The organism is Acinetobacter sp. ANC_7553, from assembly GCF_056779895.1.
Genome location: NZ_JBWYIV010000014.1, coordinates 1 through 57,671, shown reverse-complemented (window position 1 = coordinate 57,671; position 57,671 = coordinate 1). Strand labels below are relative to the sequence as shown.

Annotated in this window: 51 protein-coding genes (1 of these 51 running past the window's edge); 23 read left to right on the top strand and 28 right to left on the bottom strand. The window is 37.2% G+C overall.

The window, feature by feature from the left end:
* The 9 genes in view from AC1M9I_RS11855 to AC1M9I_RS11815 are tightly spaced (at most 50 nt apart) and all read right to left on the bottom strand, a layout consistent with a single transcriptional unit that may run on beyond the window.
* On the bottom strand, positions 1 to 821 hold the 5' portion of the coding sequence (locus AC1M9I_RS11855) for an NAD-dependent epimerase/dehydratase family protein (RefSeq protein ID WP_481611084.1). The gene continues 193 nt to the left of window position 1, outside the view; the window shows 821 of its 1,014 coding nt (coding positions 1-821); the start codon lies at positions 819 to 821; the stop codon falls past the left edge of the window.
* Positions 822 to 830: 9 nt separating this feature from the next.
* The gene (locus AC1M9I_RS11850; protein WP_481611083.1) at positions 831 to 2,024 is read right to left on the bottom strand and encodes a type III PLP-dependent enzyme domain-containing protein; all 1,194 of its coding nucleotides are present in this window, start codon (positions 2,022 to 2,024) and stop codon (positions 831 to 833) included.
* 2 nt (positions 2,025 to 2,026) lie between these two features.
* Positions 2,027 to 2,629: a sugar transferase gene (locus AC1M9I_RS11845; protein WP_481611082.1), complete on the bottom strand. Its 603-nt coding sequence runs from the start codon at positions 2,627 to 2,629 to the stop codon at positions 2,027 to 2,029.
* Positions 2,630 to 2,679: 50 nt separating this feature from the next.
* A complete protein-coding gene (locus tag AC1M9I_RS11840) occupies positions 2,680 to 3,810 on the bottom strand; it encodes a glycosyltransferase family 4 protein (RefSeq protein WP_481611081.1) in 1,131 nt (376 codons plus the stop codon).
* Positions 3,810 to 4,814 carry an EpsG family protein gene (locus AC1M9I_RS11835; RefSeq protein ID WP_481611080.1) on the bottom strand — a complete coding sequence of 335 codons (1,005 nt, stop codon included), beginning with the start codon at positions 4,812 to 4,814 and terminating at the stop codon, positions 3,810 to 3,812. Before AC1M9I_RS11835 ends, AC1M9I_RS11840 begins: the two co-directional genes overlap by 1 nt.
* 17 nt (positions 4,815 to 4,831) lie before the next feature.
* Positions 4,832 to 5,710 carry a glycosyltransferase family 2 protein gene (locus AC1M9I_RS11830; RefSeq protein ID WP_481611079.1) on the bottom strand — a complete coding sequence of 293 codons (879 nt, stop codon included), beginning with the start codon at positions 5,708 to 5,710 and terminating at the stop codon, positions 4,832 to 4,834.
* 3 nt (positions 5,711 to 5,713) lie between these two features.
* Positions 5,714 to 6,793: a polysaccharide pyruvyl transferase family protein gene (locus AC1M9I_RS11825; RefSeq protein ID WP_481611078.1), complete on the bottom strand. Its 1,080-nt coding sequence runs from the start codon at positions 6,791 to 6,793 to the stop codon at positions 5,714 to 5,716.
* Between the two features lie 30 nt (positions 6,794 to 6,823).
* The gene (locus AC1M9I_RS11820) at positions 6,824 to 8,341 is read right to left on the bottom strand and encodes an MATE family efflux transporter (RefSeq protein WP_481611077.1); all 1,518 of its coding nucleotides are present in this window, start codon (positions 8,339 to 8,341) and stop codon (positions 6,824 to 6,826) included.
* A gap of 12 nt (positions 8,342 to 8,353) precedes the next feature.
* Positions 8,354 to 9,106, bottom strand: coding sequence for a nucleotide sugar dehydrogenase (locus AC1M9I_RS11815; RefSeq protein ID WP_481611076.1), 753 nt, complete (start codon positions 9,104 to 9,106; stop codon positions 8,354 to 8,356).
* A 265-nt stretch (positions 9,107 to 9,371) separates the two neighbouring features.
* On the opposite strand from AC1M9I_RS11815, the gene AC1M9I_RS11810 reads away from it, so the two are divergent.
* The 5 genes from AC1M9I_RS11810 to bamJ (AC1M9I_RS11790) all read left to right on the top strand — a co-directional run bounded on the left by AC1M9I_RS11810 (position 9,372) and on the right by bamJ (AC1M9I_RS11790) (position 14,733).
* On the top strand, positions 9,372 to 10,475 hold the full coding sequence (locus AC1M9I_RS11810) for a polysaccharide biosynthesis/export family protein (protein ID WP_481611075.1): 1,104 nt from the start codon (positions 9,372 to 9,374) through the stop codon (positions 10,473 to 10,475).
* Positions 10,475 to 10,903, top strand: coding sequence for a low molecular weight protein-tyrosine-phosphatase (locus AC1M9I_RS11805; protein ID WP_481611074.1), 429 nt, complete (start codon positions 10,475 to 10,477; stop codon positions 10,901 to 10,903). Before AC1M9I_RS11810 ends, AC1M9I_RS11805 begins: the two co-directional genes overlap by 1 nt.
* A 17-nt stretch (positions 10,904 to 10,920) precedes the next feature.
* Positions 10,921 to 13,107: a polysaccharide biosynthesis tyrosine autokinase gene (locus tag AC1M9I_RS11800; RefSeq protein WP_481611073.1), complete on the top strand. Its 2,187-nt coding sequence runs from the start codon at positions 10,921 to 10,923 to the stop codon at positions 13,105 to 13,107.
* A 181-nt stretch (positions 13,108 to 13,288) separates the two neighbouring features.
* Positions 13,289 to 13,996 carry a BamJ family beta-barrel-assembly machinery protein gene (gene bamJ / locus AC1M9I_RS11795; RefSeq protein ID WP_035267750.1) on the top strand — a complete coding sequence of 236 codons (708 nt, stop codon included), beginning with the start codon at positions 13,289 to 13,291 and terminating at the stop codon, positions 13,994 to 13,996.
* A gap of 47 nt (positions 13,997 to 14,043) precedes the next feature.
* The gene (gene bamJ, locus AC1M9I_RS11790; protein WP_035267761.1) at positions 14,044 to 14,733 is read left to right on the top strand and encodes a BamJ family beta-barrel-assembly machinery protein; all 690 of its coding nucleotides are present in this window, start codon (positions 14,044 to 14,046) and stop codon (positions 14,731 to 14,733) included.
* 75 nt (positions 14,734 to 14,808) lie between these two features.
* On the opposite strand, the gene murJ is transcribed toward bamJ (AC1M9I_RS11790), so the two are convergent.
* Together murJ and ampD are read right to left on the bottom strand one after the other, a co-directional pair.
* Entirely contained in the window at positions 14,809 to 16,362 is a 1,554-nt protein-coding gene (gene murJ, locus AC1M9I_RS11785) for a murein biosynthesis integral membrane protein MurJ (RefSeq protein WP_481611101.1), read from the bottom strand.
* 68 nt (positions 16,363 to 16,430) lie between these two features.
* Entirely contained in the window at positions 16,431 to 17,000 is a 570-nt protein-coding gene (gene ampD, locus AC1M9I_RS11780) for a 1,6-anhydro-N-acetylmuramyl-L-alanine amidase AmpD (protein WP_481611072.1), read from the bottom strand.
* A gap of 145 nt (positions 17,001 to 17,145) precedes the next feature.
* On the opposite strand from ampD, the gene nadC reads away from it, so the two are divergent.
* Together nadC and AC1M9I_RS11770 are read left to right on the top strand one after the other, a co-directional pair.
* The gene (gene nadC, locus AC1M9I_RS11775) at positions 17,146 to 17,991 is read left to right on the top strand and encodes a carboxylating nicotinate-nucleotide diphosphorylase (RefSeq protein WP_481592142.1); all 846 of its coding nucleotides are present in this window, start codon (positions 17,146 to 17,148) and stop codon (positions 17,989 to 17,991) included.
* Between the two features lie 434 nt (positions 17,992 to 18,425).
* Positions 18,426 to 20,756, top strand: a complete 2,331-nt coding sequence (locus AC1M9I_RS11770) for a DUF6351 family protein (protein ID WP_481611071.1) — start codon at positions 18,426 to 18,428, stop codon at positions 20,754 to 20,756.
* 61 nt (positions 20,757 to 20,817) lie between these two features.
* On the opposite strand, the gene AC1M9I_RS11765 is transcribed toward AC1M9I_RS11770, so the two are convergent.
* The 3 genes from AC1M9I_RS11765 to rph form a co-directional block, all read right to left on the bottom strand.
* Positions 20,818 to 23,049, bottom strand: coding sequence for a phosphocholine-specific phospholipase C (locus tag AC1M9I_RS11765; protein ID WP_481611070.1), 2,232 nt, complete (start codon positions 23,047 to 23,049; stop codon positions 20,818 to 20,820).
* 30 nt (positions 23,050 to 23,079) lie between these two features.
* A complete protein-coding gene (locus AC1M9I_RS11760) occupies positions 23,080 to 23,211 on the bottom strand; it encodes a hypothetical protein (RefSeq protein WP_481611069.1) in 132 nt (43 codons plus the stop codon).
* Between the two features lie 146 nt (positions 23,212 to 23,357).
* A complete protein-coding gene (rph, locus tag AC1M9I_RS11755) occupies positions 23,358 to 24,074 on the bottom strand; it encodes a ribonuclease PH (RefSeq protein ID WP_481611068.1) in 717 nt (238 codons plus the stop codon).
* Between the two features lie 287 nt (positions 24,075 to 24,361).
* Between rph and AC1M9I_RS11750 the strand changes: the two genes are divergently transcribed.
* The 7 genes from AC1M9I_RS11750 to AC1M9I_RS11720 all read left to right on the top strand — a co-directional run bounded on the left by AC1M9I_RS11750 (position 24,362) and on the right by AC1M9I_RS11720 (position 27,930).
* Positions 24,362 to 24,793 carry a PAAR domain-containing protein gene (locus AC1M9I_RS11750; RefSeq protein ID WP_481611067.1) on the top strand — a complete coding sequence of 144 codons (432 nt, stop codon included), beginning with the start codon at positions 24,362 to 24,364 and terminating at the stop codon, positions 24,791 to 24,793.
* Positions 24,786 to 25,313 (top strand): PAAR domain-containing protein, encoded by a 528-nt coding sequence (locus tag AC1M9I_RS11745; protein WP_481589396.1) that lies wholly within the window; start codon positions 24,786 to 24,788, stop codon positions 25,311 to 25,313. Before AC1M9I_RS11750 ends, AC1M9I_RS11745 begins: the two co-directional genes overlap by 8 nt.
* 108 nt (positions 25,314 to 25,421) lie before the next feature.
* Positions 25,422 to 26,000 carry a zinc protease gene (locus AC1M9I_RS11740; RefSeq protein ID WP_481611066.1) on the top strand — a complete coding sequence of 193 codons (579 nt, stop codon included), beginning with the start codon at positions 25,422 to 25,424 and terminating at the stop codon, positions 25,998 to 26,000.
* A complete protein-coding gene (locus AC1M9I_RS11735; protein WP_179999982.1) occupies positions 25,997 to 26,485 on the top strand; it encodes an NF045616 family extracytoplasmic (lipo)protein in 489 nt (162 codons plus the stop codon). Before AC1M9I_RS11740 ends, AC1M9I_RS11735 begins: the two co-directional genes overlap by 4 nt.
* A 335-nt stretch (positions 26,486 to 26,820) precedes the next feature.
* On the top strand, positions 26,821 to 27,168 hold the full coding sequence (locus tag AC1M9I_RS11730; RefSeq protein ID WP_481589398.1) for a hypothetical protein: 348 nt from the start codon (positions 26,821 to 26,823) through the stop codon (positions 27,166 to 27,168).
* Between the two features lie 127 nt (positions 27,169 to 27,295).
* Positions 27,296 to 27,427 carry a hypothetical protein gene (locus tag AC1M9I_RS11725; protein WP_265733109.1) on the top strand — a complete coding sequence of 44 codons (132 nt, stop codon included), beginning with the start codon at positions 27,296 to 27,298 and terminating at the stop codon, positions 27,425 to 27,427.
* A complete protein-coding gene (locus AC1M9I_RS11720; RefSeq protein ID WP_035268821.1) occupies positions 27,427 to 27,930 on the top strand; it encodes a hypothetical protein in 504 nt (167 codons plus the stop codon). The genes AC1M9I_RS11725 and AC1M9I_RS11720 overlap by 1 nt, the downstream gene beginning before the upstream one ends.
* A 130-nt stretch (positions 27,931 to 28,060) precedes the next feature.
* On the opposite strand, the gene AC1M9I_RS11715 is transcribed toward AC1M9I_RS11720, so the two are convergent.
* Positions 28,061 to 29,203: a fatty acid desaturase family protein gene (locus AC1M9I_RS11715; protein WP_092767985.1), complete on the bottom strand. Its 1,143-nt coding sequence runs from the start codon at positions 29,201 to 29,203 to the stop codon at positions 28,061 to 28,063.
* A gap of 33 nt (positions 29,204 to 29,236) precedes the next feature.
* The gene (locus AC1M9I_RS11710) at positions 29,237 to 30,259 is read right to left on the bottom strand and encodes a flavin reductase family protein (RefSeq protein ID WP_092767987.1); all 1,023 of its coding nucleotides are present in this window, start codon (positions 30,257 to 30,259) and stop codon (positions 29,237 to 29,239) included.
* A gap of 176 nt (positions 30,260 to 30,435) precedes the next feature.
* On the opposite strand from AC1M9I_RS11710, the gene AC1M9I_RS11705 reads away from it, so the two are divergent.
* Entirely contained in the window at positions 30,436 to 31,080 is a 645-nt protein-coding gene (locus AC1M9I_RS11705; RefSeq protein ID WP_092767989.1) for a TetR family transcriptional regulator, read from the top strand.
* Positions 31,081 to 31,107: 27 nt separating this feature from the next.
* On the opposite strand, the gene AC1M9I_RS11700 is transcribed toward AC1M9I_RS11705, so the two are convergent.
* The gene (locus AC1M9I_RS11700) at positions 31,108 to 31,725 is read right to left on the bottom strand and encodes a thiol:disulfide interchange protein DsbA/DsbL (RefSeq protein ID WP_092767991.1); all 618 of its coding nucleotides are present in this window, start codon (positions 31,723 to 31,725) and stop codon (positions 31,108 to 31,110) included.
* A gap of 182 nt (positions 31,726 to 31,907) precedes the next feature.
* Between AC1M9I_RS11700 and ubiG the strand changes: the two genes are divergently transcribed.
* Genes ubiG through AC1M9I_RS11685 form a run of 3 tightly spaced genes read left to right on the top strand, consistent with a single transcriptional unit; the run spans position 31,908 to position 34,078 of the window.
* Positions 31,908 to 32,624: a bifunctional 2-polyprenyl-6-hydroxyphenol methylase/3-demethylubiquinol 3-O-methyltransferase UbiG gene (ubiG, locus tag AC1M9I_RS11695; RefSeq protein WP_481611065.1), complete on the top strand. Its 717-nt coding sequence runs from the start codon at positions 31,908 to 31,910 to the stop codon at positions 32,622 to 32,624.
* A complete protein-coding gene (locus AC1M9I_RS11690) occupies positions 32,621 to 33,307 on the top strand; it encodes an HAD family hydrolase (protein WP_035268813.1) in 687 nt (228 codons plus the stop codon). Before ubiG ends, AC1M9I_RS11690 begins: the two co-directional genes overlap by 4 nt.
* A 24-nt stretch (positions 33,308 to 33,331) precedes the next feature.
* Positions 33,332 to 34,078 (top strand): YciK family oxidoreductase, encoded by a 747-nt coding sequence (locus tag AC1M9I_RS11685; RefSeq protein WP_035268812.1) that lies wholly within the window; start codon positions 33,332 to 33,334, stop codon positions 34,076 to 34,078.
* Between the two features lie 247 nt (positions 34,079 to 34,325).
* On the opposite strand, the gene dnaJ is transcribed toward AC1M9I_RS11685, so the two are convergent.
* The 4 genes from dnaJ to AC1M9I_RS11665 form a co-directional block, all read right to left on the bottom strand.
* Positions 34,326 to 35,441 carry a molecular chaperone DnaJ gene (dnaJ, locus tag AC1M9I_RS11680; RefSeq protein ID WP_481593769.1) on the bottom strand — a complete coding sequence of 372 codons (1,116 nt, stop codon included), beginning with the start codon at positions 35,439 to 35,441 and terminating at the stop codon, positions 34,326 to 34,328.
* Positions 35,442 to 35,535: 94 nt separating this feature from the next.
* The gene (locus AC1M9I_RS11675; protein WP_035268802.1) at positions 35,536 to 35,913 is read right to left on the bottom strand and encodes a hypothetical protein; all 378 of its coding nucleotides are present in this window, start codon (positions 35,911 to 35,913) and stop codon (positions 35,536 to 35,538) included.
* A gap of 135 nt (positions 35,914 to 36,048) precedes the next feature.
* Positions 36,049 to 39,183 (bottom strand): efflux RND transporter permease subunit, encoded by a 3,135-nt coding sequence (locus tag AC1M9I_RS11670; RefSeq protein ID WP_481611064.1) that lies wholly within the window; start codon positions 39,181 to 39,183, stop codon positions 36,049 to 36,051.
* On the bottom strand, positions 39,180 to 40,295 hold the full coding sequence (locus AC1M9I_RS11665; protein ID WP_035268798.1) for an efflux RND transporter periplasmic adaptor subunit: 1,116 nt from the start codon (positions 40,293 to 40,295) through the stop codon (positions 39,180 to 39,182). The genes AC1M9I_RS11670 and AC1M9I_RS11665 overlap by 4 nt, the downstream gene beginning before the upstream one ends.
* A gap of 142 nt (positions 40,296 to 40,437) precedes the next feature.
* Here AC1M9I_RS11665 and AC1M9I_RS11660 point away from each other — a divergent pair, with 142 nt between their 5' ends.
* The 3 genes from AC1M9I_RS11660 to AC1M9I_RS11650 all read left to right on the top strand — a co-directional run bounded on the left by AC1M9I_RS11660 (position 40,438) and on the right by AC1M9I_RS11650 (position 45,461).
* Entirely contained in the window at positions 40,438 to 41,055 is a 618-nt protein-coding gene (locus AC1M9I_RS11660) for a TetR/AcrR family transcriptional regulator (protein WP_035268797.1), read from the top strand.
* Between the two features lie 116 nt (positions 41,056 to 41,171).
* The gene (gene ppc / locus AC1M9I_RS11655; RefSeq protein ID WP_481593771.1) at positions 41,172 to 43,862 is read left to right on the top strand and encodes a phosphoenolpyruvate carboxylase; all 2,691 of its coding nucleotides are present in this window, start codon (positions 41,172 to 41,174) and stop codon (positions 43,860 to 43,862) included.
* 303 nt (positions 43,863 to 44,165) lie between these two features.
* Positions 44,166 to 45,461, top strand: coding sequence for a solute carrier family 23 protein (locus AC1M9I_RS11650; protein ID WP_481593772.1), 1,296 nt, complete (start codon positions 44,166 to 44,168; stop codon positions 45,459 to 45,461).
* Between the two features lie 56 nt (positions 45,462 to 45,517).
* Here the strand turns inward: AC1M9I_RS11650 and AC1M9I_RS11645 are convergent, their stop codons facing one another.
* The 4 genes from AC1M9I_RS11645 to ilvD form a co-directional block, all read right to left on the bottom strand.
* A complete protein-coding gene (locus tag AC1M9I_RS11645) occupies positions 45,518 to 47,221 on the bottom strand; it encodes a putative bifunctional diguanylate cyclase/phosphodiesterase (protein WP_092768001.1) in 1,704 nt (567 codons plus the stop codon).
* Between the two features lie 171 nt (positions 47,222 to 47,392).
* Positions 47,393 to 47,680 carry a chorismate mutase gene (locus tag AC1M9I_RS11640; RefSeq protein WP_035270424.1) on the bottom strand — a complete coding sequence of 96 codons (288 nt, stop codon included), beginning with the start codon at positions 47,678 to 47,680 and terminating at the stop codon, positions 47,393 to 47,395.
* Entirely contained in the window at positions 47,673 to 48,995 is a 1,323-nt protein-coding gene (locus AC1M9I_RS11635) for a hypothetical protein (RefSeq protein WP_481595016.1), read from the bottom strand. The genes AC1M9I_RS11640 and AC1M9I_RS11635 overlap by 8 nt, the downstream gene beginning before the upstream one ends.
* A 258-nt stretch (positions 48,996 to 49,253) precedes the next feature.
* Positions 49,254 to 51,083 (bottom strand): dihydroxy-acid dehydratase, encoded by a 1,830-nt coding sequence (ilvD, locus tag AC1M9I_RS11630; protein WP_481611063.1) that lies wholly within the window; start codon positions 51,081 to 51,083, stop codon positions 49,254 to 49,256.
* Between the two features lie 381 nt (positions 51,084 to 51,464).
* Between ilvD and fmt the strand changes: the two genes are divergently transcribed.
* Both fmt and rsmB read left to right on the top strand, forming a co-directional pair.
* Positions 51,465 to 52,427: a methionyl-tRNA formyltransferase gene (gene fmt / locus AC1M9I_RS11625; RefSeq protein ID WP_481593775.1), complete on the top strand. Its 963-nt coding sequence runs from the start codon at positions 51,465 to 51,467 to the stop codon at positions 52,425 to 52,427.
* Positions 52,424 to 53,719 (top strand): 16S rRNA (cytosine(967)-C(5))-methyltransferase RsmB, encoded by a 1,296-nt coding sequence (gene rsmB / locus AC1M9I_RS11620; RefSeq protein ID WP_481595015.1) that lies wholly within the window; start codon positions 52,424 to 52,426, stop codon positions 53,717 to 53,719. The genes fmt and rsmB overlap by 4 nt, the downstream gene beginning before the upstream one ends.
* 93 nt (positions 53,720 to 53,812) lie before the next feature.
* Here rsmB and AC1M9I_RS11615 read toward each other — a convergent pair whose 3' ends face one another.
* From AC1M9I_RS11615 to AC1M9I_RS11605, 3 genes are all read right to left on the bottom strand, one after another.
* Complete coding sequence (locus tag AC1M9I_RS11615; RefSeq protein WP_081403317.1) at positions 53,813 to 53,923, bottom strand: methionine/alanine import family NSS transporter small subunit; 111 nt, start codon at positions 53,921 to 53,923, stop codon at positions 53,813 to 53,815.
* Between the two features lies 1 nt (position 53,924).
* The gene (locus AC1M9I_RS11610) at positions 53,925 to 55,409 is read right to left on the bottom strand and encodes a sodium-dependent transporter (protein ID WP_481589409.1); all 1,485 of its coding nucleotides are present in this window, start codon (positions 55,407 to 55,409) and stop codon (positions 53,925 to 53,927) included.
* Positions 55,410 to 55,779: 370 nt separating this feature from the next.
* On the bottom strand, positions 55,780 to 57,231 hold the full coding sequence (locus AC1M9I_RS11605; protein ID WP_481611062.1) for an aldehyde dehydrogenase family protein: 1,452 nt from the start codon (positions 57,229 to 57,231) through the stop codon (positions 55,780 to 55,782).
* Positions 57,232 to 57,671 lie beyond the last annotated feature (440 nt).

Genomic DNA, 57,671 nt, shown 5'->3' with positions numbered 1-57,671 from the left:
TTTTTAGATTTTTTATCACTAGGTGAAAATACCTGAATAATTCCATTTATTTGCTCTTCTAGGGACACTGCCTTACCACCAACGTTGTACATCCCACCAGGACCATCAGATTCAATACATTTCTCTACAATTTGAGTAAAGTCTTTGACATATACCATTTCCTTTGAGCGAGTAGGATCCCCCCACACTTCAATATCTAATGATTTGGAAGCTCGATCCATTAACATGCGATAAGGCATCATTTGCTTTTTAAAATTGGAATAATGATATGCATTAGGATGGTAATGATAGATGGTAAAAAAACGTAAATGAAATCTTAAGAAGTCATATGTAGCAGAGTAATGGTCTATAAGATCTACAGCTGCATTTTTTGCAATCGTGTAGATAGAATGATCTCCAGTTAATGGAAATTTTTTTGGGTCATCCGCATATATCATGTCACTTGTGTTATGTTTATCATATTGGTCAAAAGGCGTCTGAGGAAATACAAATTTTTTACCACCTTCTTTAACCATATAATCTAATACATTCAATGTTCCCAAAGTAATACTTGAAATCAATTTATCAGGTTCGTAAGAGTATCGTGACGGTAGCTCACCGGCTAAATGTATAACAGCATAAATATCATGAGGTAAAATAGAAAAATTATCTTTATTCGTAATGTCTACAGAAAAATATTCAATCCCTTTAGATTTAAAAAAACCGTTATCAGATTTTCTATAGCCTACCGCATAAACATCATAACCTAATGTTTTAAGATGAACAGTAGTATATGCCCCTAAATTCCCCGTTGCACCGAATACTACAACTTTTTTACTCATATAAATTTCCTACAAAGAGCTTTTAGTATCGTAAATATTATAAAAATCTTTTGCTGACCAGTTATCTCTTATTAAAGTATATTGACTTTCATCTAAAAGATAAATTTTTGGAAAAAATCTAATAAACAAAGGTGATAAGGCCATTGTATAAGCTCCTACAGATTTAAATACAATTTTATCACCTACACTTAGTAAATGACTATTCTCGATTGTGAATAACTTGTCGTACTCTAGACATGTACATCCACATATTTTCTGCAAACTAACCACATCAGATTTTTTTTTAGTTTCGTGAAGCAACTCGTAAAAATATGTCGACTTTTTAAAAAATGGATCTACATCATTGCGTGACCCATCAGTAGTTATCACATAAAAATCTCTATTTTTTTTGACATCAATCACTGAAGTAATAAAATCGAAACAAGATGCAACAATCGCATTCCCAGGCTCTACAATAATTACAGTCTTATCAAGATCAAAATACCTACTTAAAGAAGTAGCAATTTCGCTAAAATACTCATCAAAAGTTGGTTTGGAATTCATTATTCCATAATAGCCACCACCGATATCAATATAACTCAAGTTTAAATCAAATTTATTAGATATTAGCCCTATAAATTCACAGATTTTTTTATAACAATTTATAGATCTCGTCAATGTAGTACGATGAGCATGCAATCCGTCAATTTTAATATTACCTATTTTACTAATTTCATCTATTGCTTTTTCTAGCTCGCCGGTATAATAAGAAAATCCAAATCTACTATAATCTTCATCTTCTTTAGAATCTTCGGGAGAGATTTCTTTCAAATCTATATTTATACGAATGCCAACATTGAAAGTCCTATTTTTAGGTAATAATTTTAACCACTCGATTTCACGATAAGTTTCGATGTTTAAAATTGAACCACCTATCAAAGCCTCTAAAAAAGTATCTTTACATTTCAAAGGGCCATTGTAAACAATCTTATTTGTCTTAAATCCTACCAGTTTGGCTAACTCATATTCATCACTTGAAACAACTTCAGCATATCCCCCAGCCTCTTTAATTTCTTTGAGAATATATGGTAATGAATTCGTCTTCAAAGAGTAGCTTAAGATGTTTTTGTTAAAATTTTTATTTAAACTATCTATTATTTTTTTTATACTATTTCTTAAACTCTCTTTGTCTAATATATATGCTGGTGTTAATAAATTTTCCATATTTAATCCTTAAAGTCTTCAGGAGTTACAGCCAATTCTACATCTGCAATATCTTTACGCATTAACACAATTTTTGCCGTTTTTAACATAATCCTTATATCATTAAAAAATGATATATTATCAACATACCAAATATCTAATTCGAATTTTTCTTTCCAAGTCACATTATTACGACCACTTACTTGAGCCCAGCCAGTAATGCCAGGCTTTACTTTGTGACGCCTTCTCTGCCTATCAGTATACAATGGTAAATACTGTTCTAGTAAAGGTCTTGGCCCTACTATTGACATGTCACCTTTTAAAATATTTAACAATTGGGGCATTTCATCAAGTGAGGTTTTTCTCAAGAATTTGCCAAATGGTGTAATTCTTTGCCCCATAGGTAGCAGATTACCATTCTCATCTTTTTTATCATTCATAGTTTTAAATTTAATTATTTTAAATATTTTTTCATTTTTTCCAGGTCTTGGCTGTAAAAAGAAAGCAGAACCTTTATTCAAGTACATTAAAATAGCCGTTAAAGTTAAAAAAATTGGACTTAAAAAAACTATTCCAAGTAATGCAATAGAAAAATCGAAAAATCGTTTCAAAAAAAAATTATACATTTTTCCCTTCAATCTAAACAAAAAGTACAACCTATAATACCATTTCAAAACTATAAGTTTAAAAAACCGAGAAGTTTCTCATTAACTTTATTTGCATCGAAATTGGATTTTGCTATTTTATAGCTCTTACCACCCATAACAGATACAATCTCAGGATGCTCAATAAAATAAATCATTTTTTGTGCTAAAGCTTCAGCATTCCATTTTGGTACTAAAAAACCATTTACACCATCAGCGACAGTTTCTCTGCAGCCAGGAACATCAGTAGTGATAATTCCCCGCCCTATAGCCATTGCCTCTTGTGTACTACGTGGAACACCTTCTCTATAAGACGGTAAAACAAAAATATCGTGTGATGCTATCCAACTACTCACGTTACTAACATGACCTGGATAGTTTATAGTATTAGTTTGAATGAGTTGATTGAGCTCAGATTCAGATAATGCACCTAAATTTGCATGATCAATGGCACCAAGCACTGTAAACACTGTTTCAGGATATTTTGCTTTTACCAGTCTTGCCGCTTGAACAAATTCATGAATTCCTTTTTCTTTCAATAACCGACCAATAAAAAGAAATTTGAGAGGTAACTGAATGTTACTCAATGGTTGATATGGATAGTCTTCTAAATTTAAGCCAATGCCACCCAAAATTTCCACCTTCTTAACATTTATTTCATGTTTTTGAAGTAAATCTTTGGGATCATCAGGATTTAAAAAAATAAGCTGATCAAGTCGTGGTAAAGCAATTTTGTATAAAAAAACCTGTATTTTTTTTATAATTTGTGTTTTTCTACTTAAACCTTCTGGCTGCTCCGTGAAGGTATAACCTAAACCTTCGAGCATACCAATAACACGCGGAACTTTGGCTAGTTTCGCTGCCAATGTACCAAAAATGACCGGTTTTGAAAAATAAGCAAATACGAGGTCCGGATTAATTGCCTTAAATCTTCTAGAGAGTTTATAAGTTGCTATTATATCTGCAAGCGGATTTAAGCCACCACGATTGAGTGTATAAGTAACTGCTGTAGCGCCCAATTTCTCAATTTTCTTTAGATCTTCCGCTGTATACTCAGAGGTAAAAGCAAATACTTGGTGACCTTGCTTTAACAGTGTATGGATTAAATCTGCACGAAAACCATATAAGCTTGAGGCAACAGTACCAAGAATGATAATTTTCATTACAAATAAGAACCTATAAAAAACTTTAAAGAACTTATTATAAATAATAACAAGGCAGTTATTAAATATAAATTTTGATTTGTTTGAACTACTCTCAACAAAATAATAGAATTAATAAAGATACTTAACCCCCAAGAAAAAACTCCATATCGATTAGGGTAACCTGCGAAGCCCATAATATACAATACACAAGATAAAGCAAAAAAAGTTTTTATCAAAACTAAAAAACTATTATTTTTAAAAAAAAATCTGTAAAAAATAAGGTAAAACAGACTCAACCCTAAAGTATAAATTAAAAAAACCCATGAAAACCCATATGAAAAAGACTCACCTGATTCAGAATAATATTTTATTTGATCATAAATACCCAAACCAGAAACCTCTGAGATTAACTTTAAAAAAAACTCATTATATCCAGTGACATACAAAAAAATTGCAAAAGAAACAAATATTATCAAGTAAATAAGATTAAAATTAATTAAGAATAAAAATGGAATAACCAATAAAACAGTGTAATGAGTAAATATTGCCATCAACAAGTAAAAATAACCTCCAATCCTTTTATAATTAAAGAAAATTTCATAAATACTTAAATATAAAAGCATTATTGACAATCCATGTCGAACAATATTTCCAGAAAAAGAAACATACCAAGATGACAAGAGCAATCCAAAAAAAACAAGAATAATATAACTATATTTATTCACTTCAACAGCTTTAGAAACTCTCAAGCAAAATAAATAAATCAAACAGTTCAAAGTAAAATTTAAAATAAAAAAATAAACTACATAATTATTGGTAAATAATCTTATAAAATATGTAAAGAAATCAAAAAAATATTCATAACGAAAAGAAGAAAAACTTGTTAAATTCTCAAAATGATTTTTATAATTAAGCGAGTCTTGAACAGCGTAAATGTCTCTATTCGCAAAATATAAAGCCAATAAAACTGAATACAATACAAAAAAAACAAAGACATATATATCTTTTTTTAAAACTCTCATAACAATACCACCAATACCTACAAGATATTCTTAATCTTCTTTAGCAAACTAAAAGGAAAAAAAGCAGGAATTATCATTAAAATTGAAAAAAAAGGAAATAACTTTATGCCGATTCTCCAACGTCCATAAATTGCTGAGTAATTTTTTTTATTAATCACATCAGTTAAGTGCACAAAATATATATACATTAAATATTTCTTCAAATTTTTATTTTTTAAACTTTGTTTGTTTACGACATAGTACTCTAAAATGTAAGGATTAACTAAATCTCTTCCACTTCTAGAGAAATCATCAGCCTGAATTACATTTACTAAATTATAAGGGATATAACATAGTTTATAATTTTCAGCTATTCTCGCCCAAACGTATAAATCCTCACCAACCTTTTTTCCCTCAGGAAACCCTCCTATATTCATCAACATGGATTTTTTAACACAAACTGCAGAAGTGTGTAGTATAGTCTTGCGTGAAGATATCTTAAAAAAATTATCTATATATCCTTCTTTTTCGTATTCAATAGAATATAGTTGATTAACTTTATAGCTTGATATCCAAGCACTTGCATTTGGATATTTATATATATATTTCTTATATAATTCTAAATAATTAGGCTCCCAATTATCATCTGCATCTAAAAAGCAAATAAGATCATATTTGCTTTTTTGAATACCAATATTTCTTGCTACAGAAACTCCTTGATTTAATTGATCAATCAAGGTTACATCTAAGTGTTTGTTTTCTTGTAGAAATTTTTTAATTTCACTTAAAGATCCATCAGTAGAGCCATCATTTACTAAAATTATCTCATATTCGTTTAAACTCTGTTGGGCAATAGAGCTTAATGTTTTATCTATACTATACTCTTTGTTATATACAGGTATAACTATTGAAAACATCTATTACTCCGAAATACTATTGATTAAAAAATTTTTAGATTTTACTCTAAGTTGATCTAAAATATTATTAATTCTAGAATAATCTATTGTAGCTATATCACCTAAATCCTCACAATCAAGACTAATTAATCTATCCTCTAGTCCAAGAATTTTACATAATGAATAAAATCTATCAGCACCTCTATCCCTATTTATTAAAACCAAAAATTGTTTATTAAAAATGATTGAAAAAACCATCCCATGAAATGAATCAGTTATTACAAAATTTGTACCGTAAAATGACGCAACCCAGTCCTCTATAGATAATATATTACTCTTATCTAACAGATTAAAATTATTAGTATGTTGAGAATTGAGGTTAATTTTCTTTATCAACTCATTTTTTTTTGAATTATCATCAAGTATATACGTAATACAATCATAGTTTACTGACAAATTACTCTTGATCATATCCAAATAAAATGAAGGCTCTATAAGTAACGTTGGATCTAAAACTAACTCAGCATCATCTCTACCAAAGTCTTTTTTACAGATTTTCTGACCACTACATTCCCGCACTGATACCGCTTTAAAGTCTAAAAGATATTTTTTTATATCATTATTTTTACTAGGATCCTCCCAACTATCTTTTCCAAAAGAAGCAGCATATGAAATTTTTTTGATTGGTTTGCTTAATTTAAAATTTAAAAAATAAGTATCATATTCTGTATCATTGATATAAGTATATCGCCAAACCTGATCACTCCCAACAACAATTGCATCAATATTATTATTATTCAAGAAATACTCTATTTGAGTTTTATAGTTCATTACATCAGTTTGATTAGACATGTAATAATCAAAAAAATTTATATTGTTATTATATTTAATATAGGATGCTCTAAAACCTTTTATATTTTGAAAAGGTACCCGTTCTAAAATTTTAATAACAATACTTTTCCACCCACTTTGAATTGGATATTTTCTTAACCATATTGGATCATAACCTTCTTTTTTTAGAAAATTATATAATGCGGTGGCCTGTAATATACCACCATAATTACTACCTAAACCCAATGTTAAAATACAAATTTTCTTCACCACTGTCATTCTCCTCAAAATGAATAAAAAGTTTTATCTTATCATCTTACCTATCTTTAAATATATAAAATCTCTTTCATTTTGATCCAAACCTAAAATAAAAACATAAAACAATGTCATGGTGAATATAAAAATCAAACTAACAATAAAATTAAAATGTAAATTGTTAAATTCAACTAACCAATCAAAAGCATATATAGATGCCACTAGTGGAAGCAACACAAGTAAAACTTTCATCACCACCTTGTAAAAATAATCATAAATATTAAAAGATATTAATCTTTTCAAAAAGACTAGTCTAAGAATAAAACTTAACAAAGAAATAAATATACCGACCCAGTAAACTAAATTAGGATCAGAGAACTCTTTTAATGCAAAATAACTAAGAGGAAGGTTAAGAAATATCAAAAAACTGATTCCAATTTGATAAATTTTAATATGACCAGTAGCTTGTATACCCGTCATTATTGATCCTGAGAGACAATCAATAAGTACTATTACAAGTGCTAACTTTACAAAAGAAGTTAAATATTTTGGATTTTGATCAAAAACAATATCTAAGATATAGTTTGTATTAAATAAAATTGGCAATACAACTAATATGCCTAAAAAAAAGGAAAATTTCGATGATTTTTGTATTAAAATAATATTTTTCTGATAATTTTCTTCTGCGTAAGTTCTATATATTTGTGGATTTATTGCAGTAACAACTGAATTAATAAGATTATTAACAGCAGACGTAATATTAGCTGTTAATGTATAAGAAGAATTAGCAATAACACCCACAAACATGTTCAACAAAATGTTTACCCCTTGTGTTTTAGTCACGAAAGCTAAATTACCAAAAATACTCCAAAGCGAAAAGTTAAACATTTCCTTTAGTAAAGTAAAATTTTCAACTTTAAACATTAATTTTTTTTTAAAATTCACAAACACATAAATATTATACAACACAAAAACAATTAGCACGGAACAACAATACAACAAAGAATAACCGTATAAACTATCACCATCAAAGAAATATAAAATATAGATAATTATTAGTTTTAATGCAGCATCAACTAAAGAAACAATTGCAAAAAAAGACATTTTTTCATATGCTAAAACTAAAGCACCTAAAGGTGATTGCAAAACAGAAATAAATATTGAGAATATTGATGAATAATATATTATACTTGAAATATCTAAATATTTTTCAGGAATATTAAGAAGACCCAGCAAAAAAACATCTTTAAGTAAAATCAGCACAAAGCATATAATAATCGCAATTAAAAAATGCAAAAAAACACTATTATTCCAAACCTGGTTTAGCGTTATTTCGCCTTTATCTCCAACATAAGAAGATAAATATCTTTGTGAAGATGAAATTAAAGCTCCATTTAGAAATGAAAATAATATCGATATTCCAAATATTAAATTAAATACACCAAAACCATCTAAACCCAATAAATTTAATAGTTCACGAACTGAATAAAGACCAACAATGGTAATTATAATAGTACGAAAAGCTAAAAATAATGAATTTTTTATAAACTTACTATCACTCTTCATTACCAATACTCGTTAAAAAAGTAAGTGATTATTTTTAGAGATAAAATGTACTTTTTTTATTATGCTAAACTCAAAACAAGATATAATATTTCCACCTACTCCAAATGGAGTTTTCAATATAAAATTTTCATAAATTCTCTCACTTTTAATTGCTTTATAAATTTTGACAAAAATAAAATCAGATATATTTTCTTTAAATACTAAGCCATACAATTTATCATTAAATTTGATCACCGCACTTGTGTTAGTGGTAATTTTTAGCATATTAATGATAGAATTAAATTTACTAACTAAATTAATACGTTCTGTGCTATTACATGCATATAGATTTTTTTCTAATTTTAAATTCGAAACTTTGTTTAATACAGAAGTGTAAGTTTCTTGAGTTACATCTATGCAACCGAAATATTCGTAAATCATAACTTCGTCTTCTTTGAACATCTTACTTTGCTGTAAATTCGTTTTTCGTAATGAGGTTAAACTTTTGCATTTAAGATGCTGGAAAATTGTTGAACCTTTTATAATATATAAATTTAGTTTTTTTAAACTTTTAAGGCTAGCACTAAGACTAGAACCAATTACCTTAGCCAACTCTTCTTTTGATACTTCATATGTACGAACTTTACCATCATTTAGTTCATCAATATTTATTAGATAAATATCGAAAACGCTAACTGGTTTTTTTTTAATCGAATCAAATTTTAAAGGATATCTAAGACATCCCAGATCGTTAAGGATAACTTTTAAATTCGATACACTCAGCATTAACTATACCTTATAGTATTCGATATCAAATATTTGGCGCTAATATATCAGATATATAAATGAAAATTTATTTAAAACACTCTGTTTTTGAAAAAACTTCTTAAACACATGATCTTTATCACAATTGTTTTACAAAAAAGAATTATATAATTACAATTATACTAGGCTTTACACACTAAATCCTATAATATAGCCCAACAAATATCAGTTTAGATTTTTGAATCTATTTTAAATATTCTACTAATTAAAAATGATAGGAATTCGAGTGAGTTACTACCGCTATAGTTTATTATTAGCACTCAGCTTAAGTTTTACAGGTTGCGCTGTAACTTCAGGTCTGCAAACTTATGATTTGCCTGAAGAAGGTGTTTTTCAGACAGATTTGGGGACTCAAGTCAATGTCATTAAACTCACTCAAGAGTCCCTTTTTGCTGTTCAACCAGCTCAAGTCAATGTCCACCAAGATTTAGGACATTTGTTTTTACAAAATCAAAAACAATATCTACTTAGTCCTGGTGATGTTTTATCCATTTATCTATGGGCATATCCAGAAATTACCCCCCCCACCAATACTATTAGCAACGAAGAAGCCATTAAATCCAATGGCTATCAAATCGACTCTCGTGGCTATATTCAATTTCCAATTATTGGTCGGTATAAAGCGGCTGGCAAAAGTTTAGATCAAGTGAATCAAGAACTTCGTCAATTACTTGCCCGTTATTTAAAGACCCCCGATGTCATCGCGCGAGTTTTGTCTTACCAAGGTCAACGTTATTCAGTACAAGGCAATGTCATGAAAGGTGGTCAATATACACTGAATGACCAACCCACCAGTATCTATACCGCCCTTGGTTTAGCTGGTGGCGTCAACACACAATTTGGTGCGAATACATCGATTAGCCTCGTTCGAAATGGTCAAACCTATAATTTAAATTCGATTGAGCTGGAGAAAGCAGGGTTTTCGCTACACAATCTTTTGGTTCAAGCCAACGATACGATTTACGTGAACTCGCGCGAAAATCAAAAAATCTATGTCATGGGTGAGTCAGGTAAAAATCAATCCCTGCCGATGCGTGATCAAGGCATGACTTTGAGTGATGTGATTGGGGAGAGCTTAGGCCTGAATCCATTGTCTGCAAGCAGCAGTAAAATTTACGTCGTTAGAAGTCAAAGTGACTCACCTATGACTGAAATCTTCCATATGGATCTGTCTAGCATTGCTAATTTTGGTCTCGCTAATCAGTTTAAAATGCAAAGTAATGATATTGTTTATGTCGATGCAACGGGTCTAACGCGCTGGCAACGTGTGGTCAACCAGGTTATTCCTTTCTCCAATGCTTTATATAATTTAGATCGTTTGGGGAATTGATGAATTTTCAAAATATTTTAGTGGTCTGTATTGGAAATATCTGTCGAAGCCCCATGGCAGAATATTTCCTAAAAGATGCATACCCAAATCGAAAAATTCACTCTGCTGGGATTTCTGGCTTAGTTGGCCATCCTGCAGATGATAAAGCATTACAATGTATGCAAAATTTCGGTATAAATATGCAAGATCATGTGGCGCGCAAACTGAATGCTGAATTGGTCAAAAATGCGGATTTGATTCTTGTCATGAGCCATAACCAACAGAAGCATATCGAACAAACATGGCCATACGCAAAAGGAAAAACCTTTCGCTTGGGGCACTGGCGTGAAAAAAATATTGCGGATCCTTACCAACACGATCAAGCATTCTTTAATGACACCTGTCAGTTGATTCAGGATTGTATCGCTGATTGGAAAAAACACCTTTAATATTTTGAATAAAGATTATGAGTCAAACCGCGAATACCGAAGATACAATTGATTTAAAAGAATTATTTTTTTCATTAATCGCACAATGGAAACTGATTGCCTTGTGTGTGATTTTGAGTCTGGTCTGTGCCCTACTCTACTTACGTACAACACCAGATACCTACGCTGTTGATGCTTTGGTTCAAGTTGAGGAAAGCAAAGGGACTTCAGCTGCACTTTTGGGTGATCTCTCAAGTATGATTGAGCAGAAACAACCCGCTCAAGCAGAAATTGAAATCTTGAAATCTCGATTAGTCCTCGGTTCAGTGATTGAGAATTTAAATTTAGATCTTAGAGTATCTGGTACGCAAAACTCTTTCTTTGATCGTTTATTTTCGCCACATGACTATTCAACCAGTTATTCACGTCAATCCGTAATTTTTAACGATGACGAACAATCTTTTGCGATTCCCCATTTCCATGTTCCTCAGAAATTTCGTGACCGTGCATTAGAACTTAATTTTACTGAGAAACAATTTACGCTGACGGATTTAAGAACTGAAGAAGTGGTCCTGAAAGGTTCACTGAACCAACTCAATCAAAGCTCTACGCGTGATGGCGTATGGAAAGTTGAGATTCGTACACAAGACCAATTGAATGACCGCTATATCATCACTAAACAGTCTTTGCCTGCTGCAATGAAATCACTTTTGGCCAACTATTCTGTGGCTGAAAAAGGGAAAATGACTGGTGTTTTAGGATTAAACTATCAAGGTCAAGATAAAGAGCATATTACAAAAGTCCTGAATACGATTTTAAATGCGTATAGTCAGCAAAATGTAGAACGTCGTTCTGCCGAAACTGCGCAAACGCTCAAATTCTTGGATGAACAACTCCCAGAACTCAAACAACAACTGGATGTCGCCGAACGTGAATTTAACAAATTCCGTCAAGGCTTTAATACGGTTGATGTCACCAAAGAATCTGAATTGTATTTAACGCAAAGTGTTGCCTTAGAAACACAAAAAGCTGAACTTGAGCAAAAAGTGGCTGAAGCGGGTGCGAAATACACCAATGAACATCCAATCATGCAACAAATGAACGCTCAACTTGGCGCGATCAACAAAAAAATCAATGAATTGGATGGCACATTAAAACAACTCCCTGACTTGCAACGTCGCTATCTCCAATTATTCCGTGAAGTTGAAGTCAAACAACAGTTATATACAGCATTGCTGAATTCGTACCAACAACTTCGCATTGCGAAAGCGGGGGAAATTGGCAATGTTCGTATTGTTGATACTGCTGTAGAGCCGATTGAACCGATTAAACCTAAAAAATTACAGATTTTAATTTTGTCCATTTTCCTTGGTGGTTTCCTCGGGACACTTCTGGCGCTGTTACGTAATATGATGCGTTCAGGCATCAAAGATTCTAGTCAAATTGAAAATGAATTAGATCTGCCGGTTTATGCAACGGTACCGCGTTCTCCAGTACAAGAAAGCCGCATTAAGATGCTGAAAAAACATAAAAAAATCCCAATTCTGGCGATTAAGAATAGCGATGATATTGCGATTGAAAGTTTACGCAGTATGCGCACGGCGATTCATTTTGCGCTGAGTTCAGCTCGAAATAATGTGATTATGATTTCTGGTCCTGCACCTGAAGTGGGTAAATCCTTTATTTCAACCAATTTAGCCACGATATTAGCGCAAGCCGACAAACGTGTTTTGATTATTGATGCTGACTTACGTCGTGGTTATCTACACAAATATTTCAATATTGAAACACAGCCAGGTTTGACTGATTACATGACTGATCAGCACTCTCTACAAAATATTATTCGAGACACTGAAGTCGCTGGTTTAAGTGTGATCACTCGTGGTAAGAGTCCGAGCAATCCATCTGAGATGTTGAGTTCTGAAAAGTTCAAACAGTTGCTTGAACAGCTTTCAACACAGTTTGATCATGTGATCATTGACACGCCACCTGTACTTGCGGTGACTGACGGTATTATCATTTCGCAATATGCAGGTGTGAATTTGGTCATTGCTCGCTATGCGAAGACACAAATGAAAGAACTCGAAATCACAGTCAATCGTTTCGAACAAGCCGGTGTGAAAGTGAATGGCTTTATTCTAAATGACATTCAACGTAATGCGGCAGGTTATGGCTATGGTTATAACTATGCGTATGCGTATAAAGCATCAAAAGACAATGATTAATTATTGTTGAATAAAAGCCTGATCTATTCAGGCTTTTTTATGCCGATCAAACACTGTATATTTGTGAAATTTTGTTGATTTCATTGAAATTCTATATCGCTGAAAGTGAATTGACGCTATGCTGTTTTGGTTCCGCGATTTTAGAATGTCGCACATAGAATTGAAAAAAATTGGAAATCTCATGAGTAAAGCTTTACCCATCGCTGTTGCTGTCGTTTTAGGCGGTGCTGCGCTCGTCCCTGTTTATTATGCAAGTCAACATCCAACATCTGCGACAGTTTCTAGCATGACTGCTGATGCAAAACCGATTGATAAAATCAGTTATGCACTGGGTTATGAAGTTGCCAGCCAAACTCCTCCTGAAGTTGCCATTGATCCGTTTATTGTCGGTGTCCGTGAAGCGCATGCTAAAAAAGAACGTGCCTATACCGATGAAGAACTGCAAACTGCCTATGTGGCTTTACAAAAAGAATTAGAAGAAAAGAAAGTCGAGGACTCTAAAGCTGCCAATGCACAAAGCAATAGCTTCCTTGCTGAAAATGCAAAAAAACCGAATGTTAAAACAACTGCTTCTGGTTTGCAGTATCTCGTCAGCAAAGAAGGTACAGGCAAACAACCTGCTGCAAACTCCGTGGTTAAAGTGCATTACACCGGTAAATTACTTGATGGCAAAGTCTTTGATAGCTCGGTTGAACGTGGTGAACCGATTGAATTTCCGTTGAATCAGGTCATCCCTGGTTGGACCGAAGGCCTACAATTGATGAAGGAAGGCGGTAAAGCAACCTTATATATTCCATCAAATCTGGCTTATGGTGAACAGGGTGTTCCTGGTACGATTCCACCAAACAGCACGCTCATTTTTGATGTTGAATTAATCGAAGTCAAATAAGTTAATCAAAAGGAGAGCCCTCAGCTCTCCTTTTTTGGATTTGAATGATGAAAAAAATCTCTATATTAAGCAGTCTGCTGATCCTCAGCTCTGCCTCATTTGCGGCAAACATAAGCAATAAAAGTACTGAGAAAGATCAGCTCGGATATAGCTATGGCTATGTGATGGGACGCACTAATGCGGATACATTGAAAGATATTAACTTGGATGCCTTTATTGAAGGATTGAAACAAGGCTCAACAGGTCAAAAATCGAGTTTAACCGATCAAGAAATGGCGCAGGCTTTAACCAAATACAAAAAGCAGAGTGAATCCAAACAGCTGATCGAATTTCAAAAATTGGCTGCAGAAAATTTAAAATCTGGGCAGCAATTTTTACAAGAGAATGCCAAGAAAGCAGGTATCGTCACACGACCAACAGGGCTGCAATATCAAGTGATTCAGCAAGGTCAAGGCAAAACACCTAAAGCGACGTCAAAAGTGAAAGTTCATTATGAAGGGCGTTTGATCGATGGCACAGTATTCGATAGTTCAATCGCGCGTAATCAAGCGGTTGAATTCCAAGTGAGTCAAGTCATTCCGGGTTGGACTGAAGGCTTACAACTCATGAAGGAAGGTGCTAAATACCGCTTCTTTATTCCTGCTGATTTGGCCTATGGTGAGATCGGTTCGGGCGATGCGATTGAGCCGAACAGCACCTTAATCTTTGATGTCGAACTTTTAAAAGTTTTGCCTTAATGTTCACATGACTTATAAAAAAACATCGCTTCCGCGATGTTTTTTTATGTTTTTATTGAGAGTCTGTTTGAAGCATTAGCCGTGTTTTAACTGTCTTGGTCTAAAGCCAGTCGTAAATAAACCCAATACATAAGCAACCACACCCAATACACAGAGACCAAGCACTTCAAATACACGCATCCACGGTGCTACATCTGGGTTATACCAGCTTAGACCATACCATAAAGCTGCGATCATCACGGCGTTACCGACCATAAATTGGAAAAATAACTTTTTCCAATGCGGACCAAATCGGAATATTTCACGCTTGTGTAAATAGAAATATAGCATCCCTGCATTGACTAAAGCAGAACCTGTAGATGACAACGCCAATGCCATATGGAGTTCTTCCCAGCCCATCCATTTGAAGATACCAATAAAAACCACATTGAGAATGGCATTGGCTGCAACTGCCATTAGGCCAACACGTACTGGGGTTTTGGTATCTTGAATCGCATAAAATCCAGGAGCAAAGACTTTAATCAACATAAATGCCAAGACACCACCACTCATACATTGTAATGCCAAAGCGGTCATTTCTGTCGCTCGTGCATCAAAAGCACCGTGTTGGAACAGCGCTTGAATAATCGGTGTAGACAACATAAATAAAGCGATACTGGCTGGGATACCTGCAAATACGATGACACGTGCAGCCCAATCTAACATGGCCTTAAATTTATTTTGATCCTGTTCCGCTTTACGCGCAGAGAGTGCAGGTAGAATCACCGTTCCGATGGCTACACCAATTAAGCCCAAAGGCAATTCGGTCATCCGTTCTGCTGTATAAAGCCATGACACAGAACCATTTTGCATAAAAGACGCCCAAATGGTATTGAGCAGCAAATTAATTTGTGTGACTGAAACCCCAAACAGTGCAGGCAACATTAATTTTAAAATACGCTCGACACCTTCGTGCTTAAAATCAACTTTAGGTGGGATCAGGAGTTTTTTGCGCCACAGTTCCGGAATTTGTAGGGCTAATTGCAAAATACCAGCAAACACCACTGCCCAACCTAATGCCATAATGGGTGTTTCCATATATGGAGACAGCCACAAAGCCCCTGCAATCATAGCAATATTCAACAACACTGGCGCAAATGCGGGTGTGGTAAATGAGCCATAGCTGTTTAAGATACTGCTGGCAAATGCCGTCAGCGACATAAACATCAGGTAGGGAATGGTGAGACGGAATAAGTCGACTGATAAATCAAATTTGGCTGCATCGGCATGAAATCCTGGCGCATAAACATACAATATCGCAGGTGCAACAATCATACACAGCAAAGTTAATACAGTCATCACGGTAAGCAAACATCCAAATACCCGACTAATTAGGATCTGAACTTCAGCATGGAGTTTGGTGGTTTTATATTCTGTGAGAACAGGAATAAATGCTTGGGAAAATGCACCTTCGGCAAAAAGACGCCTAAAAAAGTTGGGAATACGAAACGCTACGACAAAAGTATCGAAGTCTTTACCTGCCCCGAACACATTTAACAGCACCATGTCTCGAATAAGCCCCATGACACGAGACAACATGGTCATTGCACTCACAATAAAGGTGGATCGCCAAAGCGCCATCATATTCACCACTTAAAAAGATTGACGATATTGTAATAAAACTTCGCTTTTAAATTGTTATTTCATTCGACAATGCATCATATTTTTCGTTGTTTTAATTGATCTCTAAAATAACACCATTGAAAATGCGGTCCTGGATCGGTCTTTCGTCCAGGTGCAATATCTGAATGCCCTGCGATATGACTTTTAATTTTAGGATAAGCATGTTGAAGTGTTGCCACGACCTCAACTAAAGCTTGATATTGTTGTTCCGTAAAATCTTGATCATCACTACCCTCGAGTTCAATGCCAATCGAATAATCATTGCATTCTGGATTTGCCATGTACGTAGAGCGTCCTGCATGCCAAGCACGGTCTTTAAAATTAACAAACTGTAAAATTTCGCCTGACCTTAAAATCAATAAGTGTGCTGAGACCTGCATCCCTTCAATGGTTTTAAAATAAGGATGTGCATTCCAATCTAATTTATTTTGGAAAAACTGCTCAATATAGCCTCCTCCAAACTGTGAGGGCGGTAAGCTAATATTATGGATGACCACCAGTTGAATGTCAGTATGGTCTGGTCTTTGATTAAAATTTGGTGAAGCAATAAATCTTGCACCTTGTAATACACCATCTACCACTTGAAGCTTGGGTACATTCGACATGTGTGATCTCAATCCGTGTTTGCAACTTATGACAATTCATCCACGCTCATCTTTGGAAAAGACTTGGACGAAAAAAACAGCACCATTACTTGAGGTGCAATGGTAATATATTGCTCATTTTTCTGGTGCCTACAATAGGGATTTTATGAGCATACCGCAATCTTTGCTTGAACAATCAATTCAAATCAATATCCAACAAGCATTGCAAGAAGATATTGGTGAGCGTGATATCACCGCATTGCTGACACCTGAAGATGAACAAGCAACAGCAACCATTATCAGTCGCGAAACGATGATTCTTGCAGGGCAACCGTGGGTCAATGCTCTAATTAAAGCCTATGATCCAAGCGTTGATGTGATTTGGTTAAAGCAAGATGGCGATCAAGTTCAAGCCAATGAGGCATTTTTAAAACTTGCCGGCTCAGCACGCAGTCTGTTAACCGTTGAACGCCCAGCACTTAATTTTGTACAAACCCTTTCTGCTGTTGCTACAAAAACGGCTGAATATGTGAAACATTTAGAAGGTTTAAATACCAAACTACTGGATACACGTAAAACATTACCTGGCTTACGTATTGCGCAAAAATATGCGGTGGGCGTAGGTGGTGGTCAAAACCATCGTTTAGGTTTATTCGATGCTTTTTTAATTAAAGAAAACCATATTATGGCTGCAGGTGGTATTCAGCAAGCAATCGAAAAAGCGCATGCCATTGCACCAGGTAAACCTGTGGAAGTCGAAGTTGAAACTTGGGATGAGTTAAACCAAGCTTTAGATGCTGGTGCCGATATCGTTATGTTAGATAATTTCAGCCAACAACAAATGATTGATGCAGTCAAGCATGTGGCTGGTCGTTGTAAATTAGAAGCTTCAGGTAATATTACCATCGAGAACTTACGTGAAGTTGCTACTTCAGGCGTCGACTTTATTTCCATGGGTGTACTGACTAAAGATGTCAAAGCCATCGATTTATCTATGCGCTTTAACGCTTAATTGATTCAATCCTATCTCTCAATAAAAAAGGGGCTTTGCTCCTTTTTTTATTTGCTTAAAACTGTGATGCTACATTAACTTTATCGCAAGAATACAAAAAATTTTGAATTTATATAATCCTTGTTGATACCTTCCACGCTTTAAAATTATTTTTTAATCAAAATCATACTAAACCTATAGAATGCAAAGTAAATCATTAAATTTCAATTATTTATTTGCCGTAATTTTACAATTATTCAATTTTCTGTCATGGAATGCTGCTCGATTTTCATTCATAGTGAAGCCAATAAATACAATTAAACCCATGAGTTCGCATTGTCTAAATAATAGGAGGGTGTCAACGCATAGACCATGCTGAATGTCAGTGAATAAATAAAAAGAAATGCAGTCATCGGATCGATTGCATCCACCATGGTGTACATTAGGGAAATCACATGAAAACGCAAATGATCTATACGCTTTTAAGCGTCGCGATTAGTAGCAGCTTACTCGTCGGTTGTAAAAGCTCCAACGAATCTGGGGGGAATTCAGGTGGTGGTAACGGATCACAGCCAACTCCGACCAATCCAACTGATCCTGACAATCCAACGAATAAACTTGAAAAAGAATTCGTGACTATTTTATCAACTCGCCCCGATCTTGTGACAGATAATGATGTATTGATCGAATTAGACCCATCGATTAATTTTAATGACGCAAATATAAGCATTCATTTAAATGGACAGGACATCAAATCTCGCTTTTCTAATGCTCAGAATAGAGTGCTATTAGATGGATTACAGTTAGGGGAAAATCTACTTAAAATTGAAACACCAAATGAAATTCAAAATTTATATTTAAAAAATTTCAGTACCACAGGCCCTCTTTTATCTGGACCTCAAATTAATCCATGGACCTGTACCAACGGCTCGACTGATTTATTTTGTCGTAAACCTGTTCAATATAATTACTACTATCGTAATTTAGTCGGAACTTTACAAACCTATAATCCTGAGAAACCACCTTCGGCGGGCCTGATTTCCAAAATTAAGACCGATACAGGCGTAGAAGTGCCATTTATCATTCGAGAGGAGGTCGGCTATCAAAATCGTGATGAATATCGGTTTGCTGTATTGTTTAATCCTAATCAGCCTTGGACTGCGCTCAATCCACAACCCCAATTTAATAATAAGCTGTTAGTAACCCATGGGCAAAGTTGCGGTAATGATTATCAGTCTGCAACCGCGCCTACCGTGGTTGCAACATCGACTTCTATTTTGCCAGATATTACCATCAAGGCTTTGGGCAAAGGTTATGGCGTCATGTCTACGGCGCTATCCAACAGTGGACATAACTGTAATTTGGCGGTTCAAGCTGAATCAATCATTATGGCCAAAGAACGTTTTATCGAACAATACGGCACTTTAGACTACACGATTGGACAAGGCTGTTCAGGTGGCGCGCTCGCATCTCAATGGGTAGCTAACGCTTATCCAGGTGTATACCAAGGTTTGTTAGTAACGTGCTCCTTCCCTGATGCATGGAGTACAGCGTCTCAGTTTGCTGATTATCATATTATGATCAATTATTTTAAAACAGCAGAAGGTCGCTCTTTCCTCCCTCATCAAATTAACCATATTCAAGGTCATATTTCTGAGATTAATGGTTATGTCAGTGAACTTGCGCAATTCGATGTTGCTCGACCAAATACAATTTGTAGCGGAATATCAGAAACACAACTGTACAATGCCACCTCAAATCCGAATGGGACACGCTGTTCAATTCAAGAGGCTGCTGTAAATTTGTTGGGTCTCAGAAATCCAACTGAAGTTGATCCAAATACACAACAGCTTAGACAAATTTGGAGTCCTGTCGAAAACCAGCGAAATATTGGGTTTGCTAACCTACCAATTGATAATGTCGGTGTGCAATACGGGCTTCAAACCTTATTTGATGGTGTGATCAATGCTGAAAAATTTGTTTTATTAAATGAACGCCTCGGTGGAGTTGATATTGATATTAATCCAATTCCCGAACGGTTATATGCCACGGAGCAAGGTTTAAAAAATGCTTATCGAACTGGTTTAATCAATGTTGCCAATAATTTAGATCAAGTGGCGATTATTGATTGTCGTGGTCCAGATCCAGCGATCTTCCATGATGCTTACCGAGCATTCGCGATTAGAGCACGTTTAGACAAAGCACACGGACATCATCACAATCAGCTTCTGTATGGAGGTGATACCATTATGATTGGCGATCTTAAATGTTTAGAAATCAGTTTCAATGATATGAACCAATGGTTGGATCGCGTAAAAAATGATACAAGCAATTTACCTCTGCCACAGAAACTCACACGCAATAAAGTAAATCTTAACGACTCATGTATCACATTAGGAACGATTCGAAGATCTGGGTTCTGCAATAACCTTCGTGTACCGGTCTATAAAACACCGCGAATGGTAGCAGGTGATCAAATTAGTACCTACGCCAATAAATGTAAACTACAACCACTCACACGTCGTCTTTACCCCAATATTAACTTTACAGATGAGCAATGGACTCGATTACAAAAAGTTTTTCCAGATGGTGTTTGTGATTACACCCAAGATCCTGTTGGGTTTGGTAAAACCTATCCGTGGTTAACGTATCAAAATCAAAATGGACAGAACAATGATGTCATTTATGGTGGTAAGCAACTGGATGAAGATCCAAATCGCCCTGAGGAGCTTATAATGCCTCAACTTCCGAAGGGTTGGATCTCTAATTCATTTCAACTGTCTTAATACCTGAATTTTTCAATTCTGAAAAAAGCCGTGAATATTCACGGCTTTTTTTACTTCATGTTTAAGGTTTAGGTTGCAATAATCCCATCATAGGATCGGTACATGTATGCTGCCCTGTTTCAATACGTCCAGCAAATCGACGTTCATAAGCCTGCTCTCCCTGCTGTTGGGCGATTACCACATTAAAATCATACCATCCCCAAGACTCCGTTAAATCGAGATGAAGTTCAGCCTCATTCGATTGAGTTTTGACAGTCCACACTTTTTGATTGTAGTACGCATTGTCCTTGACCATCATCTCCACAGTTTCAGCCCCATCATGCCGTATTTTTAAAATTATTTTAGGTTGACAGGCTTCATAGCAAATTCGAATTTCCGGCAAATGATCTCTTTCAATTTGATGGTGAAGATTTCCTTTAAATGCTCGATGATAACCATTTGGTCCAAGTACCCAAAGATCATATTGATCATCTACTAGCTCCCAAACATCCTCCAGCTGTTTCCCTGCCTCCACCATAAAACGTCGAGGAATGGCATTTAAATCTAGTTTGTCATAGACATGGAAAACCGCACCTTGTTCTCCACCATTTGCGAAAATCAATTGTATGTTTCGGGTTGCAACCTGTACGCGCGCGCTGGTATGTAATAAATAAGGTAATGCTCGAGAATGACGTATTCCAGATTCTTGCACAGGAAATTGTTGATTTGCTGGGACTGGAACCTTGCTCAGTTGCTCTTGCGAATGACGCGTATTGTCAGCTTCTTGTTTTGTTCTTTGCCCATTGAGTGTTGGCAGAATATTAAAGTTAGGTGTCTTAAAGTCAAACGCCGACGTAAGGTCACCACAGACCGCTCTACGATAAGGGCTAATATTAGGCTCTTGCACGCCAAAACGTTGCTCGAGAAATTGAATAATTGAAGTATGATCAAATACCTGAGAGTTGACCCATCCCCCACGACTCCATGGTGAAATGATATACATTGGAACACGTACTCCTGGACCATACACACCATGCCAGAAGTTTTCATTCTTACCATTTTTAAATTTTAATTCAGGCTGTGCTATCGAACCTGATACAGGTGGGTGATTGAAATATTCATATGATATCTCTTGTTCTGATAACGTGGTTTTACCATGAACTTTAACGATATCACCTGCTTCATTGATTTCTCTTGATGGTGCAGATGGCGATGGTACATGATCAAAGAAACCATCATTTTCATCAAAATTGACCAGTAAAACCGTCTGACTCCATAACTCTGGATCTGCCGTTAAAGTGTTTAACAGTTCTTGAATGTACCACGCGCCTTGAACAGGACTTGATGGTCCCGGATGTTCACTATACGCTGCCGGTGCGACCACCCAGCTCACCTGTGGCAATTTACCGTCTAAGATATCTTGTTTAAATTGTCCTAATAAACCGCCGTCCTTAGGCATCGTATTGGCAATCCCCTTATAGAGAGGTTGTCGTTGATCAATACGCTCATCATATTCAGGCGACAAAATATTGGCATGGCTAACTGGCTTACCAGATAATTCATTGGCTTTGCGATATTGCTTAAATCCCGACAAAGGATTATCCGTAAAATTATCGGGCATATTTTGATAAACCTTCCAACTAATCCCAGCCTGCTGTAATCGTTCAGGATACGTGGTCCAGTCGTAACCGATCATTGATGAGCCAATACTATCAAACTCATTGACTACACTCGCGACACCTGCAGCAGTTGGCCCATTGGTCCCCGTCCAAATAAATTTACGATTAGGATTAGTTCCCGCGTGCATGGCACAATGATAGGCATCACATAAAGTAAATGCTTCCGCCAGCGCAAACTGGAACTCGAGCTCTTGTTTCTTAAAATAACCCATGGATTGAGGTTGTTTATGTTCCACCCAATTACCCATACGCCCACAATCCCAAGCGGCTTGACCATCCTTCCATGAATGAGGTGTGCCCGAAACACGTTGAGCATTGCCCAATGAACTGTCTAGGTGATAAGGCAAAATTTTATTTTTGTTGGCATCATACTGTTCCCACACCGCTCTTTTGCCACTCAATGGAATGGTGAATCGATCACCAAAACCACGTACTCCTTTGAATGTTCCAAAATAGTTATCAAAAGAACGATTTTCTTGAGTCAAAATCACCACATGTTTCACATCTTGAATAGTGCCAGTTTCCACTTTTGCATCAATTGCTAAAGCTTTTTGAATACTCAGCGGAAAACTCGCTAATGCAGATGCGCCCAATAATGTCTTGGTCGAATTTAAAATAAAGTCACGACGGTTCATACATTTATCCTGTTTTTATTCTTGTTATGGTTATGGAGCACAGTGGATTTCACAGCTTGGATCTGAAAGTTGCGGTTTAGATGGTTGGTGATCATCATCTCCTCCACAAGCTGTTAACAAAATATTTGGTGTAAAGATGAGTATAAAAAAATAAGCTCGCATGTAGTTATCCTTCTCGTTTTATGCGAACTCAGTGATACGCTTTTTTCGTGACGCTGCAATGAAGCTTCAATTGCAAATCTATGAAATAAAAAAAGCACCTCTATCAAGGTGCTTTTTTACAATCAACGCATGCAATCAGATGCGAATTACCAGCCTAGTGCTTGTTGTTGCTTTTGAATTAACTCTTGAATGCCTTTCTCAGCCATTTCAAGCATTGCGTTACATTGCGAACGCGTGAACGGTTTATCTTCTGCAGTACCTTGAATTTCAATAAACTCACCCGCCTGAGTCATCACCACATTCAAGTCTGTTTGGCAGTTTGAATCTTCTTCATAACATAAGTCGAGTAGTACTTCGTCTTGATAAATACCAACAGAAATTGCAGCCACCAAACCTTTGAGTGGATCTTGTTTGATTTTCTTTTTCTCAAGTAATGAATTCATAGCATCAATCAAGGCTACCGCAGCACCTGTAATAGACGCTGTACGTGTACCACCATCGGCTTGAATAACATCACAGTCGATTGTAATCGTGTTTTCACCCAATTTCTTCAAATCCACCATAGCACGTAAGCTACGACCGATTAAGCGTTGAATTTCTTGAGTACGTCCACTTTGTTTACCACGAGCTGCCTCACGGTCACTGCGTGTATGGGTTGAACGTGGCAACATGCCATATTCAGCAGTCACCCAACCTTGGCCTTTTCCTTTCAAGAAGCGCGGTACTGAATTATCAACACTGGCAGTACAAAGAACTTTGGTATGACCAAATTCAACTAAAACTGAACCTTCTGCATAACGTGTATAGTTTCGAGTAATTTTAACGTCACGTAACTGGTCTAATGCACGCTGGTCAATACGCATAATACGTCCTAATTTTTACTTAAAAAAGATTGGGCACATTATAGCAGATTGATGGCATCTAACTTTGTTATAAGTCCGTGTTTTAAAATTGCAGTTTCATTTAAAAACATACATTGGTTTGAACTGAGTTGACATAAAAAATGATCAGACGTCGTATAACGCCCATATGTATAATGATCACTATTCTTGATAATGTGCGATTACATTTTGAAATTTTTCTTCATTCTGTATTTTGTTATTCTTTATTAAATTAGAATAATTGGATCTAGCATGACTAGCCCTATTTTTTGCATGAACTGCCAGAAGAGCAGCTAAAAAAGCTTTCCCAAGATGATATTCAAAAGATTCACCAAGCAGAGCAACTCTATTGGAGTAATAAGGCGTATACCAAATTTTATGCTGCATTTAATGGTTCTAAAACGAAAAAAGGTGGTTTAGTAAGAGCATCTACTGATACCTATAAGGTCAAAGGTATTTCTTTAGCTTTAGTAGGCGATGAAGCGATATACACTGATGGTTCAACAGCAAAAATTATCTCTGGTGCTGGTAGTGCCATCACTATTCATAATCGATCCGCAGCACTTATTGGCTCACTATTAGAAAATGGTGATGAAATTATCGATAGTCCAATAACAGCTCATGTCTTAAGTTTGTATCATGATGCCGCTTTACCCAAAGATTTCATGATTTCGATGATTGGAGGATCAAAGAGTGTCTAAAGGTTTTGGCATACATGGTTCTACAACAAGTCATGGTGGAACAGTGTTATCCACTCAATCGCGAAGTTCTCAAATGGGAAACCTATTTCTTCGTGCGGGAGATGGTTTTGCTTGTCCAAAATGTAAAACCTGGTCCACTTTGATTAAAAGCAATGACCATGTGATTTTTGATGGTAAAGCAGTCGCTTATGTCGGTGATAAGTTCACGTGTGGTGCTACTTTAATGCCTAAACAAGTTCATGTTGTTGGGGAGAATGGTGGAGCTATATCTGGATCAAATATAGCTAATAATTTATCAACATTTACTCATAAAACATCTAACTATGCTCATAAGTTTCAAATTATCGATGATCTAGATAATAGTCCTTTGAGCAACGTACTTTATGAAATTATTACACCAACTAAAAAAATTGAAGGTATAACAGATGAACATGGATATACAGAAATTATTGAAGATACAGAACCCTCAAAAATAACTATAAATATCTTATGTGATGAGGATCATAAGCATGAACACTAAAAATGTTATTCATAGCCATAATACACATCTAAGTGCAAAAAAACTCAAGTTAGGACTAGTCAAGTTGCGATAAAACATAGACGCCTTTTAACTACAGGCGAAATTGAGATGTGTAAAAAAATCTTTAAAGATTCGATAGATTATACGAAAGTTATTATTAAAAGAAGTTCAACATGGAGTGTTCCAGGATTAACAGGCAATACTTTTTCCCCTATGGGCGCTATTAACTTAACTAGCAGTTTATTTGATAAATTTCCTGATTTCAGCAATTGTAAAAATGATTATTCGGCAGAACATCACTTTATTCATGAAATGACTCATATTTGGCAATATCAATTAGGAGGAGGAGTTAGACATATTGGACAAGCTGCAATGCTTTTTAGACAAGGAGGGTATATATGCAGTAACGTCAGCCCTGATTATGGAGATGATTATACCGCATACTTTACTGATTTAGCTGGTAAACATACAGACCGAAAATTTAATGAATTTAACCTAGAGCAACAAGGTCGCATTATTGAATTTTGGCATGATGCTGTTTATATGCAAAATAAAGTACCTAAGAGAAGACATCATATTCAAAGTATTAAATTATTAGGTTACGTAGAAAGAATTTTACGAGAATTCCTATTAAATCCTTATGATAAAAAGCATTTACCACAATCGCAATTGGTAGATAAAGCATGAACAAATTAAGCTTTTTTATTTTACTTTTTTCAACGAATGTTTTAGCTCATCAATTACATGAACCACTGTATTTGACAAAAAAACAAAACTCTTTATGTATTTATACTAACAATCCTAATTCCAAGTTACGCGATGATCACATAGCGCTCATAACTCTAGGTATCCCTGGTTATAATGCAAGATCTGTTTCAGAGGTCGTTATTGAAAAACTTAAAACTCCTCCTATTTACGAAGAGAATTGCCTACTATTTTCATTAAAAGATATTAAAGAATCAGGGCCCTATTCTCTAATTCTTGATATGGATAAAACATACGCTACTGATTTTTGCATCAATCTTCATGATCAAAAAAATATATCAATTCACAAGTTGGGTAGCCAATTACAATGTCAAAAATCTGAATATGCCAACCCTTTTAGCCTTTCCGTAGAATTAAAAAAAATTATTAAAAAAATTAAAAATTTTTTTAATTTTTCAAGTTTCTGATAGGCTTGTTTTTTAAATGATATTTAGCTTAGTTGAAAGTATAGTTTCAATCAATGTGATTGAAACGACTCGTGATATGTTTTTAATAAATAAAAATGCTGGACCGCTAACAATTAACAGAAAAATGTTTATCAACGTCTTTAATCAAGATTTCCATCCAAAGATGGTTGATATTATGAAAGAACAGAGAGTATATCCTGGTGATCCTAAAAATGTTATGTATGAAAAATTTAAAAAATTATAGTCTTATATTTTTTGTAAGTTTAATTTCTGGATGTACAAATTCAGCTAATTAGCAGGATGATATCAAAAATGCAAATATAGGCGCTAGAAGCATGATATATCTAGATTATTTAGTATATAAAAATGCTATAAATTCTGATTTAACGCCTATTACGCAAGCGTTATTACAATCAACTATCCAAAAGGTAGCAGTCATAAAAGGTTTTGAAAAGACATCGGGTGATAAATATGAAATTGAAGAGCAAATGAGTATTGCTGAGGTCAATCAGATGTGTTGGATGCGAAACTTTCTACTAGAATATAAGAAAAATCTTCCTAAAGAAATTGATTACAGTGATATTTACTCGTGGATTGAGACAAAACAGTTAAAGTGGAAAGAAAAACTAAATAAGATATATGGTAATGAAAAAATTCAGGATGACTGTCGTGATATAAAATAAATTTTATTATATCTTTAATCAGAAAGGATCTCTAATCATTCAGCTTACGCCAACTGGCTATGGTATGTTTTCAAAAGCAGAATATGTCGGTAAAGTCGGATAAATTCTAAAAAATGGTGGTCCTTTTATGATTAGTGAAAGATTGTATACGATGATTTTTGGAAAAAGATGGAATAAACAAGCTCATAGTTTTGCTGTTTCAGAAGGCTACAGAACTCCTAGAAAAGAAGAATTTGAAAAATTTGATGGAACGTATTAATGAAAAAGATCTTCTCTCTATTAATTTGCTCTCTGCTTCTTTCTTCTTGCTCTAATGCTAAAAAAAATACAATTGATGAAGACGAGTTAGATAAACAAATAGTACAAACAAAAATTATGGCTATTTCAAGTAGTTTAGAAAGTGCAAGCTTTGTTTATAGAGCTGCATATAAAAATTCAGAAAACCCTTCGGAAGTTAACGATCACTTATATTTATATGCTTTGAGTGAAATTGAATCACTTTTTAATACTTATGATATGGGGGGGTTAGACTATAAGAAAGACATTACAAGTTACAGGTTAATATCGGGGGATGCTATTGATTCAATGTGTATTATTAATAAATTTTTGAAAAAATATCAGAATCATTTGGAAAGAAAAGAATTAGCAAAACGATATGATGCAACTTTGAATAAAACTTTTGTGTTGCAAAGTGAATATTTAAATCTTTTAAAAAATGATCCAGATTTAATTAATGGATCTCAATGTTTAAAGTTAAATTAATATATTTTACCTTATGCGTAATTAAAAGCCCAATTATCACCAATTGGGCTTTTTTTGATTCTTCACGTTCCATGCTTAAAATTTTAATTAATGCTTCACGTCTTTAATGAATTAAACTAAATAGTGGTACTCAAGCAAATATTCCTCTTAATTTTCTTATAGATTGAGAAATTTTAGCTGTTTTATCATTTGGTAAAGAACATTTAGCTAAACGAACCCAAACGCTCCAGAATTGTTTCATAAAGTTTGCTTCATTATAGTGAATGCCATATTCCTCACATAACGCTTTAATTTTTGGCGCAGCTTCTGCATAGCGATTTGCAGGCATATCAGGGAATAAATGATGCTCGATTTGATGACTCAAATTACCACTCAAAATATGCAGCCATGATGTTCCGGTAAAGTTACTTGAACCTCGAATTTGACGTAAATACCATTCTGCTCGCGTTTCATTTTCGGTGTTATCCATCTCAAATGTTTCTGTATCTTCAGTAAAATGACCATTAAAAATCACTGCAGATGACCATAAACTTCTAATCACATTTGCAACTGCATTGCCTACGAAGACAGGAAGCGCATTTGGACCAGCGATAATCGGGAAAAAGACATAATCTTTCACCACCTGACGTCGTACTTTTTTTCTTAATTTTTCAGCATCTTTCCACACTTGTTTCCAAGATTTGGTTTTATAAACAAGCGCGTCTTCCAAGTGTAGGTTTTGAACACCGACATACCATTCAAAAAACACCATCAATTGAATTGCTAATGGAATATTAAACAAAAATCTTGGTTCCCACGGTTGAGATGCTGAAACACGAAGTAGACCATAACCCACATCATGATCCATACCCACAATATTGGTATAGGTGTGATGTACATAGTTATGGGTATATTTCCAGTCATCGCCTGTTGAGATGGTGTCCCAGTCATATGTCGCACCGTTTAAACTAGGATCATTCAACCAGTCAAATTGACCATGCATCACATTATGTCCAAGCTCCATATTTTCAACAATTTTGGACACGCCCAGTAATCCTGTACCTACCAACCAAACAGGTGGAATCCAACCACCAAACATCAGCAATGCACGTGAGCCAATCTCGCTATAGCGAACAAAGTTACGAATCTTATAAATATATTTGGCATCTTGTTCACCCAAATCATTCATAATACTGAGTCGGATCTGCTCAACGCGTTGTCCAAATGCTTCAATTTGCTCAGCGGTCAGATGTTTAGATTTTGATTGCCATGTTGTATTAAGTGACATATTCATTATTTTTCTCCAGTCTTATACGATACCGTTAAATTACAAATTAATCACAACAGGGCTTACTGCCTGACTAATACATAATTTAATTTGTCGATTTGGCTCATGTTCAATTTCACCTGTGAGCATATTTTTAGTAGCGCCACTCACTTTGTTACAGACACATGCATTACAAATACCCATTCGGCATCCATGAGCGGGTCTTAATCCAGCCTCTTCAGCACTCACCAACAAACTTTTTTGAGCTTCAAACGATTTCTGACTGCGGATAAACGTGACAGATTGTTTTTCAATTTCTTCATCTACACGGATTTGAAAAAACTCTTGTTTGAGCTGATTGCTGATCCCCTCTTCATGACAAATTTGATTTACAGCTTGCATCATCGAAGTTGCACCGCATGCATAAATCTGTGCTTGCCTAAAACTTGGCATTAACTGCTCTAACAACGCCAATGTCAGATATTGTTTATGTTGGCGTGTATTAAAATAGTGATAATTAAAATGATCATGTTTTGAAGCGAGCTGTTGTAGTTTCACGTGGAACGCGTCATCTCGACAGAAATAAATCAAATAGATAGGTACAGATAATGTGTTTAAAGCCTTCGTAAGCAATGCATAAATGGCGGTAATGCCACTCCCCGACGCCAATAACACAATTGGCTGTTGAGTCGGCTCAAGCGTAAATTCACCTTGCGCTTGAGAAATTTCCACAACAGAACCTATCGCCAATTGGCTTAAACAATTCGACACTACTCCTTGAGCTCGGACAGCAATCACCAGATTACCTGTCGCAGAAATTTCCACAATCGAATAACTACGTTGTAGACGCACGCCTGCAATTACAACTGTCACTAAAACACTTTGCCCTGCCTCAATCTGTTGAAAATCGAAATTGTGATTTGGACATAAATGAATCTCATAGAAATCGTGACTAAGTGCCTGACGACTCACGAGCGATGCTTTGACTTTTTTCCAAGCCAAAGTGGGATGTATTTTTTCAGCGATAAAATCGACGAAATCTTCTCGAATCCATTCAGGACGATATGACAGATAACTACTCATTTCAAACGTTCCTCTTTTGTATTTCAATTTAATTGAGTGAACAAGTGTTCTAATAGTGAACATGTGTACACTATATTGATTTTGAAATTGAGTCAACACATGTTCACTGACATTCGTCGTTTAATTTTTATATTTTTTTGATAGACTCATCTCGACTTCACTTCTCAGGTTTTAAGATGTCTATACGCGATGAACGTAAACAACAAAGTCGTCAGGCTTTACTGGATGCCGCTTTGCGCTTAAGCACATCTGGCCGTTCATTTAGCAGTATTAGTCTGCGTGAAGTTGCACGTGAGGTTGGTTTGGTGCCAACAGCCTTTTATCGACATTTTCAAGATATGGATGAATTAGGCCAAGAGTTGGTGGATCAAGTCGCGTTATATTTGAAAACCGTACTTCATCAGCTCGGTCAAGGTTTGGCCCACCCTGATGCGAAAGCCGAAACCAGCATGGAACTTTTTTTTGAAGCCATCGATTTAAATACCCAACCTTGGATTTTTATGATCGCAGAGCGCTGGGGGGGTTCTGAAGTGGTAAGACGTGCGATTGCTCGTGAAATTGAGTTTCTAAATTCTGATTTGGCCAATGACCTACAAAAATTCGAAATCGTACAAAATTTTCATCATGCTGGTGACCTAAAAATGTTGTCGAATATTTTAATTAATTTATGTTTCACATGGGCAATGTCTTGGATTAGCTTGGGCCGTCAATATTCAGGTATGGAGCTTGAATTACAAAAACTGGTACTCAAAAAACAGTCCATTACCCAAATACGATTAATCTTTAAAGGGATTTTGAATTGGAATACTACTGAGGCATAAAAAAACCCGCTCAATGCGGGTTTTCTATTATTTAGCTTTACGCTCTTTATCCAATAGATAATCGACCACTTGTAACACGCGGCCATTATCACCTTGTACGACATATTTCCCATTTACTACAACAGCTGGCACACCCGTCAATTGATATTGCTGCGCTAATTTATTCGCTTGAGAGACTTTGGCAGTAATTGCGAAAGAATTATATAAACTATTGAATTTCGCTTCTGGGATACCATACTTCGTAAAGAATTGTGCTTGTGATTTTTGGTCAAAAATCTGCTGACCTTTGTCATGGATCGCGTGGAATAAAGGCAAATGGGTACGTTTACGAACACCAAGTGCTTCAGAAATGTAGTAACCACGTGCATTCTGTTCCCATACTTTGTTCATTGCAGCAGGTGTACGGACAAAATTCACATCTTTTGGAATTTTACGTAACCAAGATTGCATATGAGGCTCTAAAGTAAAGCAATGACCACAGCCATACCAAAAGAATTCACGTACTTCCAATTTACCAGCGACATCAACCTTTCCAGGGTTTTGCACGACCGTATAATCTTTGCCTTCAACAAAGTTCGCCATTGCACCAGTTGAAAGTGCCATCAGCACCGCAGCGGCAACGCCACTAAAAACCACCTTTTTCATTAAGTTTTTATCCTCTAAATCATTCTGATTAGCATATGGTTTCACTATAAAACAAATATGAGAAAATCGTTTTGATTATGTGAACTTTTTTACAAGATTTATCGCTTTTTTTGGAATTAGCGATACACTAAGATCTGATATAGATTCTACCCATTAAAACGAACTTTGCTAAGGTGGCTGTAATGACTCAACTGAATGTTGACCCACAAGAAATTGCTAAATTTGAAGCACTTGCTGCGGTATGGTGGGATCAACACTCTGAGTTTCGCCCTCTCCATCAAATCAATCCACTACGATTGAATTGGATTGATGAACATGCAGGTGGTCTTAGTGGCAAGAAAGTACTAGATGTGGGCTGTGGCGGCGGCATTTTGGCTGAAAGTATGGCACGCCGTGGTGCCGATGTCCTCGGTATCGATATGGGCGCAGCACCATTAAATGTCGCACGTCTGCATGCAGAACAAGAAAATGTCACCAATATCGAATATCGTCAAATTCCAGTTGAGCAATTGGCTGAAGAACAAGCTGGTCAATACGATGTCGTAACTTGTATGGAGATGTTGGAACACGTACCAGATCCAGCATCAATCATTCAAGCATGCCAAAAACTGGTGAAACCACACGGTCATGTGTTCTTCTCCACGATTAACCGTAATCCAAAATCATATTTATTTGCGATTATCGGTGCAGAGTATGTATTACGTCTTTTGAAAAAAGGAACTCATGACTATCATAAATTTATTAAACCTTCTGAATTAGCGCATGATATTCGTAATGCAGGTTTAAAACTTAAAGATATGACAGGCTTACATTACAATCCATTAACTAAACATTATTGGTTAGCCCCAAATGTTGATGTGAACTATATGGTTTACACGCATAATGAGGTGAATGAATGAAGGCCGTACTTTTCGACCTAGATGGAACTTTAATTGATACTGCTGCGGATTTTATTCGTATTATTCAAGCAATGTGTCGTGAAGAAGGTCGAGAGATCGTAGATGCAGCCCTGATCCGAACTCAGGTCTCCGAGGGGGCTCGGGCGATGGTGAAATTGGTTTATCCTGAATTACAGGTTGATGATCCTATTTTCCTTGCACATCGTCAGCGCTTTCTAGATATCTATGGTGCTGATATTGCTGTGGATACAGACCTTTTTGCAGGGATGTATCCTTTAATTGAGGACTTGGAACAACGCGATATTCCATGGGGAATTGTGACAAACAAACCTCGTTGGCTGAGTGAGGCACTACTTCAAGCCTTAAACTTAACTGAACGTTGTGCCGTTCTCGTATGCCCAGAAGATGTTAAGCACACTAAACCTGACCCAGAACCGATGTATCTCGCTGCTCAACAAATTAATGTTCCAGCTGAACAATGCATTTATGTTGGTGATCATCCACGTGATATTGATGCAGGTCGAAGCGCAAATATGTACACGATTTTGGCTGCTTACGGATATTTACCATTAGAACACAAAGATGACTTAGATTCTTGGCAGGCAGATTGTATAGTGAATGATGTACAAGAATTACATCAACACTTAATCGAATTGATCGAATCTCACCAAAAAACAGCTTAATTAGAACAATGAAGGAGGTCGCACATGAAATATTCAGAATATCAACCTCGCCCAGATTTATTGAAAGATAAAGTAATTTTAATTACGGGTGCAGGTGATGGCATTGGACGCGCAGCAGCGTTGAGCTATGCTTTACATGGTGCGACCGTCGTTCTTCATGGTAGAACGCTGAACAAGTTAGAAGTGATCTATGACGAAATTGAAAGTTTAGGTGCTCCTCAACCTGCAATTTTGCCACTGCAACTTTCTACTGCAACAGCATATGATTACGAACGTCTTGTGGAAACGCTTGACCAACAATTTGGTCGTTTAGATGGGATTTTGCACAATGCTGGGATTTTAGGTGAGCGCGTTGAATTGGCCCACTACCCTGCTGAAGTGTGGGATGATGTAATGGCTGTAAATTTAAGAGCACCTTTTGTTCTTACTCAACATTTACTTCCATTATTAGAAAAATCTCAAAATGCCTCTGTTGTTTTTGCAAGCTCAGGTGTCGGTCGTGAAGCACGTGCGAAATGGGGCGCATACTCAGTTTCAAAAATTGCCATTGAAGCGGTCAGTCAAATTTTTGCAAAAGAAAATGTCTATCCAAATATCCGTTATAACTGCATTAATCCTGGTGCAACACGAACAGCTATGCGTGCTAAAGCATATCCTGATGAAGATCCGAAAGTATTGGCAACGCCTGAACAAATCATGCCAGCTTATTTATATTTAATGGGCGAAGACAGTATAGGTATGAATGGTCAGAGTATTGATGCTCAGGATTAGTTTTTTCAAAATTACATGATGAGGATCGTCAGATCCTCTTTTTTTAATTATAGTTCCAATAAAACCTATTAAAAATTCAACTTCCGGCCTTAAAGGCTTAACCAGATGAATTACAACAATTCTTGAATACACCCATAAACTAAGAAATTGTCTAATGGTAGTATCACTTATCTAGCTTTAAATATCTGAAACTTATATCACTCAATAAAAAACCCGACAATAATGTCGGGTTTTTATTTCATTCTGATCAGTCAAATAAACGATCGAAGAATGATTTCTTTTTAGGTGAAGATTTACTGTCCGCACCATCTAAAGATTCTTGTAACTCTTTTAAAAGTTCACGTTGACGTGCAGTTAAGTTGACTGGTGTTTCAATCACGATACGGCAAAGTAAATCACCTTGCATACTTGTGCGTACTGGTTTTACACCCTTGCCACGTAGACGGAACATTTTACCTGTTTGTGTTCCCTCAGGTACTTTCAAGTTCACACGACCATCAAGGGTTGGAATCTCAATTTCTTTACCCAATGCAGCATCAGCGATACTAATCGGCACATCCATATACAAGTCCGCGCCATCACGTTGGAAGATTTCATGTTCACGAACATTAACTTCTACGTATAGATCACCTGATTGACCATCACGAATCGCTTCACCTTTTCCAGTTAAACGAACGCGATCGCCATTATCCACGCCTGCAGGAATGGTAACTTCAAGTGTCTGTTGACGATCTTTAACACCTGAACCATGACAAGTGCCACAAGGATTTTTAATAATCTTACCTTGTCCGCGACAAGTGCTACACGTTTGCTGAACTGAGAAGAAACCTTGTTGCATACGGACTTGGCCAGCCCCGTGACAAGTTTTACAGGTTTCAACATCATTCGGGTTTTTAGAACCTTTACCATCACACACTTCACATGGTGCTGGCGCAGTAAAAGTGATTGTTTTCTTTACGCCACGTACAGCTTCTTCTAAGCTGAGCTCAAGCACATAACGTAGGTCTGAACCACGTCTTTGACGCTGTTGGCGACCGCCACCACCAAACGCACCACCGAAAATGTCGCCAAACTGACTAAAAATGTCTTCAGCGCTAAAACCGCCACCGAAACCACCGCCGCCGCCACCGAAGCCGCCTTCAAATGCATTATGTCCCATGCGGTCATACATGCTGCGTTTTTCACTATCAGATAAAACTTCATACGCTTCAGCAGCTTCTTTGAATTTTTCTTCTGCTTCAGCATTATCAGGGTTACGGTCTGGATGATATTTCATCGCCAACTTACGGTAGGCTTTTTTAATTTCATCATCACTAGCTGTTTTAGAAAGCCCTAAAACCTCATAATAATCACGTTTAGCCATGTCTGGCGATGCTCCACAAAAAAATTTGATATGACTGCTCTGCGGAATATGTTGGGGTCATATTCCGAGATTACAAGTAAATTAAATCATTATTTTAAAAAGCGGCTTTTTTCTGGAGATATTTAACTAAGCCTTTAAGCCATGCATTTAGGAGAAATAGCCATGCAATTGTGGTAAAAATGACACCAATCACCGTACACCCTTTTACCCATAACACACTATCCCAATAGATAAAGCAGGCAGGAATAAACCAAAGAGCAGCAAATGCAGCCATCATCATGAATAGCACAACATTTCGTGCAATCCATAACGCTTGAGCATGGATCCAGACTTCAGCGTCTTGCGCTTGAGCCACTTTTTGCGCTAAAAAATAGGCGATTGCAGCACTGATACCAGTGAACAATGCAAGAAACATGAATACATAAGACATCGTAATTAATCGACGATGTCTTGTTAAATTGTCTCGCCCCATGGATGCTTTTTTATACCTCAACCGAGTGCACATTCAGTTTTTTTATGTACTCAGCCCACTGTGTTATTTTGTGTTAAAAACTAGGGACTACTATATTGAATTTTTCAATGGTTCGCACCTAGTATTCACATAAAACTACGCGGTTTTTGACTCTTTTGTCACTTTAAACCACGCCGCATAGAGTGCTGGCAAGAAGAACAGCGTTAATAGCGTTGCGATAATGAGTCCACCCATAATTGCTACTGCCATTGGACCAAAGAAGATACTGCGTGAAAGCGGAATCATCGCCAACACAGCAGCCAATGCAGTCAAAATAATTGGACGGGCACGGCGTACTGTCGCTTCTAAAATCGCTTCCCATTGAGAATGACCCGCTTTGATATCTTGCTCAATCTGATCAATCAAGATAAGCGAATTACGCATAATCATTCCAGATAAAGCAATGGTACCTAGCATCGCCACAAATCCGAAAGGCTTATTGAATATCAACAGGAACAATACCACGCCAATTAAACCCAAAGGCGCGGTCAAGAAAACAATAAACGAACGTGAAATACTCTTGAGCTGAATCATGAGCAAGGTAAAGACCACAGCCAAAAATAACGGCATGCCAGCATTTACTGAAGTTTGTCCACGTGCAGATTCCTCCACAGTGCCTCCCACTTCTACCAGATAACCACTTGGAAGTTCGGCACGAATTTTCTCAATAGATTCAGTTAATTCACCAACCACAGTAGCTGGTTGGAGTTTAGTCCGAATATCTGCGCGCACAGTAATCGTCGGTAAGCGATTACGATGCCAAATCAGACCATCTTCAAACTTATATTGGATATTCGCAATCTGTGCCAATGGAACTGTTGTACCCTGACTCGTCGGTACAGCGAGACTTTGTAACGATGCCACATCAACACGTTCCGCTTGATCGCCACGTAAACGAATATCAATCAACTCCCGTTTCTCACGATACTGATTAATCGCAGCACCCGTAATTGAACTATTTAAGAAATTCGCCAAATCTAAGCTAGATACGCCTAACTGACGCGCTCGATCTTGATCAATTTCAAGTGAAATAATTTTACTCGGCTCACCCCAATCTAAATGAACATTGGTGGTATTTGGATTTTCACTGATTGCTTGTGACACTAATTGTGCTCGTTGGCGAACAGTATTTAAATCTTCACCAGAAACACGGTATTGAATTGGATAACCGACTGGTGGTCCATTTTCCAATAGCGATACACGCGTCCGTACCTCAGGCAATAACTTGCTAATTTCTTCACTCAGATTCTTGCGAATCTCATCTCTCTCATCTAATGAGGAAGCCAAAACCACAAATTGTGCAAAACTCGCCTGAGGTAATTGTTGATCAAGAGGCAAATAGAAACGTGGAGAACCTGTACCAACATAAGCGACGTAATTATCGATCCCTTTTTGAGTCGACAAGAATTTTTCTACTTTTTTAACCGCATTTTCTGTCGCTGTTAGTGAAGCGCCTTCCTCTAGTTTTAGATCTACTAAAATTTCAGCACGGTTTGATGGTGGGAAAAATTGTTGTGGAACAAGTTTGAACATCAAAATTGACAAGACAAATATTGCAACCGTCGCAGCAATAACGGTTTTACGATAAGTAATACATAACTCAACCCAAGATCTAAATTTTTGATACGTCTTGGTTTGATATGGATCGTGATGCTCACCATGGTGTTGAACGACGGGTTGTGGCTCTGGTTGTTGACGTAATCTTGCCCATAAGCGTTGATACCACGGGGCTTTCTGATTCATTTGATTAAAATCAGGCAGTAATTTGTCACCTAAATAAGGAACAAACAGTACCGCTGCAAACCATGACACCACTAAAGCAATGGTTACAACTTGGAAGATTGAGCGAGTATATTCACCTGTGCTCGACGCAGCAGTGGCAATCGGCAAGAATCCAGCTGCAGTGATCAGCGTCCCCGTTAACATTGGAAATGCGGTCGACTTCCAAGCAAAACCTGCGGCTTTTAATCTGCTATATCCTTGTTCCATTTTAATGGCCATCATTTCAACTGCAATGATGGCGTCATCGACCAAAAGTCCAAGTGCTAAGATTAATGCGCCTAAAGAAATCTTGTGCAGTCCAACATCAAAGAAATTCATGCCTGCGAACGTCATTGCCAAGACCAAGGGAATAGAGAAAGCGACCACTAATCCTGTACGGAAACCTAAAGAGAAGAAGCTGACCAATAAGACAATAATCACGGCCTCTGCGAGCACTTTGATAAATTCGTGAATACTGCGTTGCACCGCTACAGGCTGATCTGAAACTTTTTTAAGTTCCATCCCTAAAGGTAAAGTTTGTTGTAGATCATTAAAGGTCTTTTCTAGATTTTTCCCTAGCGCAATGATGTCACCACCCTTACGCATAGACACCGCAATACCAATACCATTTTTGCCCATAAAGCGCATACGTGGTTGAGCTGGCTCACTAAAGCCACGGTAAACTTCAGCCACATCGCCCAATTGAATGGTCTTATCACCAACCAGTAATGGCATGTTCTTGAGATCTTCGACTGATTTCAATTGTCCGCTGACACGCACTTGAATACGATCTGAGCTTGTTTCAAAGAAACCTGCGCTCGCCATGGTATTTTGTTTTTGTAGTGCTTCTTGAATTGCAGAAACTGGAATACCCAATTGAGCGGTTTTCGTATTTGAAATTTCTATCCAAATTTTTTGATCTTGCAAGCCGACTAAATCAACCTTTCCGACATCTTGCACACGTTGTAGTTGCAGCTGTAAGCGATCGGCATATTCCTTCATCACGGCATAATCAAAATCATCACCCGTTAAGACATAAATATTCCCAAAGGTGTCACCAAACTCATCGTTAAAGAATGGACCTTGAACACCGCTAGGAAGTTGGTGTTTGATATCTCCAATTTTTTTTCTAACCTGATACCAAACATTCGGTAATTCATGGGAACGCAGCGAGTCTTTGGCAACAAAGGTCACCATTGATTCACCAGGACGAGAATAGGCTGCAATACGATCATAGAGCCCCGTACTCATTAATTCTTTTTCAATGCGATCAGTTACTTGTAATGAAACTTCTTCCGCTGTCGCACCTGGCCAATAGGTTTGAACGACCATTACTTTGAAACTAAATGGAGGGTCTTCACTTTGTGATAGTTTTGAGTAGGAATAAACACCCAATATTCCCATCAAAATCATGAAATAAAGGATCAGTCCCTTATTTTTTAACGCCCATTCTGACAAGTTAAAGTTCATATTTTCGCTCCAACTTGTCCTGCTTTTACATTTACTGCACGGTTTTGACGGTCAATCGGATTAATTTTTTGTTTATCTCGCAGTAAGTGTACCCCGCCAACCACGATCCAATCAGAAGCTTTTAAACCTTGGGTCACAGGTACCGTATCACGACCATAAGCACCTATTTGAACATTCACCTTACGGATACTGTGATCTGGATTCACAACCCAAACATAAGGCTGATCTTCTGTTGCAGATACACTGGTCAAAGGAACATTAATCACATTTGAACTGGTATTTGAAAAAAATACTCGCGCACTTTGTCCAAGTTGAATTGCTGAACGCCCTTCAGTCAAAGCAACTTTGACACTAAATGTTCTAGATTGGTCGGCAGCAGGTGAAATTTCACGCACATATGCGGCGAAACGCTCCTCTGGTTTTGACCATAGCGTAACCCAAGCTTTTTGACCTGTTTTAATTTCTGATACTGCTTGCTCTGGGACACCAATCACCACTTCACGATCACCATCTATCGCCAGTTGATATGCTGCCTGCCCTGCAGCGATCACTTGACCAACTTCAATACTACGCTCAGTGATGACGCCATTTTTATTGGCAATGAGTTGGTTATATCCCGTCTGATTACTACTCACTGCATAATTTGATTGTGCTTGTTTTAAATTGGACATGGCCGATTTATATTGATTTTCTACGGCATCATATTGCGAACGACTCACCGCATTAATAGGTAATAACTGCTTAAAGCGTTTGTATTCTTCTTCGGCAATTTTGGCTGCAGATTGCGCGCTTTCTAACTGAGCTTTTGAAGCATTTAACTGCAGTTGAGCATCTTTCACATCTAATTTTGCTAAGACTTGCCCAACTTTGACTCGATCCCCAACATCAACATAGCGTTCAGTAATTTGTCCTCCAACACGGAAAGCCAATGCCGTTTGCTGTCTCGCCTGAACTTCTCCTGCATAACTTTTCAGTTCATCTTGGGACGTATTCGGCTGGGCAACCATCACAAATGGAATTTGTTCCTCTGTGGGTTTATCCTTACTACACGCGGTAAGTATCACGCTACAAATGAGCATTAAACTGTATGTGGCAAATTTTTGAGGACTCATGTGCACTGCTCTTATGTCAATTTTTAGGCAAATCAAATTAGGGATATTAATTTGATTATTTTTTAATTAATATACCGCATGGTACAGTAATTAAAAATCATTTTTCAAGGTATGACCTAAACTGTTTTTTTTGGATTTTTTTGTGCAAATGAATATTGGACGTCCTAAGGATTTAGTTAAAAAGAAACAAATATTAGAGGCAGCTAAACGTTTGTTTCTAAAACAGGGCTTTCATGGTTCAAGCATGAATCAAATTGCCAAAGAAGCTGGCGTGACTAAACTGACGGTGTATAACCATTTTCAAGATAAAGAATCGTTATTTACTTATGCAATTGCAGAAACGTGCGAAGAATCAATCAATGCTCGGCGAATCCAATTACACCCTGAATCCAATTTTTTAGAAGACTTCTATCAGGTATGTAGTTTAGCGCTGCAAATTGTCAATCTTCCTGAAGCCATTAAGCTTGAGCATTTATTATTAGAATTGGCAGCAGAGCAAAATCCTTTGGCTGAACCTTTTTATAATGCATCTCATAAGCGGTTATTTGTGGTTTGGACTGATTTTTTTGCTCAAGCGATTGAGCACGGATTTATCCAGAAAGATGATGCTGAAAAGCAAACACATTTGCTCCTTTCTTTACTCTTAGGGCATCGACATCATGAAGTATTGTTAGGTGTTCGTCAGGTTCCCAGTGAAGCAGAATGTGATGAAATTATTCATCAAGCCATCGAATTATTTATGCTGAAATACAAAAAATAGCTCTCTCCATTCTTAAATGGCGTATTTTTCACCTAATTTTCTTTAAATTATTTTGCAATCGCTTGGCATGTCATGAATAAGCGGTATAGTCAAAAGAACAAGAAAAGGAGAAAAAAATGATTCAACAAATTGATGCTCCATTACGTGAAGACGTACGCTTACTCGGTAATCTTTTAGGAGAGACTTTAAAAGAACAAGCTGGACAAGATTTGTTTAATCAAGTTGAACAAATTCGTGCACTCGCGAAAGGTGCACGTGATGGTGATAGCGAAGCTGAAAAACAATTAGAAAGTTTATTTTTAAGTTTAAAAGATGATGAGATTCTTCCACTGACACGCGCTTTTTCACATTTTCTGAACTTTGCCAATATTGCAGAACAATATCATGTGGTACGTAGCCGTCGCCAAAATGAGTTTGATGAAAACGGTGCTGCAGCAAATGTCCTTATTCCCCTTTTTGAAAAATTTCAACAACAGCTGATTTCAGCGGAAACCCTTTATCAACAAATTTGTGAGCTAAATATTGAGCTTGTACTCACCGCACATCCTACGGAAGTTAGTCGTCGCACCTTGATCCAAAAATATGATGGGATCAACGAGTGTTTATCTAAGTTTGATCAGCAAAAGCTGACCCCCAAACAGCGCGCTCAAGTTCTTTCTGAATTAAAACAATTGGTTTGTTCAGCATGGCAAACCGATGAAATTCGCCAACATCGTCCAACCCCAATTGATGAAGCAAAATGGGGTTTTACTACCATTGAGCAAACTTTATGGAACGCTATTCCTAAGTTTGTCCGTGAATTGAATCAATTGGTTCAAGAGCATTGTTCTCAAGCTTTACCTTTAGATATTGCACCTGTGCGGTTTGCATCTTGGATGGGTGGTGACCGAGATGGAAACCCAAATGTCACACACAAAGTGACTCAAGAAGTTTTATGGTTATCTCGATGGAAAGCCGCGGATCTCTACCTCCGAGATATTGAAGATTTACGTTGGGAGCTTTCTGTTCAGGCGTGCAGTGATGAACTAAAGACTGCCTTAGGTCAGCCTCATCCAGAGCCTTATCGTGAATATTTAAGAACAACACGTGAACGCTTAAAAATTACAAGAGAATGGCTCACTGCAAAATTACAAGGTCAACATTCTGATGTGGATCGTAGCCAGATTATTCATCACAAAGATGAGTTGTTGCAGCCATTATTGTTATGTTATCGCTCATTAGTCGATTCAAACCTTTCTGGTATCGCTCAAGGAAAGTTACTCGATTTTATTTATCGCGTGAATTGTTTCGGTATTGAGTTATTAAAACTAGATATTCGCCAAGAGTCAGGTCGTCATCGTCAAGCAATTTCAGCGATTACTGAGTATCTTGGACTTGGCAATTTTGAGACATGGACTGAACAAGCCCGTCAAAACTTCTTATTACAAGAACTGCAAAGCAAACGCCCTTTACTTCCTAAACATCTTAATGAATCTGCTCAAAGTCTTATTGAGCATCCTGATGTTCAAGAAGTATTCGCTACCATGCGAACTTTGGCAGAACAACCTGCTGAAAGTCTAGGTGCTTATATTATTTCAATGGCAGAATATCCAAGTGACGTTTTGGCGGTTCTATTACTCCAAAAAGAAGCAGGTATTAAGCAACCTCTGCGTGTAGTTCCATTATTTGAAACGTTAAAAGATTTAGATGGCGCAGCTTCGACCATGAATACTTTATTCAGTATGCATTGGTACAAACAACATATTCAAAACAAGCACGAGGTCATGATTGGTTACTCTGACTCAGCAAAAGATGCAGGTTTCATGTCTGCGAATTGGGCTCAGTACCGTGCACAAGAAGAGTTAACAGCTATTGCCAAACAACATGGTATACAACTCACTTTGTTCCATGGTCGTGGTGGCTCAATTAGTCGTGGTGGTGCTCCAACCCAACAAGCACTATTTTCACAACCACCTGGCTCAATCTCAGGTGCAATCCGTGTGACCGAACAAGGCGAAATGATCCGATTCAAATTTGGATTAGAAGAAATCGCACTGCAAAATTTAGAAATTTATACCGCAGCTACCTTAGAAGCGACTTTACTCCCACCACCAGAACCCAAGGCAGCATGGCGCGAGTTGATGCACAAAATGACGGAACTCTCTGTGAATGTTTACCGTCAAACAGTCCGCGAAAATCCTCATTTTGTCCAATACTTAAGAACCGTGACGCCAGAGCTTGAATTACAGATGCTACCTTTGGGTTCAAGACCAGCGAAACGAAAAATCAGCGGTGGTATTGAATCCTTACGTGCAATTCCATGGGTATTTGCATGGACTCAAATTCGATTAATGCTTCCAGCATGGTTAGGTACTGGTGCAGCCATCAATCAAGTCATTTCAGAAGGTCACAAAGCTGAGCTAGATGAAATGTTAGAACAATGGCCTTATTTCCAAACTTTAATTGATATGTTGGAGATGGTGCTATCTAAATCAGATAGCAATGTCGCATTGTATTATGAATCTCATCTCACCCAAGATGAAAATCTTAAAGTATTGGGTGCGGAACTACGCCAACGCTTACATGACGCAGTACAAACTTTATTGGCAATGAAAGGTGAATCTAAATTACTCAGTTCTAATGAAGTTCTTGATCAAGCCATGAAGATTCGTAAACCCTATCTTCTTCCATTACACCTGTTACAAGCAGAACTCATGAAAAGACGTCGCGAATATTTAGCTGAACGAACTGTCGAACAAACTGAGGTTGACCATGCATTAATGGTAAGTATTGCAGGTATTGCTGCTGGATTACGTAATACGGGTTGATTTCACGACTGTCTATGCTCAAGTACCTTTATGGGCTTGAGCAATTTAAAGACTTTATTCTAATTTTCAGTAATAACAACAAAGCACCTATAAATTTTTTACTCAATATGGATATAGATTTTTTTGATATAGCTGAATTGCAATAGGCTGATTTTACTTTATTTTTAAAACATATTTTTTTTACCGATGGGTAAAAATTCAATAAAAGTCAGACCATTAGTTTTAATAATTTTTCAAGAAACAGATGATTTCTCATAAAACAGGCGTATGATGTGCACAATTTAACTATTGAGTGCTCACTTTATGACCAGTTGGTTTCCTAAATGGCGTCCCTTCACGGATGATATTGATACGCGTCCTGTTGGCACGACCGAATATTTACCTCCTGCGCAAAGTGTAGTTCTTGGCATTCAACATGCTTTTGCCATGTTTGGTGCGACAGTTTTAGCACCATTATTAATGGGTTTTGATCCTAATCTTGCTATATTAATGTCAGGTATTTGTACCCTGTTATTTTTCCTCATCACTGGCGGTCGAGTGCCCAGTTATTTAGGCTCAAGCTTTGCTTTTATTGGTGTAGTCATCGCGGCAACGGGCTATGCCGGTGCTGGAGCAAATGCGAATATTGCATTAGCTGCTGGGGGAATTATTGCCTGTGGTGTCCTTTATGCCTTAATTGGTTTTCTGGTGATGGCAACAGGTACTCGATGGATTGAAAAGCTCATGCCTCCTGTCGTAACAGGTTCTGTGGTCATGATCATCGGTCTGCATCTTGCACCGGTAACGGTAAAAAGTGTCGCGGGTAATCCATTTAATATGTGGATGGCATTGATTACTGTCATGTGTATGGCTTCAATTGCAGTATTCACCAAAGGGATGCTACAACGCCTACTTTTACTTGTGGGTTTGGTGCTGTCTTATATCGTATACTTTGTTATTACGAATATCATGGGTTACGGTACTCCAATTAACTTCACGCCGATTACACAAGCTGCATGGTTTGGTCTGCCTAACTTTCATGCTCCTGAGTTGAGTACGGACGCGATGCTCATCATTGCTCCTGTAGCTTTAATTTTAGTGGCTGAAAACTTAGGTCACATCAAAGCAGTCTCTGCCATGACTGGTGAAAATCTAGACCCACATATTGGTAAAGCGTTTGTAGCCGATGGTGTTGCAACATCATTAGCCGGTGGTGTAGGTGCTCCAGGCATGACCACTTATGGGGAAAATATTGGCGTGATGGCTGTGACACGTGTCTATTCCACGATTATTTTCGCCATCGCAGGTGTATTCGCAATTTTCCTTGGCTTATCACCAAAATTTGGTGCAATTATTCAAACCATTCCAACTGCGATTCTTGCAGGTGCATCAATTGTGGTGTTTGGTTTAATTACCATAGCTGGTGCTAAAATTTGGATCGAACATCGTGTCGATTTCTCTAAAAATAAAAACCTCATGATTGCTGCGATCACGCTGATCTTAGGTACTGGTGACTTTGCGCTTCAATTTGGTAGCTTCAATTTAGGTGGTATTGGAACGGCTACCTTTGCTGCATTATTCCTGAATTGGTTCTTTAGCTTAGGTGGAAAGTCTAACTAAAAATCTATCGCATATAAAAAAAGAGAGCTTAATGCTCTCTTTTTTAATTTTTTATTCTAATTAAGTATTTTAAGATTTTTTTCAATCGGTTGAGGTCGACCAAAATAATAGCCTTGAAACGTATTACAGCCATTTTCTTTCAGAACTTGGAACTGCTCTTCAGTTTCTACACCCTCTGCCACCACATTCAGATCGAGAATTTGTGCTAAATCAATAATCGTTTTCACAATAGCAATATCGCGTGGATTACCGACAATATTTTCTACAAATGAACGATCAATTTTGAGTTGATCCAGTGGAAGCATTTTGAGGTAATTCAATGAAGAATATCCTGTTCCAAAATCATCCATAGAGAATCTTAATCCACGCTCGATGAGCTTTTTCATTTTCTCAATTGAGTTATGCATATCGGTATAGAACATACTTTCAGTAAGTTCTAAACGTAATAATGTTGGATCAATTCCTGCTTCATCAATAATCCGAAGCACATTTTTATCAAAGTCAGTCTTACGGAATTGTTCGACACTAATATTGACTGAAATCGTCCAGTTTGAAGATTCTGGGTATTGGCTCCAATCTTTTAACTGTTGGCATGCTAATACTAATACACGATTACCAACATCATGTATGAGATCAGTTTTCTCCACTTCTTCAATAAATCGACCTGGTAAAATCAAACCGTGTTCAGGATGACTCCAACGTAGCAAGGCCTCATACCCAATCACTTCCTCTTCACGATTTACTAAAATCTGATAATAAAGTTGGAACTCATCTCGTAATAAAGCTAATCTTAAATCATTTAATAAAGCAGCTTTAGCAATAACACTTTGTTCCATTTCAGGATCAAAAACACATATGCAATTTTTACCATTTTCTTTAGCTTGATACAGCGCCATGTCGGCGTACTTAAGCAACTCATTTTTTGGCAATTTTGAATTACGGAAAATAAAAATTCCGATACTAGAGCTAGTATGGATTTTATTATCCTTTAATACGAAAGGCTCATTTAATGCAGCACGAACTTTATCAGCGATTTGCATCACTGCTTGATTAGCAATCGTTTCATCTGGATCTAAATCTGAAAGAATAATTAAAAACTCGTCTCCACCAAGACGGACAATTGCATTCTGCTGTGCCACACACTCCATAAGGCGCACCGAGACCATTTTGAGTAGGTCATCTCCACGATCGTGTCCTAACGTGTCATTAATATTTTTGAAGTTATCCAAATCCAACATCATGAGTGCACTATGTGTACCATTTTGTTTACATGATTCAATCACCTCCAACATGCGTTCTTGCATAAAACGGCGGTTAGGCAATCCCGTTAATTCATCATGTAATGCCATATAACGTGCATGGTCTTCGGAATTTTTTAGCTGTGTGATATCAGTTCGAATGGAGATATAGTTTTGTAAAACGCCATTATTATCTTTAAGCGGCACAATCGTGGTTTCAACCCAATATAAAGAACCATTTTTAGCTCGGTTACAAATTTCGCCTTTCCAAATTTCTCCACTCGAAATGGCTTTCCACATATATTTAAAAAAACTTCTCGGGTGATAGCCTGAATTAATAATTTTATGTGTTGATCCGACCAGCTCTTCATAAGAATACTGTGAGATATTACAAAACTTCTCATTGACATGAGTAATGACGCCACGTGCATCTGTTATGGCTACAATTGAATGTGCATCAATGGCTACTTTATAGTTTTCAAGATCCTTGACTATTTTTTCTAATTGTAACTGGGTATCCATAGCGCCTTCGACCGTCAGTCTAAAAAGTGATGTATCCAAATGTTAACTTAATATTATTTTTTGTAACACTAAGCTTTGTTGAACCAGTTCACAAATCGGCTATATATTTTGTAAATTTCAATGAATAAAAGAGGAAACTAATTTCCTCATTCTTATTAAGAATTCCGACTGTTATGGTCGTATTTCTTTTAACTCTCTTTGAATAAAGTGTTGAATCATCTCTCGATATATTTTTTCCATCAGTAATGGATCCACACCATTCTTTGTAGCCAATTCACGTATTTTTTCAATCACTATTTCAACACGTTCAGGTGACTGTACATCTTGTATAGTTCTTTTAAAACGAACTGCCTGATCTACGTAATATTGGCGTAAACCAATTAATTCTGTTATGGCTTGATCAATTGAATCTATTTGTGCTCGAGCTTGCTGAAGGGTTTCGCATTTTTCTTTATTGATTTTCAATTGATTCGGTATCCCTGTGTTCAGATTCATTTTCACTTTTGTACTTTTGTTCTAACACATTACTGAAAATACTTTCAATCATCCATACACGATATAAGCTATTAAACACATAACTCTTACCATCGATACGAAGCTCAAGCACTGGTAAATCAGGTTGTGATTTCATCTCACAGAGTAATTGATTTTCTTCCAGCTTTTGACTGATCGACTCTTCAGTGAGCGTCGTAATATTCAAGCTCTGTTTTAAGGCTTGAATATGAGGTCGATACGATAGATCTTTACCTTTACTCCATACAGCCTGCAAGATTTCATACATTGCATCAAGACGTTGATCCTCAGGCACACTGTAAAACAATCGTGCTATTTCATATGTCGCCTGCTGAGTCGGTCGGCAAAACGGCGTAAATTTTACTTCTGTTCGTTTAGATAAACGCGTTGCCAAACTCCAATCAAATAAATCTCGTCCCTGATATTGCAATGGATAAACGGTAAGTTGGATATCGTAATAATCGGCAAGTTCCTCTTTAATATAAGCTAATAATAACCAAGAGATCGGATCTTCTAATGCAATATAGAGGTCTAACTCAGGATTCATCGCCTGAATCTCAGATAATTCTTCAGCATCATTCATTAGGTGTTCCCGCCACTCAATATGATTGATGAGAAAAATAGGATTACCGGTCAAGAGTCTTTGTTGTTTTAAACGGCGGGTCAATCTTAATAAATCATCTACCGCATGATACCGACGATTACCGAGCTCAAAAAAACTTGCTAAAACTGGCGTGTGATCAAAAGTTCGCTCAGCGATTTGTTGTTCTTTTCGATGTCGACTAGCCATGACATACAAAGTACGTAATTTTCCATACTGCTGTTGCCACAACATATGGAAGACATCTTCCAATAAATAGAGAAAATTTTCACCTGTTAATGGGGTATTTCGTAAAATCGTTTCTGCCTGTTGAATCGCTTCAGCACTTGGTATTTCAGGCTTTTCATTATCGAATCCGAAACGATGCTGGTACGCTAAAATTTGGGCATCACGTAGACTGTAATCTTGCCACTCTTCAGGACTCATATCATTTGGAGCTTCAGCACCAGTATCTGAGATAACAATTTTTAAAGGCTTAATTTCATCTTTTAAAATGTCATTTAATTGTGCCAATTGCTGGACTGCAAGATAACTATACACATCATCTAAACGAAGATAGATCGTTAAACCCTGCTCAGTTGACAAGACCTCTTGACGATTTGGTTTCTGATAAAACCAACTCGATCGTAGCGGATCAAACCAACGGCGTAACAATGACATGAGATGTGCCTCAGATGATTTTACTGGTAAATTATGTGCTCAAAGTATCGAATTCATCACTTTTTCTAAAACTAAAAAAGTTTGAACGCGAGCAAAACTTATATCAAGACAAAGAGAATTGATCAATATTTATGACCTTTCTATCAAATATTGTCATTAATGTAATTGACGCTTTCAGATGAAATTCAAACATTTCGTAATTAAAAAAGCATCCCGAAGGATGCTTTTGAATCATGATTGATCTAGTTTATAAGCAGATTAGATATCGCGTACTGCACCTTTTGCAGCACTTGTTGCATGCATTGCATACGCTTTAAGTGCTTTAGATACTTTACGTGGACGCTCTTTCGCAGGCTTCCAACCTTTAGCTTCTTGCACTTCACGGCGCGCTGCCAATACATCATCAGCAACTGCTAAGTGAATCGTACGGTTTGGAATATCAATTTCGATACGGTCGCCATCTTCAACTAAAGCAATTGTACCGCCTTCAGCTGCTTCTGGAGATACGTGACCAATCGAAAGACCTGATGAACCACCTGAGAAACGACCATCAGTTACAAGCGCACAATCTTTACCTAAACCTTTAGATTTTAAGTAACTTGTTGGGTACAACATTTCCTGCATACCCGGACCACCTTGTGGGCCTTCGTAGCGAATTAACACCACATCACCTGCAACGATTTTGCCACCTAAGATTGCTTCTACTGCATCATCTTGGCTTTCAAATACGCGTGCTGTACCGTTGAATTTAAGGATAGAATCATCTACACCCGCAGTTTTTACGATACAACCATCAAGTGCGATGTTACCGTAAAGGACTGCTAAACCACCGTCTTTAGAGAATGCACGTTCTGCATTACGAATCACACCCTTCTCACGGTCACCATCAAGACGTGTGTAGTAACGGTCTTGTGAGAATGCTGTTTGTGTTGGTACACCGCCCGGTGCTGATTTATAGAAGTTATATACCTCTTCATTTTCAGTACGAATAATGTCCCACTTATCTAAAGCGTCTTTTAATGTTTTTTCGTGTACGGTTGGTACAGAAGTATCTAACAAACCTGCACGGTCTAGTTCGCCAAGGATCGACATGATACCGCCTGCACGGTGGACATCTTCCATGTGAACATTTTTAACCGCAGGTGCAACTTTACACAGTACAGGCACTTTACGTGATAAACGATCGATATCGTCCATTGTAAAATCAACTTCTGCTTCATGCGCAGCCGCTAATAAGTGAAGTACTGTATTGGTAGAACCACCCATCGCGATATCTAAAGTCATGGCATTTTCATAAGCAGCTTTAGGGGCAATGTTGCGTGGTAATACGCTGTAATCATTTTGTTCGTAATGGCGTTTTGTGATTTCAACAATCAACTGACCCGCACGCTCAAATAGTTTTTTACGGTTGGCATGCGTTGCAAGTGTTGAACCATTACCCGGTAATGATAAACCTAATGCTTCTGTCAAACAATTCATTGAGTTTGCAGTAAACATCCCTGAACATGAACCACAAGTTGGACATGCAGAACGTTCGTATGCTTTTACTTCTTCATCTGTGTAGTTGTCATCTGCAGCAACAATCATGGCATCCACAAGGTCAATCGCTTGTTCACCACCACGAATTTGGACTTTACCAGCTTCCATCGGGCCGCCTGAAACAAACACTACAGGAATGTTTAAGCGCATTGCCGCCATCAACATCCCTGGTGTGATTTTGTCACAGTTCGAGATACAAACCATTGCATCTGCACAGTGTGCATTGACCATGTATTCGACTGAGTCAGCAATCAAGTCACGCGATGGTAATGAATACAACATTCCGTCGTGACCCATTGCAATACCGTCGTCTACTGCGATTGTATTAAATTCTTTAGCTACACCACCCGCTTGTTCAATCTGACGTGCAACAAGCTGACCTAAGTCTTTAAGATGCACATGACCCGGTACGAATTGTGTGAATGAGTTGACTACTGCAATAATTGGTTTGCCAAAATCTTCGTCTTTCATTCCAGTTGCACGCCATAAGCCACGTGCACCCGCCATATTTCTTCCGTGTGTTGATGTTTTCGAACGATAGTCAGGCATTTTTATTTCCAACTTAAGCTGAGCTCGATGAATATATATTCAATCTGGCTAAATGATACTGAAATATAAGGCTAAATCAGTTGAACCTTACTTCTATTATGACAGCTTTCTGATTAACAGTTAACCATTGCTTGCAATTGTTCGTATAGGTCTGATTTGCCCTCAACGATCTAAATCGATGTAAGAGATGTGATCTACTATAAACCCTTATCTGAAATCGTAATACAAAACTTTCATGAATCTTTTTTTAAAAATACATAAATTTTATTAATCACACCTTAAGCACAAAATGCACATGAAAACGTTTCAAATTACGACCTTATTTGGGCGAAAATCGCTTTTGGCATATAATGTTCTTTATATTGTTTTGGAAGTGTCTGAGTGAAAATCATCTTTGCGGGAACCCCTGAATTTGCAGCGAGTGCATTAGCAGCTTTGCTAAAGACTTCTCATGAAATTGTTGCTGTGTATACGCAGCCAGACCGTAAAGCAGGACGTGGACAAAAACTGACAGCGTCAGCGGTAAAGCAATTGGCGCTTGAGCACAATATTCCTGTTTACCAACCTTTACATTTTAAATCGTCGACTGAGGACGGTTTGGCTGCTCAAGCTGAACTCAAGTCTTTCAATGCTGATGTGATGGTGGTCGCAGCATACGGTTTAATCTTGCCTCAAGTCGTTTTGGATACACCTAAATACGGCTGCTTGAATATTCATGGTTCCTTATTGCCTCGCTGGCGAGGTGCAGCCCCTATTCAACGTGCTATCGCGACAGGTGATACTGAAACAGGTATTACGATCATGAAAATGGCAGCTGGTCTAGACACTGGTGATATGATGTTTAAAACGATCTGTCCTATTACGGCTGAAGATACTTCCGCAACCTTACATGATAAACTGGCTCAACAAGGGGCTGAAGCCACTCTCGCTGTTTTAGAAAGTGAAGACACTTTAAAGCATTATTTAGATACACGTGAAGTTCAAGATGAATCACTTACAGTGTATGCACATAAACTGTCGAAGGCTGAAGCTCAAATTAACTGGGCAAATGATGCTGTGACGATTGATCGAAATATCCGTGCTTTCAATCCTTGGCCCGTAGCTTTCACTCCTATTGATGAAACCAACAATTTACGTATTTGGAATTCGAAACTTTCTTCACTCACTCCATCAACTCAACAAATCGGTGAAATCATCGCTGTCGATCAGGATGGTGTTCACGTTGTGTGTGGTGATCATCAAGTGATTTGCCTCACTCAACTTCAGTGGCCAGGCGGTAAAGCGCTCAATGCTGCACAAATTCTACAAAGTCAAAAATTGCAGCCAGGACAGATCTTCGCATGAGCCAACAATCTTCTCATTTAAATTTACGCGGACATGTGATTAAAACATTACTAGCCGTTCAGAATGGGCAATCCCTCACCTCTGTTCTTTCCCAACATCTTTCATTGGTTGGTGAGCGTGATCGGGCCTTATTTCATGAATTGACTTTAGGCACTTTACGCCAATGGCATGCACTTAAAGCAATTACTCTCCCTCTTTTGACTAAACCGCTCAACAATGAAACCGTTGAAAGCTGCCTATATTTAGGTTTATATCAACTGCTTTGCACGCGTATTCCAGCACATGCGGCTATCTCAGAAACGGTAACAGCCACCAAACAACTTGGTTTTGAGGCTTTAAGTGGCGTCGTGAATGCGATTCTACGTCGTGTTTCACGTGAAACTGAAGAATTCGGCGAAGCATTAGACCAAGCCCATGGTTTACCTAGTTGGCTATTTAAGCGTTTGAAAAAAGATTGGCCAGAGTATCTTGAAATGCTTTCAGCTGAGCTTAAACTGGCTGCGCCTTTGACACTACGTGTAAATGAACGACAGGTAAGCCGTGAGGAATATTTAGATATTCTTGATGAAGAAGGGATTGATGCTCATCCATGTGAATGGTCCGATGTCGGCATTATCTTAGATCAATCCGTGCATATTCCTCACCTCCCTGGCTTTGAAGAAGGTGGTTTTTCTGTTCAGGATGAACATGCTCAACTTTGCGCGACCTTGTTGCCAAATCTTGATGATAAAATCGTAATTGATGCATGTGCGGCCCCAGGTGGAAAAACAGCACATATTTTAGAGTGTTATCGTCCTAAAAAGCTGTATTCGATCGATCACGACACAAAGCGTTTAAGCCGCGTAAGTGAAAACTTAGAGCGTCTTGCACTTAATCAGTATGCTCCAGTGGAAATACTCACTGCTGATGCTACGGTATGGTCTGCACCTGAACAGGCTGACTGTATTATTCTTGATGCACCGTGTTCTGCTATTGGAGTTGTACGACGTCATCCAGATATTCGTTTACTTCGCCAATCTACCGATATTCAACAAACGGTTGAACTTCAAAAACAAATTCTGAATCACATGTGGCTACAACTCAAAGTTGGCGGATCAATGCTTTATATTACCTGCTCGATTTTGAAAGCTGAAAATGAACACCAAATGATTGATTTCTTCAACACGCATGCAGATGCTCAAGAAATCAAATTAAATGTAAATTGGGGAATTGAACAAATCCACGGCCGTCAGTTATTGCCACAACAAGGTCATGGTGATGGATTCTATTATTGTTTAATTCAAAAGATTTAATGCTATTTTTTAAGATAGTTTATTTCTAATTTACCGACATATAAAAAAGCCATGACTCGTGTCATGGCTTTTTTAATATTGATCTGAAGTAGTTTAATCTTCAAGCTCATCTGGGTTTTTTGCCAAATGAATCATGGCTAAAATAAGACCACCCCATAACAGCACTGTTGAGATAATAAGCATCATTAAAGCAGAAGTATTCATCTTATTTCTCCTCAGGTCCATTGTCTTTTAGACGACTAAAAACAACCGCACAGAATACAAAGATTGCAACTACACCGCCACCAATTGGCAATAGAATCTCAATTGGATAACCGCCATAACCTTCAGTAAATATTGAGTTCAAAGTTAGCAATAACGCAGCTAACAATGAAATTGGCGTGACTATCGTCAACATGAAGTTCCAACCAACACCTAGCTTAATACTAGAATATTGATTTACATGCTCTTGAAGTTGCTTTAACAATGGTCGACGGAACCATGACACCAATACAATTGATAATAAGCCACCCGCGACAATACCAATATTATTGGCAAAGTAATCGATAATATCGACAAAGGTAATCGCGCTGTGAGTTGAGAACAATAAAGTTGAAACAATTGCTGAACCACCTGCAATAATTGTCACAGCCTTCTTACGAGACCATCCTAACTTGTCTTGAAAACCTGCGATTGGAACTTGAAGAATACTGACCATGGATGTAATCCCTGCAACTGTTAAAGATGCAAAGAACAAGAAGCCAAATAAGTCTCCGCCAGCCCCCATGCTTGAAATGATTTTAGGGAAAGCGATAAAAGCTAAACCAATACCACCAGATACCACATCATCAACTGAAGCACCCGCACTGTAGGCCATGAAACCTAATGCTGCAAATACCCCAATACCAGCTAAAATTTCAAAAGATGAATTTGCAAGAGCAACGACTAGTCCAGAACCAGTTAAATTCGTTTTTTTCTTCAAATACGAAGCGTAGGTCAACATAATCCCGAAACCAACGGATAACGAGAAAAAGATATGGCCAAATGCAGCTAACCACACTTTATAGTTGCCCATCGCTTCCCAGTTTGGTGTAAAGAATGCATTTAAACCTTGGACAGCACCTGGTAAACGAATAGCTTGAATCACGAGAATCGTAAATAAAACCACCAACAAGGGCATAAAGATCTTATTCGACAATTCCACGCCTTTCTTCACCCCACCATACAGGATGAACATAACGATCGCCCAAACGACAACCAAACCTATAAATAAGGTCGGAACAAATCCAAATGCTAAGCCTTCACCATTCTGAAGATAGGTGGTGAAAAAGAATTTTTCTGTATCACTTCCCCACTGTTGACCAAATGAGTAGAACATATAACTACCCGCCCATGACAATACACTGGCATAGTAAATACCAATAATTAATGTCACAGCGACTTGCCACCAACCCAATGATTCACCATTCATCAACTTCTTGTAAGCTGTAGGTGGGGCCTTACGGTATTTATGTCCAACTGCATAATCTAAAAATAAAAGTGGAAGACCGGCAGCAAAAATTGCAACCAGATAAGGGATTAAAAATGCCCCGCCACCATTTTCATATGCGACATAGGGAAAACGCCAAATATTGCCTAAACCTACTGCAGAACCAATAGCTGCAATAATAAAACCTGATCTGGCGCTCCAATTTTCACGTGAAGCTGTCATATAGTACCTAATCCGTAAATGGGTACACGCTTACTGCTATTGTTGATGTTATCTCGCAAGTAATTGCATACCATTAAAATTTTGTTGTTTGAATCAGAAATGGCCTTTTGAGCATTTTTTTCGAATTACAAACCACCCCTTATTTAATATTCTTGGTTAAAGAAAGATGAAATAAAGGATGTTTAATGAATTAACAATAGCGCTTTTAATCAGATTTTTCTGTAATTAATTCAGGAAAAAACTGTGTTTCATCATTTTTTTATTCTTATTGATTAATTTTAACTCAATATGTTTATTTTTAAATCACAGCGTTAATCTAAACTAAATAATTTAAAAGGAGCGTTATGCTCCTTTTAACATAAATAATAATTTATCCTTGTTTAATCACAAGCAATCGTTCTTCTTGCATATCTCGAATTGCTGATTGAATCCCTTCTCGACCTAGACCTGAATCTTTAACACCACCATAAGGCATGTTATCCACACGGAATGATGGAATATCATTAATGATGACACCACCTACATGTAAATGATTCCACGCATACATCATTTTATTCAGACTTTGTGTATAAACGCCAGCTTGTAGACCAAATCGACTTTGATTAATTGTAGCAATGCCTTTTTCAAAATCTTTATACTTCTCTAGAATAGCTACTGGCCCAAAAGCTTCATCTTTATAAATTTCTAAAGACGTATCAACATTTTCTAGCAATATTGGATCAAATAAAGCCCCTTTTACCTGACCTTCGACTAAAACTTTGGCGCCTTTCTTTACCGCTTTATCGACCCATTTTTTAAGCCTTTTAGCTTCTCCCTCCTTGATCATAGGGCCACATAAGGTCAAGTCTGAATTTGGATCGCTCGCTTTGATTTTTTTAATTTTGGAAATTAATTTCTTCTTTAAATCAGTATAAATATTTTCATGGACTAAAATTCTTTGGACACTAATACAAACTTGACCTGCATGGTTATAAGCTCCCCCAATAAGACGATCAATTAACACATCAGATATTTCAGTATCAGGTTCAATTAAAACAGCAGCATTTCCACCAAGCTCTAAGGTGACTTTTTTTCGACCAGCACGTGCTTTCATATCCCAACCGACTTCATCCGATCCAGTAAAACTGAGTAATTTGAATCGGTCATCGGTTACCAAGATATCTGCCTGTTCGCGAGGACAAGGTAAAACTGAAAATGCACCTTGAGGTAAATCAGTTTCCGCCAATACTTCTGCAATTTTTAGAGCAGAAACTGGTGTAAGTGACGCAGGTTTCAGTACGAAAGGACACCCTGCTGCAATTGCAGGTGCAATTTTATGAGCAGTTAAATTAAGTGGAAAATTAAAAGGACTAATTAATGATATAGCACCAATCGGAACATGTTTAATCATACCTGTATAACCCTGTGCAGCAGCTGTCACAGCCAATGGCATTAAACGCCCATCGTCCATTTGTGTAACAGCATCAGCAGCGATTTGAAAGGTATTTATAAGACGCTCAACTTCAGCCTGAGCTGCTTTTAATGGCTTTCCACCCTCTGCAATCAGAATTGCAGTTAATTCCTCTCTCATTTCGCCAAAGCGTTTGACACAATGTAATAAAATCTTTTGCTTTTGAAATGGTTCTAATTTTGCCATTGCCTGTTCTGCATCAATTGCAGATTGGATTGCTTTTTCTAAAGTATTTGCATCTGCTAAGGCTACTCGGGCAAATATTTTTTGGCTAAATTTATCTTTTACTTCAAGCCATTGACCTGTTTGGGATGCTTTAGAGGCAACATAAAGAGAATAATCACACTCAATTTTTTTTTCTGAATTGGTCATCACGTATCCTTAAATATATTCGGATTTAAAACTTTTAAATTCACTATATCATGACCTCTCAAGCAACTTCTGTTCATGAGTAATTAAGTAATATATTTTTCACTCTTACTTTTTATTATGTAAATGCCTCTATTGCATCTCGCATGCATTTTAGTCACTCATTATTTAAAGCATTAAAATACAACCACGACCAATTGATTAGGCGATCATTTTTCTATGTACACAGGTGTACCAATAGAAACTAATCATACTTTATGAATTTGAGCATCAGATGGATAAGATAGGTTGTTATAACTGTTCAAGACATAAAATTTATCGTCTATATGATTATTTATTTCAATTTTTTGATATAAAAAAACACCCCCTTCTATTGAAGGGGGTGTTTAGAATAATGAGCTGGCGATGACTTACTCTCACATGGGTAACCCCACACTACCATC

Coding starts and splice junctions, on each gene's coding strand:
- AC1M9I_RS11850 (WP_481611083.1), bottom strand. CDS start 2,024: ATGGAAAATTTATTAACACCAGCATATATATTAGACAAAGAGAGTTTA.
- AC1M9I_RS11845 (WP_481611082.1), bottom strand. CDS start 2,629: ATGTATAATTTTTTTTTGAAACGATTTTTCGATTTTTCTATTGCATTA.
- AC1M9I_RS11840 (WP_481611081.1), bottom strand. CDS start 3,810: ATGAAAATTATCATTCTTGGTACTGTTGCCTCAAGCTTATATGGTTTT.
- AC1M9I_RS11835 (WP_481611080.1), bottom strand. CDS start 4,814: ATGAGAGTTTTAAAAAAAGATATATATGTCTTTGTTTTTTTTGTATTG.
- AC1M9I_RS11830 (WP_481611079.1), bottom strand. CDS start 5,710: ATGTTTTCAATAGTTATACCTGTATATAACAAAGAGTATAGTATAGAT.
- AC1M9I_RS11820 (WP_481611077.1), bottom strand. CDS start 8,341: ATGAAGAGTGATAGTAAGTTTATAAAAAATTCATTATTTTTAGCTTTT.
- AC1M9I_RS11815 (WP_481611076.1), bottom strand. CDS start 9,106: ATGCTGAGTGTATCGAATTTAAAAGTTATCCTTAACGATCTGGGATGT.
- AC1M9I_RS11805 (WP_481611074.1), top strand. CDS start 10,475: ATGAATTTTCAAAATATTTTAGTGGTCTGTATTGGAAATATCTGTCGA.
- AC1M9I_RS11800 (WP_481611073.1), top strand. CDS start 10,921: ATGAGTCAAACCGCGAATACCGAAGATACAATTGATTTAAAAGAATTA.
- bamJ (WP_035267750.1), top strand. CDS start 13,289: ATGAGTAAAGCTTTACCCATCGCTGTTGCTGTCGTTTTAGGCGGTGCT.
- bamJ (WP_035267761.1), top strand. CDS start 14,044: ATGAAAAAAATCTCTATATTAAGCAGTCTGCTGATCCTCAGCTCTGCC.
- ampD (WP_481611072.1), bottom strand. CDS start 17,000: ATGTCGAATGTACCCAAGCTTCAAGTGGTAGATGGTGTATTACAAGGT.
- nadC (WP_481592142.1), top strand. CDS start 17,146: ATGAGCATACCGCAATCTTTGCTTGAACAATCAATTCAAATCAATATC.
- AC1M9I_RS11770 (WP_481611071.1), top strand. CDS start 18,426: ATGAAAACGCAAATGATCTATACGCTTTTAAGCGTCGCGATTAGTAGC.
- AC1M9I_RS11765 (WP_481611070.1), bottom strand. CDS start 23,049: ATGAACCGTCGTGACTTTATTTTAAATTCGACCAAGACATTATTGGGC.
- AC1M9I_RS11760 (WP_481611069.1), bottom strand. CDS start 23,211: ATGCGAGCTTATTTTTTTATACTCATCTTTACACCAAATATTTTGTTA.
- rph (WP_481611068.1), bottom strand. CDS start 24,074: ATGCGTATTGACCAGCGTGCATTAGACCAGTTACGTGACGTTAAAATT.
- AC1M9I_RS11740 (WP_481611066.1), top strand. CDS start 25,422: ATGTGTAAAAAAATCTTTAAAGATTCGATAGATTATACGAAAGTTATT.
- AC1M9I_RS11735 (WP_179999982.1), top strand. CDS start 25,997: ATGAACAAATTAAGCTTTTTTATTTTACTTTTTTCAACGAATGTTTTA.
- AC1M9I_RS11730 (WP_481589398.1), top strand. CDS start 26,821: ATGATATATCTAGATTATTTAGTATATAAAAATGCTATAAATTCTGAT.
- AC1M9I_RS11725 (WP_265733109.1), top strand. CDS start 27,296: ATGATTAGTGAAAGATTGTATACGATGATTTTTGGAAAAAGATGGAAT.
- AC1M9I_RS11720 (WP_035268821.1), top strand. CDS start 27,427: ATGAAAAAGATCTTCTCTCTATTAATTTGCTCTCTGCTTCTTTCTTCT.
- AC1M9I_RS11715 (WP_092767985.1), bottom strand. CDS start 29,203: ATGAATATGTCACTTAATACAACATGGCAATCAAAATCTAAACATCTG.
- AC1M9I_RS11710 (WP_092767987.1), bottom strand. CDS start 30,259: ATGAGTAGTTATCTGTCATATCGTCCTGAATGGATTCGAGAAGATTTC.
- AC1M9I_RS11705 (WP_092767989.1), top strand. CDS start 30,436: ATGTCTATACGCGATGAACGTAAACAACAAAGTCGTCAGGCTTTACTG.
- AC1M9I_RS11700 (WP_092767991.1), bottom strand. CDS start 31,725: ATGAAAAAGGTGGTTTTTAGTGGCGTTGCCGCTGCGGTGCTGATGGCA.
- ubiG (WP_481611065.1), top strand. CDS start 31,908: ATGACTCAACTGAATGTTGACCCACAAGAAATTGCTAAATTTGAAGCA.
- AC1M9I_RS11690 (WP_035268813.1), top strand. CDS start 32,621: ATGAAGGCCGTACTTTTCGACCTAGATGGAACTTTAATTGATACTGCT.
- AC1M9I_RS11685 (WP_035268812.1), top strand. CDS start 33,332: ATGAAATATTCAGAATATCAACCTCGCCCAGATTTATTGAAAGATAAA.
- dnaJ (WP_481593769.1), bottom strand. CDS start 35,441: ATGGCTAAACGTGATTATTATGAGGTTTTAGGGCTTTCTAAAACAGCT.
- AC1M9I_RS11675 (WP_035268802.1), bottom strand. CDS start 35,913: ATGGGGCGAGACAATTTAACAAGACATCGTCGATTAATTACGATGTCT.
- AC1M9I_RS11670 (WP_481611064.1), bottom strand. CDS start 39,183: ATGAACTTTAACTTGTCAGAATGGGCGTTAAAAAATAAGGGACTGATC.
- AC1M9I_RS11665 (WP_035268798.1), bottom strand. CDS start 40,295: ATGAGTCCTCAAAAATTTGCCACATACAGTTTAATGCTCATTTGTAGC.
- ppc (WP_481593771.1), top strand. CDS start 41,172: ATGATTCAACAAATTGATGCTCCATTACGTGAAGACGTACGCTTACTC.
- AC1M9I_RS11650 (WP_481593772.1), top strand. CDS start 44,166: ATGACCAGTTGGTTTCCTAAATGGCGTCCCTTCACGGATGATATTGAT.
- AC1M9I_RS11645 (WP_092768001.1), bottom strand. CDS start 47,221: ATGGATACCCAGTTACAATTAGAAAAAATAGTCAAGGATCTTGAAAAC.
- AC1M9I_RS11635 (WP_481595016.1), bottom strand. CDS start 48,995: ATGTCATTGTTACGCCGTTGGTTTGATCCGCTACGATCGAGTTGGTTT.
- ilvD (WP_481611063.1), bottom strand. CDS start 51,083: ATGCCTGACTATCGTTCGAAAACATCAACACACGGAAGAAATATGGCG.
- rsmB (WP_481595015.1), top strand. CDS start 52,424: ATGAGCCAACAATCTTCTCATTTAAATTTACGCGGACATGTGATTAAA.
- AC1M9I_RS11615 (WP_081403317.1), bottom strand. CDS start 53,923: ATGAATACTTCTGCTTTAATGATGCTTATTATCTCAACAGTGCTGTTA.
- AC1M9I_RS11610 (WP_481589409.1), bottom strand. CDS start 55,409: ATGACAGCTTCACGTGAAAATTGGAGCGCCAGATCAGGTTTTATTATT.
- AC1M9I_RS11605 (WP_481611062.1), bottom strand. CDS start 57,231: ATGACCAATTCAGAAAAAAAAATTGAGTGTGATTATTCTCTTTATGTT.